The organism is Stappia sediminis (genome assembly GCF_009826895.1).
GTDB lineage: Bacteria > Pseudomonadota > Alphaproteobacteria > Rhizobiales > Stappiaceae > Hongsoonwoonella > Hongsoonwoonella sediminis.
Genome location: NZ_WUMV01000004.1, coordinates 1 through 57346, shown reverse-complemented (window position 1 = coordinate 57346; position 57346 = coordinate 1). Strand labels below are relative to the sequence as shown.

The 57346-nt window shown below is 60.4% G+C and carries 53 protein-coding genes and 1 pseudogene (1 of these 54 cut by a window edge); 27 read left to right on the top strand and 27 right to left on the bottom strand.

The genetic code is table 11. The features are described from left to right. From GR183_RS12040 to GR183_RS12010, 7 genes are all read left to right on the top strand, one after another. Positions 1–502: the 3' portion of a class II aldolase/adducin family protein gene (locus tag GR183_RS12040; RefSeq protein WP_244313720.1), read on the top strand. The gene continues 212 nt to the left of window position 1, outside the view; 502 of the gene's 714 nt are visible here — the last part of the coding sequence; its start codon lies beyond the left edge, outside the window; it ends in the stop codon at positions 500–502. 7 nt (positions 503–509) lie between these two features. Beyond that, positions 510–1406: an ROK family protein gene (locus GR183_RS12035; protein WP_160775890.1), complete on the top strand. Its 897-nt coding sequence runs from the start codon at positions 510–512 to the stop codon at positions 1404–1406. A 97-nt stretch (positions 1407–1503) separates the two neighbouring features. Continuing rightward, the gene (locus tag GR183_RS12030; RefSeq protein ID WP_160775889.1) at positions 1504–2061 is read left to right on the top strand and encodes a hypothetical protein; all 558 of its coding nucleotides are present in this window, start codon (positions 1504–1506) and stop codon (positions 2059–2061) included. A 234-nt stretch (positions 2062–2295) separates the two neighbouring features. Further along, on the top strand, positions 2296–3267 hold the full coding sequence (locus tag GR183_RS12025; RefSeq protein ID WP_160775901.1) for a Bug family tripartite tricarboxylate transporter substrate binding protein: 972 nt from the start codon (positions 2296–2298) through the stop codon (positions 3265–3267). Positions 3268–3441: 174 nt separating this feature from the next. Next, entirely contained in the window at positions 3442–3873 is a 432-nt protein-coding gene (locus tag GR183_RS12020) for a tripartite tricarboxylate transporter TctB family protein (RefSeq protein ID WP_160775888.1), read from the top strand. Positions 3874–3885: 12 nt separating this feature from the next. Continuing rightward, positions 3886–5421, top strand: a complete 1536-nt coding sequence (locus tag GR183_RS12015; protein WP_160775887.1) for a tripartite tricarboxylate transporter permease — start codon at positions 3886–3888, stop codon at positions 5419–5421. A gap of 518 nt (positions 5422–5939) precedes the next feature. Then, entirely contained in the window at positions 5940–6668 is a 729-nt protein-coding gene (locus GR183_RS12010) for a L,D-transpeptidase (RefSeq protein WP_312846824.1), read from the top strand. A 21-nt stretch (positions 6669–6689) separates the two neighbouring features. On the opposite strand, the gene GR183_RS12005 is transcribed toward GR183_RS12010, so the two are convergent. Beyond that, positions 6690–8195, bottom strand: coding sequence for an ABC transporter substrate-binding protein (locus GR183_RS12005; protein ID WP_160775886.1), 1506 nt, complete (start codon positions 8193–8195; stop codon positions 6690–6692). A 26-nt stretch (positions 8196–8221) separates the two neighbouring features. Continuing rightward, positions 8222–9499 (bottom strand): acetylornithine deacetylase/succinyl-diaminopimelate desuccinylase family protein, encoded by a 1278-nt coding sequence (locus GR183_RS12000; protein WP_160775885.1) that lies wholly within the window; start codon positions 9497–9499, stop codon positions 8222–8224. Between the two features lie 156 nt (positions 9500–9655). Between GR183_RS12000 and GR183_RS11995 the strand changes: the two genes are divergently transcribed. Further along, complete coding sequence (locus GR183_RS11995) at positions 9656–10498, top strand: DUF6030 family protein (RefSeq protein WP_160775884.1); 843 nt, start codon at positions 9656–9658, stop codon at positions 10496–10498. Positions 10499–10660: 162 nt separating this feature from the next. Here the strand turns inward: GR183_RS11995 and GR183_RS11990 are convergent, their stop codons facing one another. The 9 genes from GR183_RS11990 to GR183_RS11950 form a co-directional block, all read right to left on the bottom strand. Further along, on the bottom strand, positions 10661–11329 hold the full coding sequence (locus GR183_RS11990; protein WP_160775883.1) for a c-type cytochrome: 669 nt from the start codon (positions 11327–11329) through the stop codon (positions 10661–10663). Next, entirely contained in the window at positions 11313–12596 is a 1284-nt protein-coding gene (gene soxC, locus GR183_RS11985; protein WP_160775882.1) for a sulfite dehydrogenase, read from the bottom strand. Before soxC ends, GR183_RS11990 begins: the two co-directional genes overlap by 17 nt. Positions 12597–12683: 87 nt before the next feature. Next, on the bottom strand, positions 12684–14378 hold the full coding sequence (gene soxB / locus GR183_RS11980) for a thiosulfohydrolase SoxB (RefSeq protein WP_160775881.1): 1695 nt from the start codon (positions 14376–14378) through the stop codon (positions 12684–12686). Between the two features lie 124 nt (positions 14379–14502). Next, positions 14503–15357, bottom strand: coding sequence for a sulfur oxidation c-type cytochrome SoxA (soxA, locus tag GR183_RS11975; protein WP_160775880.1), 855 nt, complete (start codon positions 15355–15357; stop codon positions 14503–14505). Positions 15358–15398: 41 nt separating this feature from the next. Then, positions 15399–15725 (bottom strand): thiosulfate oxidation carrier complex protein SoxZ, encoded by a 327-nt coding sequence (gene soxZ / locus GR183_RS11970; protein WP_160775879.1) that lies wholly within the window; start codon positions 15723–15725, stop codon positions 15399–15401. A 19-nt stretch (positions 15726–15744) separates the two neighbouring features. Beyond that, entirely contained in the window at positions 15745–16197 is a 453-nt protein-coding gene (gene soxY / locus GR183_RS11965) for a thiosulfate oxidation carrier protein SoxY (RefSeq protein ID WP_160775878.1), read from the bottom strand. Positions 16198–16229: 32 nt separating this feature from the next. Beyond that, on the bottom strand, positions 16230–16700 hold the full coding sequence (soxX, locus tag GR183_RS11960) for a sulfur oxidation c-type cytochrome SoxX (RefSeq protein ID WP_160775877.1): 471 nt from the start codon (positions 16698–16700) through the stop codon (positions 16230–16232). A 159-nt stretch (positions 16701–16859) separates the two neighbouring features. Then, a complete protein-coding gene (locus GR183_RS11955; protein WP_160775876.1) occupies positions 16860–17441 on the bottom strand; it encodes a thioredoxin family protein in 582 nt (193 codons plus the stop codon). Positions 17442–17461: 20 nt separating this feature from the next. Then, complete coding sequence (locus tag GR183_RS11950) at positions 17462–18199, bottom strand: cytochrome c biogenesis CcdA family protein (protein ID WP_160775875.1); 738 nt, start codon at positions 18197–18199, stop codon at positions 17462–17464. A gap of 108 nt (positions 18200–18307) precedes the next feature. Between GR183_RS11950 and GR183_RS11945 the strand changes: the two genes are divergently transcribed. From GR183_RS11945 to GR183_RS11930, 4 genes are all read left to right on the top strand, one after another. Beyond that, entirely contained in the window at positions 18308–18682 is a 375-nt protein-coding gene (locus tag GR183_RS11945) for a thioredoxin domain-containing protein (RefSeq protein WP_160775874.1), read from the top strand. 74 nt (positions 18683–18756) lie between these two features. Beyond that, entirely contained in the window at positions 18757–19038 is a 282-nt protein-coding gene (locus tag GR183_RS11940; RefSeq protein ID WP_376765765.1) for an ArsR/SmtB family transcription factor, read from the top strand. Between the two features lie 157 nt (positions 19039–19195). Next, positions 19196–20284 carry a YeeE/YedE family protein gene (locus GR183_RS11935; protein ID WP_160775872.1) on the top strand — a complete coding sequence of 363 codons (1089 nt, stop codon included), beginning with the start codon at positions 19196–19198 and terminating at the stop codon, positions 20282–20284. Positions 20285–20547: 263 nt separating this feature from the next. Then, positions 20548–21636 carry a YeeE/YedE family protein gene (locus tag GR183_RS11930; RefSeq protein WP_312846823.1) on the top strand — a complete coding sequence of 363 codons (1089 nt, stop codon included), beginning with the start codon at positions 20548–20550 and terminating at the stop codon, positions 21634–21636. Positions 21637–21727: 91 nt separating this feature from the next. Here GR183_RS11930 and GR183_RS11925 read toward each other — a convergent pair whose 3' ends face one another. From GR183_RS11925 to GR183_RS11915, 3 genes are all read right to left on the bottom strand, one after another. Beyond that, complete coding sequence (locus GR183_RS11925) at positions 21728–22165, bottom strand: YqaA family protein (RefSeq protein WP_160775871.1); 438 nt, start codon at positions 22163–22165, stop codon at positions 21728–21730. 92 nt (positions 22166–22257) lie between these two features. Further along, a complete protein-coding gene (locus tag GR183_RS11920; protein ID WP_160775870.1) occupies positions 22258–23202 on the bottom strand; it encodes an MBL fold metallo-hydrolase in 945 nt (314 codons plus the stop codon). A 144-nt stretch (positions 23203–23346) separates the two neighbouring features. After that, positions 23347–24267: a pirin family protein gene (locus GR183_RS11915; protein WP_160775869.1), complete on the bottom strand. Its 921-nt coding sequence runs from the start codon at positions 24265–24267 to the stop codon at positions 23347–23349. Between the two features lie 222 nt (positions 24268–24489). Here GR183_RS11915 and GR183_RS11910 point away from each other — a divergent pair, with 222 nt between their 5' ends. After that, complete coding sequence (locus GR183_RS11910; protein WP_160775868.1) at positions 24490–26028, top strand: alkaline phosphatase family protein; 1539 nt, start codon at positions 24490–24492, stop codon at positions 26026–26028. 19 nt (positions 26029–26047) lie between these two features. Here GR183_RS11910 and GR183_RS11905 read toward each other — a convergent pair whose 3' ends face one another. The 5 genes from GR183_RS11905 to GR183_RS11885 all read right to left on the bottom strand — a co-directional run bounded on the left by GR183_RS11905 (position 26048) and on the right by GR183_RS11885 (position 34089). Further along, complete coding sequence (locus GR183_RS11905; RefSeq protein ID WP_160775867.1) at positions 26048–27220, bottom strand: MFS transporter; 1173 nt, start codon at positions 27218–27220, stop codon at positions 26048–26050. A gap of 141 nt (positions 27221–27361) precedes the next feature. Beyond that, positions 27362–30133, bottom strand: coding sequence for an EAL domain-containing protein (locus tag GR183_RS11900; protein WP_160775866.1), 2772 nt, complete (start codon positions 30131–30133; stop codon positions 27362–27364). Further along, positions 30133–30972: a FecR domain-containing protein gene (locus GR183_RS11895; RefSeq protein ID WP_208999837.1), complete on the bottom strand. Its 840-nt coding sequence runs from the start codon at positions 30970–30972 to the stop codon at positions 30133–30135. The genes GR183_RS11900 and GR183_RS11895 overlap by 1 nt, the downstream gene beginning before the upstream one ends. Positions 30973–31258: 286 nt before the next feature. Beyond that, a complete protein-coding gene (locus GR183_RS11890) occupies positions 31259–33079 on the bottom strand; it encodes a methyl-accepting chemotaxis protein (protein WP_202396064.1) in 1821 nt (606 codons plus the stop codon). A 128-nt stretch (positions 33080–33207) separates the two neighbouring features. Then, positions 33208–34089 (bottom strand): LysR family transcriptional regulator, encoded by an 882-nt coding sequence (locus GR183_RS11885; protein ID WP_160775864.1) that lies wholly within the window; start codon positions 34087–34089, stop codon positions 33208–33210. 222 nt (positions 34090–34311) lie between these two features. Here GR183_RS11885 and GR183_RS11880 point away from each other — a divergent pair, with 222 nt between their 5' ends. Beyond that, the gene (locus GR183_RS11880) at positions 34312–35811 is read left to right on the top strand and encodes a CoA-acylating methylmalonate-semialdehyde dehydrogenase (RefSeq protein WP_160775863.1); all 1500 of its coding nucleotides are present in this window, start codon (positions 34312–34314) and stop codon (positions 35809–35811) included. Positions 35812–35948: 137 nt separating this feature from the next. Next, positions 35949–36392, top strand: coding sequence for a methyltransferase family protein (locus GR183_RS11875; protein WP_160775862.1), 444 nt, complete (start codon positions 35949–35951; stop codon positions 36390–36392). Between the two features lie 76 nt (positions 36393–36468). On the opposite strand, the gene GR183_RS11870 is transcribed toward GR183_RS11875, so the two are convergent. Further along, positions 36469–37281: a hypothetical protein gene (locus GR183_RS11870; RefSeq protein WP_160775861.1), complete on the bottom strand. Its 813-nt coding sequence runs from the start codon at positions 37279–37281 to the stop codon at positions 36469–36471. Between the two features lie 238 nt (positions 37282–37519). On the opposite strand from GR183_RS11870, the gene GR183_RS11865 reads away from it, so the two are divergent. From GR183_RS11865 to GR183_RS11855, 3 genes are all read left to right on the top strand, one after another. Further along, a complete protein-coding gene (locus tag GR183_RS11865; RefSeq protein ID WP_160775860.1) occupies positions 37520–38389 on the top strand; it encodes an outer membrane protein in 870 nt (289 codons plus the stop codon). Between the two features lie 187 nt (positions 38390–38576). Continuing rightward, on the top strand, positions 38577–39770 hold the full coding sequence (locus GR183_RS11860; protein ID WP_160775859.1) for an acetyl-CoA C-acyltransferase family protein: 1194 nt from the start codon (positions 38577–38579) through the stop codon (positions 39768–39770). A 98-nt stretch (positions 39771–39868) separates the two neighbouring features. Further along, positions 39869–40852, top strand: coding sequence for a ChaN family lipoprotein (locus tag GR183_RS11855; protein WP_160775858.1), 984 nt, complete (start codon positions 39869–39871; stop codon positions 40850–40852). Here the strand turns inward: GR183_RS11855 and GR183_RS11850 are convergent. The 6 genes from GR183_RS11850 to GR183_RS11825 form a co-directional block, all read right to left on the bottom strand. Beyond that, positions 40845–42860, bottom strand: coding sequence for a potassium/proton antiporter (locus GR183_RS11850; protein ID WP_160775857.1), 2016 nt, complete (start codon positions 42858–42860; stop codon positions 40845–40847). The two genes, GR183_RS11855 and GR183_RS11850, sit on opposite strands and share 8 nt — an antisense overlap. A 101-nt stretch (positions 42861–42961) precedes the next feature. Beyond that, positions 42962–44092, bottom strand: coding sequence for a saccharopine dehydrogenase family protein (locus GR183_RS11845; RefSeq protein ID WP_160775856.1), 1131 nt, complete (start codon positions 44090–44092; stop codon positions 42962–42964). A 116-nt stretch (positions 44093–44208) separates the two neighbouring features. Then, a complete protein-coding gene (locus tag GR183_RS11840) occupies positions 44209–44679 on the bottom strand; it encodes an Lrp/AsnC family transcriptional regulator (protein WP_160775855.1) in 471 nt (156 codons plus the stop codon). 70 nt (positions 44680–44749) lie between these two features. Beyond that, positions 44750–45577: a sulfite exporter TauE/SafE family protein gene (locus GR183_RS11835; protein WP_160775854.1), complete on the bottom strand. Its 828-nt coding sequence runs from the start codon at positions 45575–45577 to the stop codon at positions 44750–44752. Positions 45578–45813: 236 nt separating this feature from the next. Continuing rightward, positions 45814–46578 (bottom strand): DeoR/GlpR family DNA-binding transcription regulator, encoded by a 765-nt coding sequence (locus GR183_RS11830; protein WP_160775853.1) that lies wholly within the window; start codon positions 46576–46578, stop codon positions 45814–45816. Between the two features lie 77 nt (positions 46579–46655). Beyond that, a complete protein-coding gene (locus GR183_RS11825; RefSeq protein ID WP_160775852.1) occupies positions 46656–47567 on the bottom strand; it encodes a DMT family transporter in 912 nt (303 codons plus the stop codon). A gap of 81 nt (positions 47568–47648) precedes the next feature. Here GR183_RS11825 and GR183_RS11820 point away from each other — a divergent pair, with 81 nt between their 5' ends. From GR183_RS11820 to GR183_RS11785, 8 genes are all read left to right on the top strand, one after another. Continuing rightward, positions 47649–48371 carry an SDR family NAD(P)-dependent oxidoreductase gene (locus GR183_RS11820; protein WP_160775851.1) on the top strand — a complete coding sequence of 241 codons (723 nt, stop codon included), beginning with the start codon at positions 47649–47651 and terminating at the stop codon, positions 48369–48371. A 201-nt stretch (positions 48372–48572) separates the two neighbouring features. Beyond that, positions 48573–49121 carry a TRAP transporter small permease gene (locus tag GR183_RS11815; RefSeq protein WP_160775850.1) on the top strand — a complete coding sequence of 183 codons (549 nt, stop codon included), beginning with the start codon at positions 48573–48575 and terminating at the stop codon, positions 49119–49121. 58 nt (positions 49122–49179) lie between these two features. Further along, positions 49180–50724, top strand: a complete 1545-nt coding sequence (locus GR183_RS21975; protein WP_160775897.1) for a TRAP transporter large permease — start codon at positions 49180–49182, stop codon at positions 50722–50724. Between the two features lie 29 nt (positions 50725–50753). Beyond that, entirely contained in the window at positions 50754–51818 is a 1065-nt protein-coding gene (locus GR183_RS11805) for a TRAP transporter substrate-binding protein (RefSeq protein ID WP_160775849.1), read from the top strand. A gap of 147 nt (positions 51819–51965) precedes the next feature. After that, complete coding sequence (locus GR183_RS11800) at positions 51966–52865, top strand: PfkB family carbohydrate kinase (RefSeq protein ID WP_160775848.1); 900 nt, start codon at positions 51966–51968, stop codon at positions 52863–52865. Then, positions 52862–53905 (top strand): tagatose 1,6-diphosphate aldolase, encoded by a 1044-nt coding sequence (locus GR183_RS11795; RefSeq protein WP_160775847.1) that lies wholly within the window; start codon positions 52862–52864, stop codon positions 53903–53905. The genes GR183_RS11800 and GR183_RS11795 overlap by 4 nt, the downstream gene beginning before the upstream one ends. A gap of 2 nt (positions 53906–53907) precedes the next feature. After that, positions 53908–55296, top strand: coding sequence for an L-fucose/L-arabinose isomerase family protein (locus GR183_RS11790; RefSeq protein ID WP_160775846.1), 1389 nt, complete (start codon positions 53908–53910; stop codon positions 55294–55296). Beyond that, complete coding sequence (locus tag GR183_RS11785; RefSeq protein ID WP_160775845.1) at positions 55244–56389, top strand: Gfo/Idh/MocA family protein; 1146 nt, start codon at positions 55244–55246, stop codon at positions 56387–56389. The genes GR183_RS11790 and GR183_RS11785 overlap by 53 nt, the downstream gene beginning before the upstream one ends. Positions 56390–56392: 3 nt before the next feature. Here the strand turns inward: GR183_RS11785 and GR183_RS11780 are convergent, their stop codons facing one another. Further along, positions 56393–57160: a GntR family transcriptional regulator gene (locus tag GR183_RS11780; RefSeq protein WP_202396062.1), complete on the bottom strand. Its 768-nt coding sequence runs from the start codon at positions 57158–57160 to the stop codon at positions 56393–56395. Between the two features lie 103 nt (positions 57161–57263). Here GR183_RS11780 and GR183_RS21970 point away from each other — a divergent pair. Then, positions 57264–57346 (top strand): annotated as a pseudogene (locus GR183_RS21970) (flagellar biosynthesis protein FlgA); the annotation flags it as partial.

The following is a 57346-nucleotide window of genomic DNA, read 5'->3' as shown; positions in this document are numbered from 1 at the left end:
GGGCGACTTCCTGCCATCATCGGAGTGGCGCATGCACCTCGACATCTACCGGGCGAACGCGGCCGCAGGCGCGGTCGTCCATTGTCATAGCCCACGCGCGACGGCACTTTCCTGCCTGAGGCGGCCGATCCCCGCGTTCCACTATATGGTTGCGGTGGCCGGTGGCGACGTCATCGAATGCGCGGACTATGCGACCTTCGGGACGGCGGAGCTTTCGCAGAAGATGGTCGCCGCGCTTGGGGAGCGTCGCGCCTGCCTGCTGGCGAACCACGGGCAGATCGCATTCGGACCCTCGCTTGCCAAGGCTTTGTGGCTGGCAGGCGAGGTGGAGGCATTGGCCGACCAGTATATTTCGGCCCTGACAGCCGGCGAGCCGGCGCTCCTGCCGGCCGCTGAAATGGCGAAGGTTCTGAAGAAATTCGCAAGCTACGGCAAACAGGCAAGCGAGCTTGAAGACGGAACTCAGCCGGCGTTCGACATGCCGGTCAATCGAGGAGATTAAAAAGCGAATGCGGTTCGGAATCGACTGGGGCGGCACGAAGATGGAAGTCATCGCGCTGGATGCCGCCGGAAACGAGGCATATCGCAAGCGTGTGCCGACGCCGCGCGACGACTATGAGGGCTGCATCCGCACCGTTGTCGAACTGGTTGCGGCCGCGCAAGCCGAAACGGGCGTTGCAGGGACGGTGGGCCTCGGCATTCCGGGCTCGATCTCTCCTGCCACCGGGCTCGTCAAGAACGCCAATTCCACCTGGATGAACGGGAAGGCGCTCGATCACGATCTGGAGGCGGCGCTCGGGCGTCCGGTCAGGATAGAAAACGACGCCAACTGCCTTGCGGTTTCCGAGGCGACAGACGGGGCGGGCGCAGGCAAGCACATTGTGCACGCTATCATCATCGGCACGGGTTCGGGTTCGGGCATCGCCATCGATGGCAAGGCACATCGCGGTGCGAACGGCATCGGCGGCGAATGGGGCGGCATCGTGCTGCCCTTCCTGCGCGCGGACGAGTTTCCGGGCCCCGAATGCTGGCTCGGCCACCGCAACGCCATTGACATGCTGTGTTCGGGCACGGGCTTCGAATGGGACTACCGCGAAACAACGGGCCGTGACATTCGCGGACGCGAAATCATCGAGCGGATGCGCGCGGGCGAAGCGGAAGCCAAGGCCACTTACGAGCGTTATGTGAGCCGTCTTGCGCGCGCCATGGCGATGGTGGCAAACTTGTTGGATCCGGATGTTTTCGTGCTCGGCGGCGGCATGTCGAACGTCGACGAGCTTTATGCCGATCTGCCGGATGCCATGCGGCCTTTTGTCTTCTCCGACCAGTATGAAGTTCCGATCCATCGCGCGGTACACGGGGATTCTTCTGGCGTGCGCGGCGCGGCATGGCTTTGGAACGATTGACACTGGTGCAATCGGCCGATTGCAAGTCTGGGAAGTTACGAAGGGTAAACGCCAAGAACTGTGCTAAGTTGTTATTTTAGCACAGGAGGCATGCCTCATGAGCCGGGTTCACGTTACCTGCGTCCTTGCGCTCTCGCTGCTGCTGGCGCCTGGATCGACCCTATCGACATCCGCAATGCCCGCCGGAACCGCCTTTGCGGGCGGAATCACGTCTGTTGCGCCTGAAATGCCTGTTACGAAAATCCAATCTCGCCGGGGCGGCGGCCGTGCCTACCGTGGCGGTGGCGGCTACCGCGGCGGTGGGCGCTATTATCGTGGCGGCGGGAGGTCTTACCGTGGCGGCGGGAGGTCTTACCGTGGAGGCGGCGGATACTACCGCGGCGGCGGACGTCACTATGCCGGGCGCGGTTACCATCACGGGGGAAGATGGTACGGCCCGCGCTACCGCTACCGGCGGCCGGGCTTCACATATTTCTACGGTGGATGGTGGTATCCCTATATCTGGTGGGGAGCGCCCGCGCTCGCCTATGCGCCGCGCTACTACGCACAACCCGTCGTTCCGGCCTGCCAATACTGGAGCGACCGCTGCATCGCGAACTGGGGATACGCCAACCCGAACTACTACGGCTGCCTGCGCTATCACCGCTGCTACTGACGGCTTGCGAAAACCGGATCGGGTGACAGCTTCGCGACAGCTTGCGCGGATAAAAAGACGAGACCGGCGGCGGGAGAACGCCGGCCGTGGAGTGATTTCTTGTCGAGCGGACGATCCTGTCCGCGAAGACAAGAGCTTTATGCGGAGCGCAAGCTCCGTCATCATCGTCATGGGCAGGAGAGCTTGCGGGAACACTCCGCACCGCACTGCCCGAGGGAGGAAATCGTGAAGAAAATTCTGTCAGGGTCCGTCGCGACCCTTTTCGCCGCCTTTGCGCTGACCGGCTCGGCTTTTGCCTTCGAGCCGGGCAACACCGAATGCATCGCGCCCGCGAACCCGGGCGGCGGCTGGGACTTCACCTGCCGGCAGGTCGGCAAGACGCTCTACGACATCAAGGTCATCGGGAACCCGATGCAGGTCGTCAACATGGCCGGCGGCGGCGGCGGCGTGGCTTTCGCCGAAGTCGTGAACAAGCGCAATGACGACAACGACCTGATCGTGGCGGCATCCTCTGCCACCGCAACGCGCCTTGCGCAGGGCGCTTATCCCGGCTCCAGCATGGATCAGGTGCGTTGGCTCGGCACCGTCGGCGCCGACTACGGCGTGGTCGCCGTCGCCAAGGATTCGCCGATCAACACGCTTCCCGAGCTGCTCGACCAGATCAAGGCCGATCCTTCGTCCGTACCGGTCGCGGGCGGCTCCGCCGTTGGCGGCTGGGACCACCTCAAGGTGCTGATCGCCGCGCAGACGGCCGGCATCGACGTCAAGAAGGTCAAATACGTTGCCTTCGATGGCGGCGGCGAGGCGGTGACGCAGCTTCTCGGCGGTCACGTGAAGGCCTTCTCCGGCGATATTTCCGAGGCGAAGGGCTTCGTCGACTCAGGCGACATCAAGATCATCGCCGTTCTGGCTCCGGATCGCCTGCCGGGCGATTTCGACCAGTTCCCCACCGCCAAGGAGCAGGGTGTGGACGTGGTCGGCGCCAACTGGCGCGGCTTTTACGCCCCCGGCAAGATGTCGGACGATGCCTATAACTTCTGGTCCGATGCGATCAAGACCGTCTACGATTCCGACGAATGGAAGCAGGTCATGGCTCAGAACGGCCTGATGCCGCTGTCGCTTTCCGGCGAGGAATTCCAGGATTTCGTGGGCGAGCAGATCAACAAGGTCGAGACGCTTTCCAAGGAAATCGGCCTCATCAAGTAAGGCCCGATCCTGAAGCAACGGCCCGTGCGTCTCGCGCGGGCCGTTTTGCAACGCGCAACACGATTTGCTTGCGCGAACGGGTGATTGCACCCGAAACTCATTCTATCGGACAGAAGGAACGCGCCTTGCCGGCCCAGGCGGCTGCAGGGAAAGGGCGCGAGGGGGAGGCACGCCATGAGCGACAGGATCTTCGGGGTCGTCTGTCTGCTGCTAGCCGGATTCTACATATATTCCGCAAGCTCCATCGAACTGGGTTTCATCGAGACGCCGGTCGGCCCGCGCGCCTTTCCCTATATCATCGGTGCGGTCCTGGCCCTTGGCGGCCTCTATCCGATCTTCGTTCCCGACGAGCGGCCGGACTGGCCGGACATGCGCGGCGTCATCGAGATCGTCTTCGCCACCGCCGTGATGATCGCCTATGCGATGGTGCTTGAGGAATTCGGCTTCGTGATCTCAACGGCGATAGCGGCCGCACTTCTCGGCTGGCGCCTCGGCACGCCACCGCTGTGGGCCGCCATTTCCGGCGTGCTGATCTCCGTCGGCATCTATGTGATCTTCCATCTCATTCTCGGTCTGTCGCTGGCGCGCGGACCCTGGGGCTTTTAAGGGGACCGACCGATGGACGCGCTATTTTCGCTCGCCGACGGCTTTACCGTCGCACTTACGCTCCAGAACCTGCTGCTTGCGCTGCTCGGCTGTTTCCTCGGAACGATCATCGGCGCGCTGCCGGGCCTCGGGCCCTCCAACGGCGTGGCGATCCTGATCCCTCTCGCCTTTACGCTCGGCCTGCCGGCGACGCCGGCGCTGATCCTGCTGACAAGCGTCTATTACGGCGCGATGTACGGCGGCCGCATCTCGTCGATCCTGCTCAATATCCCGGGTGACGAGCCGGCGCTCATGACGACGCTCGACGGATATCCGATGGCGAAAAAGGGCCAGGCAGGCGAGGCGCTGGCGCTTTCGGGCATCGCGTCCTTCGTGGGCGCGTTCTTCGCCACCTGGGGGCTCGTATTCCTGGCGCCGCTTCTCGTGAGTGTGGCGCTTCTTTTCGGCCCGGCGGAATATTTCGCGCTCTTCACGCTCGCCTTCTGCACGCTCGGCGGCATCGCTTCGCGCAACCAGGCCAAGGCCGCGATCGCCGCGGCGCTCGGCATCGGGATTTCGACGATCGGCGTCGACCCCATGGCGGGCGTGCCGCGTTTCACCTTCAACGAGGTGCATCTTTACGACGGCATCGACTTCCTGATCGCGATTGTCGGTCTTTTCGCGATTTCCGAAGTGTTCCTGTTCCTGGAACATCGCGGCCAGGGCGAAGCGTCGAACGCGGACATGAAGCTTGGACGCGTGACGGCCCCGATGTCCATGGTGAAAGCCTGCGCGGGCGCGATGAGCCGCTCGACGGTGCTGGGCTTCCTCGCCGGCGTTCTGCCGGGCGCGGGCGCCTCGCTCGGATCCTTCATCTCCTACTCTATCGAAAAGCGGGTCTCCGACCGCAACAACACCTTCGGCACCGGCGACCCGCGCGGCGTGGCGGCTCCCGAAGCCGGCAACAACGCGGCCGCCGGCGGCGCGCTGGTGCCGATGCTGGCGCTGGGCGTTCCAGGCTCCGGCACGACCGCCGTGCTGCTTGCCATGCTGCTTGCGCTCAACATCACGCCCGGCCCGCTTCTTTTCCAGCAGAACCCTGACGTGGTCTGGGGCCTGATCGCGGCGCTCTTCATCGGTAACATCATGCTGCTATTGATGAATATCCCGCTCGTCAGCCTGTTCGTTCGCGTGCTCCTCATTCCGCCGCGATATCTGATGCCGGCGGTCGCCATGATCTCCTTCGTCGGGATCTACGGGATCTCGGGTTCGACGTTCGACCTGGTCGTTCTCGTCGGCTTCGGCGTTGCGGGCTACATCCTTCGCAAGCTCGACGTGCCGCTGGTGCCGGTGATCCTGGGGACGCTGCTTGGCGGCGAAATGGAGAAGAGCCTGCGCCGGGCCGTGCAGATCTCCGACGGCGACTGGTCGGTGCTGGTCGGATCGCCCCTTGCGATCGGGCTTTGGGCGTTCGCCATTCTCGGCTTCATCGCGCCGCTGATCGTCGGGCGCTACTTCAGGCCGAAGATCGCCGACAGCACGGCTGCAGAAGGCGCCGATCCGGATTAAGGACGTGACGCGGCATGCCGTCGACAAAACGGCATAAATACCTGCATACTCTGGTCACCCGAAGCTGAAGTTCGTCTCAGTTCCCGGCATGCTCTGAACGAACTTCAGCTTCAAAAGGGTGACTAGGGTCTGGACCTATAAAATTGATGCAAATGGCACCGGAAACGGCAAAGAGATGCAAGGAGAAGGGCGCGGAGCGGGTTGGCCACCCGTTCAAGCCCTTCGACGCGGCAGGTCAAAGCCGTTTCGGTGTCTGGAAGATATGGCCGATTTGTCCGGCTACGTTGTCGCAAGATCTGGAAAACCGGACGGTTTCCTGAGCTCTTGCTCCTCGTATCCAACCAAATCGGCTCATACCATTTCCGTCAATTTTATAGGTCCAGACCCTAGCAAATATATGTTTCCAGTGTGGTTTTCGAATTTGAAATACGCTCCGGAGACGGCTGCAGAAATGTGGCGTATTTCAAATTCACCACACTGGGTTAGTTTCTGTGAACTGACCGCGAGGTTGCCGCGCCGTGTCCAGTACTTCGTATAAATCCGGTTCCGAGAAAAAGCGCACCGGCGCGCTCACAAGGCGCGGTTTCGTGATCGGCCTGCCCTTCGCTCTCGCCGCCTGCCAGTCGCAGCGGCCGTCCACGTCGATCGCCAGTCTCGCGCCGCCGCAGTTTTTCGGCGGTGGCGGCGACGTCACATACGGCGGGTTCAACTATGCCTCTGCCTATGCGCCGATAAACGACAACGGTTTTCTGCTGCCGGCGATCCAGTACCAGAATTTCGACCCGGTATACCTTCGGCAATACGTGAGCTATCCCACGCAATACGAGCCCGGCACGATCGTGGTCGATCCGAGGTCGAAGTTTCTCTACCTCATCGAACCGGGCGGACAAGCGATCCGCTATGGTATCGGTGTGGGGCGCGAAGGTTTCGCATGGTCGGGCGAAGCGCGCGTCGGCTACAAGCGGGTGTGGCCAAAGTGGTTCCCGCCCGACGAGATGATCGCGCGCCAGCCGGAGCTTGCCAAATACGACGACGGCATGGACGGCAGCCCCGCCAACCCGATCGGAGCGCGCGGCCTTTACCTCTGGCAAGGCAACAAGGATACGCTTTACCGCATCCACGGCACGAACCAGCCCGAAAGCATAGGCACCAACGCCTCAAGCGGGTGTATACGCCTCTGGCAGCAGGATATCATCGACCTTTACGACCGCGTGCCGCTGGATGCCAAGGTCGTCGTGCTTGCCTGACGCGTAGCCCGGTTTCGGCGGCTATTCTTCCCAGTAGACTTCGGTCAGGTCGTTCGCCTGCACGGGCGCGTTTTCCCAAAGCCCCTTGAGCTTGGAGTTCCACACACCCGTCTTGGCAAGCTGGAAGAGGAAGCCGTTGACCGCATCGTCGGCAATCATCTTCTGCGCCTGTCGCATGAGCTCGTAACGCTTGACCGTATCGGTGGTGGCGTTGAGCTCACCGATGAGAGCGTCGAACTCCGGGTTGTCGTAGTTGAAGTAATAGCCGTCGCGCGCGTAGATATCGATATCGAGCGCTTCGGTGTGCGAGACGATCGTCAGGTCGTAATCCTTGCCCCTAAACACCTGCTCCAGCCACTGCGCCCATTCGAGCGGGATGATCTCAAGCTCTATGCCGACCTTCTTGAGATCGGAGACCAGGATTTCGCCGCCACGGCGGGCGTAGGAAGGCGGCGGCAGCTTCAGCGTCGCCTTGAATCCGTTTGGATATCCGGCCTCGGCAAGCAATTCCTTCGCGCGCTGCGGATCGTGTGGAGACAGACCCGTCAAATCGACATAGGCGGGGTGGTGAGGAGCGAAATGCGAACCGATCGGCGTGCCGAAGCCGAACATCGCGCCATCGATGATCGCCCGCCGGTCTATCGCGTAGGCAATGGCACGGCGCACGCGAAGATCGTCGAACGGCTTTCTGGCGTTGTTGGTGGCGAGGATGGTTTCGCCTTCGGTCGATCCGATGACCACGCTGAAACGCGGATCGGCCTCGAACTGGGGCAGGTTTTCAGGTGCGGGGTAGATCGGGAAACCGTCGACATCGCCGGCCATGAGGGCTGCGAGAGCGGCGGCGGCATCGCCAATGATCTTGATCGTGGCTTTCTGAAGCCTGGCAGGCTCGCCCCAGTATTCCGGGTTTTTGACCAGATCGATGCTGTCTCCCTTGGCCCAGCGGGAGAACCTGAACGGGCCCGTGCCGACCGGCTGCGACTTGTTGGTTTCAGCGGTTTCCGGCGCGACGATGACCGCATCGCCGGTGCCGAGCGTGAAGAGAAAATCGCCGGCAGGGCGCTTCAGCGTGATGCGCACGGTCAACGGGTCGACCGCCTCGACGTTTTCGATCACCTCGAACTTCGCCTTCTGCGCATTCACGGAATCCTCGCCGCGCGCGCGGTCGAGCGAGAAGACGACATCCTGCGCGTCAAAATCCGTGCCGTCGTGAAACTTCACGCCCTTATGCAGCTTGAATGTGTAGACCTTTCCGTCGTCCGAGATTTCCCAGCTTTCGGCAAGCGCCGGTTTGACCGTGCCGTCGCGGTCCACCTGGGTCAGGCCCTCGAAAAGGTTGATGAAGACGACCTCGTCGATCGCCGCAGCGGCACCTGCCGTGGGATCGAGATGCGGCGGCTCCAGGCGAACGCCGAGGACGACATCGGCGCGCGCGGCCTCAGCCGAAGATGCGCCGGCCAGGATGCCGCCGCCAATCGCTACGGCGGCCAGAATGGCTTTCAAGCTCCGGGTTAGTGTCGTCGCCATTTTATCGATCCCTCGTATTATTCGGCTTATGGGGTCTGGTGAGGAGACAGGAGCGCCAGCGTGGCGCGCGCCATGACCTTGGCGCTGTCGAGCATATCGTCGATGCCGACGAATTCGTCCGGGCGGTGGGCTATGTCCAGGATGCCCGGGCCATAGGCGATACAATCATGCAGATGGCCGATGCGGGCGATATGCTTCTGATCGTAAGTGCCTGGCGAGATAACATAATCCGGCTCGCGCGAAAGCACGTCCTCGATGCCCGCCGCTACCGCCCGGACAACCGGCGCTTCGCGATCCGTCATCGTGGGAAGCACTTCCAGAAGATCGCGGATCGAGTAGCTGAATCGCCCGCGCTCCGCCTTCAGGCTCTCCAGGATCGCGGTCACCTCGGCCTTCACCTCGTCAAGCTCTTCCTCGATCAGGAAGCGGCGGTCGATCACCATCCGGCAACTGTCGGGAACGCAAGGGGAGGGCAGTCCGTCGAAACCTTCGGGCTGGCCGCCGTGGATGGAGTTTATATTGAGGGTGGAGGAGCGCGCGCCTGCCGGCACGACCGGCATGTCTGTATGCTTCGCCGCAAGACGGGGGAAGAGCTCGCGCTCGAAGCGGTCCATCACCGCGCCCATATGGCGGACCGCGCAATCGCCGAGGAAGGGCATCGACCCGTGGGCGATGGAGCCATGCGTCTCGATCTCCGCCCACCAGACGCCGCGATGACCGAGGCAGATGCGCTCCTTGTTCAGCGGTTCGGGAATGATCACATGGTCGACGCGCGGCCTTGAGAAATATCCCTTCCCCGCCAGATATCCGACACCGCCGAGACCGCCGGATTCCTCATCCACCGTGCCGGAGATTTCGATCGCGCCAGGATAGTCGGGCTTCAGTTCCAGCAACGCCTCGACGGCGATGATGGAGGCGGCCAGGCCGCCCTTCATATCGCAGGCGCCGCGCCCGAATACCTTGCCGTCGCGCACGATGCCGGCGAACGGATCGACCGTCCAGCCATGGCCGGTTTCGACCACATCGATATGCGAATTGAAGTGAATGCATGGACCTGGACGACCACCCTCGCGCCGGGCAACGACATTCATGCGCGGGTAACGGGCGCTGTCGCCTGGCGTGTCCTCGCCCCGGATGAAGCTGACTTCGAAGCCGCGCCGCTTGAGCCGTGCGCCGATAAACTCCGCGCAGGGCTGGTAGGCATCACCCGGGGGGTTGATCGTGGGAAAGCGGATGAGATCCTGCGTCAACGCAACGATCTCCTCACGCTTGTCCTCTATGCGCTTGTCCAGCGCCTCGAGCATGCGCCCTCCAGAACCGCACGGCCTTGATTTGATTGTTCTAACGCAATGGTGCACCGATTTGGCCGCCAATGCCAACGCCATTCGTGAATGGCGAGGAAGAAGAATGTGCGCTTTTAAAGGGTTTAAGTAAGGCGCTACGTCAGCTACGACGAGATCATGAGAAGCGATGAGACTTCCGACGAAACGGCGAATCCTGCGAAAATCGCAAAGGCCGTGAATCGGGTGCGACTGACGGCTGTTGCCGCTGCACTCGTCGCCGCCGTCGCCGGGACTGCCAGCATAGGCTGGTGGTTTTTGCGCGAAGACGGCGCAGTGGAGCCGCAGACGAGCGCGCTTGAGGAGGATCGCGCGCCCCAGGCCGCCGATCCGCTGGGGGGACTGCCCGAAGATACACGAAGCCGGCTGACGGATCCGGTGCCCGACAGGCCGGATTTGTTCAAGCTCGTCTACGGCGGACACCCGCGCGACCTTTGTTCCGCGTTCAACCGGGTCGGCGTGCCGATGTCGGCCTGGACGCCGGATCCGCTCAAGGAGGGCGGCTGGCAGTGTTCCAGCGATCTGATCGCAGTTGGCGAGGAAAATGGCGAGGCAAAGCAAAGCACGATCTTCGTGAACCTGCGCGGCGGGGCCGAAGATCGCCTCGATTTTCTCAGGATCAAGATGAACGGGGACAACCCGGACACCCTTGGCGAGATCAAGGCCGCCACACGGGATGTGCTGGATCAGGTGGCGGGACGATACGGATGGGAATGGCCGCAATCGCTCTACGATGCGATTTCCAGGGCGGGGTCGGCTGAAATGAGCATCCGCGGCGCCGAGATAAAGGTGCGCCGCGAGCGTTCCGATCTCGTCAACGACGGCACGGATGTCGTCCGGCTGAACGTGGTGATCGATTTCCCGGACGGCGCCGGCTCCGCGAGGGGGGACGACTTTTCGCCCTTTGAATGGGAAAAGGGCGGGGAATGGGAAAAGTGCGGGCGCGAGACGCCGAAGGAATAACTTTGCTGCGGGTCGACCGCGGAATACCGGCATTCAGACCGAAAAAAAGCCCGGCAGGCTGACCGTCTGCCGGGCAAGTTCGCTCGCATTTCGATTCAGGATCTGGATGGGCTGGTCAGGGAGGACATCGAGCGCCCATAGGTTCGAAAGCTGATCAGGGCCTCAATCGATGCTGCCTGCGCCACTTTCGTCGTCTTCGGTATCCGGCGTCACGTCCAGCACGCGCGCGCGCATGGTGATCTCCACCTTCTCCTTGCAGCCGGACATGCAAGGCTCGCCATCCTTCAACGTTGCCGTGTCAGGCCGTGGGTCCTCGAAGAAGTTCTCTTCGTTCGGCAAATGGATGTCCGTGAAGTTTTCCTTCGACAGTTCGAATTCGTCATCGGTGACGACGTCGTTCATGTAGAGAAGGTAAGCGGTGATCGCGTAAACCTCGTCAGGCGTGAGCGACTGCGCCTCGCCGAAGGGCATGGCACGGTTGATATAATCGTAAACGGTCGAAAGATAAGGCCAGTAGGAGCCGATCGTCTTCACGGGACGGTCGCTGGAAAGCGTGTCCTGACCGCCCGCGAGCACCGGCCAGCGATCCACGCCCTCGCCGAAGTCGCCATGGCAGACGGCGCAGCGCTCGGCGAAGATCTCCTCGCCGTCGGCAACCGTGCCGCTGCCATCCGGCAGGCCCGTGCCGTCCGGGCGAACGTCGATATCCCATGCGGCGACTTCATCCTTCGTCGCTTCACGGCCAATACCGAACTTTTCGCCGGCCTGGGCCGTGGTCACGCCGATCGCCGCTGCGGCCAGAAGGGAGGTGAGCTTAAGAGACTTCGACATTTTCGACCTCCCCGCCGGACTTCACGTGCCAGGTCTGGATACCGTTGTTGTGGTAGATGGAGTTCGTGCCGCGCACCGCGCGAAGGGCATCCTTCGTCGGCTGGACAATGCCTTCGGAATCAATTGCGCGGGACTGAAGCAGCAGAGGCGAGCCGTCCCAGTCGAACTCGTAGTAGAACCGGTGCGCGGATTTATCGAAGCTCGGTCCGTCGATGCGGGCAGGGCGCCAGTTGCGCCCGCCGTCGAGCGATACGTCGACGCGGGTAATCGACCCGCGTCCCGACCAGGCGAGACCGGTGAGCACGGTGAACCCCTTGTCATGCAGGATCGGCGCTTGCGGCGAAGGGTTGGTGATCACCGACTTCACATCCATTTCCCAGGTGAAGCGGCGTGCCTTTCCGTTCGCCATGAGGTCGGTGTATTTCGACGTTTCCTCGCGGTGGTGCCAGGGCTCGTCGCCGACCTCGATCCGGCGCAGCCACTTGACCCACATGTTGCCTTCCCAGCCGGGAACAGCCAGACGGATTGGATACCCCTGCTCGGGACGAAGCGCCTCGCCGTTCATCTTGAAGGCGACGAGACAGTCATCGAGGGCCTTTTGAAGCGGGACCGAGCGCGTCATGCCGGCGGCATCCGCCCCTTCCGGCAGGAGCCACTTCGCATTGGTCTTGAGACCGGCCTCCTCCAGCAGGTATTTCAGCGGCACGCCCGTGTACATGACGTTGTGAATCATGCCGTGGGTGAACTGACAGCCGTTGAGCTGCGCGCCGCGCCACTCCATGCCGGAATTGGCTGCGCATTCGAGGAAATAGACCCGGTTTTCGCGCGGAAAGCGCATCAGATCCTGCATGGTGAAGACGAGTTCGCGATCCACCAGCCCGTTGATCATAAGGCGATGTTCGGCCGGGTCGACCTCGGCGATGCCCGCGTGGTGACGCTCGAAGCAAAGTCCGTTCGGCGTGATGATGCCGTCAAGCTGATGAAGCGGCGTGAAATTCACCGAAGACACCGGATCGGCGGTAAGCCACGCGACATTGCGGCGCACGACATCCGCCTCGAATTCGGAAGGGTGACCATATGGCCGTGCATCCACCCCGTCGCCCAGATATTGGTTCCAGTCCTTCTTCTCCAGGATCGCCGGATCGCCCTCTGCCGCGGCAGCACGCGCGGCAAGAGGGGCGGCGGCAAGAGCGCCGCCTATGGCGATGCCGGATTTCAGGAAGCCGCGGCGGGAGGGCGCGCGCAGCGTCTCGTCATTCTTCGTCATGGACGTTCACTCCCAGACCTTTGAACATATCATTACATTCGTTTTTGTGAATGTAAAGAATATGCCTGAACCTTCTTGTCCTTTTCCTCAGGACTGGACGATCTTCACCGACTGGTTTTCCTCTAGCGAGACCGTGCCGACACGCGTGATGTAGCTTTCGACGACATCCCAGATGGCCGGCCCCTCGGTTTCCTCGTTCACGCTGGCCCAGCCGGCGACGACGTAGTTTTTCGCCGGGTCGATAGCCTCGCCCGTCTTCAGGAGCGTCATTTCCGAAATGCGGCTGCCGATCGGCTTGTAAGTGTCGATCCGGTAACCCATGCCGCCGACGCGGACCATATCGCCGCCCTGCTGGTAATAGGGGTCGGTGTTGAAGAGGTTGTCGGCGACGTCTTCGAGAATGTCCTTCAGGAGCTTGCCGGACATTTCCGAGCGATAGGCGTTCGGATAGGTCATGCCGGTCGCGTTGAAGACATCCTCCACGGTGATGTCCTGGCCCGGGAGGAGGGATGTTCCCCAACGGAAACCGGGGGACAGCGCGATATCGGCCTCGCGCTCCTGCAACAGCGCCTGGCAGATCAGATCGTCGAAGGTGCCGTTGAAATTTCCGCGCCGATAAAGAAGGCTTTCGGTGGTGCCCAGAACCCGCTCGAGCTCGGCCTTGTGCGGCTCGCGCGTCGCATCGATCGCCGCCGTCATTTCCGCGTCCGGCGAAATCACATCCGAAAAGATCGGAATGAGCCGGTATTGATAGCCCTTCAGGCCGCCGTCGCGCACATCGAGATCGAGACGCGATACGAACTTGCCGTTGGACCCGGAAGCGATCAGCAAGGTATCGCCGACGACGACCGGCTCGGGCAATGCATCATGCGTGTGCCCGGTCAGGATGACGTCCACGCCGGAGATGCGGCCCGCAAGCTTTCGGTCCACGTCGAAGCCGTTGTGGGAGAGAAGCACGACAAGCTCCGCACCTTCCGCCCGCGCGGCATCCACATTCTCTTGCAGCACCTCTTCACGGATGCCGAAGGAGAGGGAAGGGAACATCCAGCCGGGATTTGCGATCGGCAGATAGGGGAAGGCCTGGCCGATAACGGCAACCTTGACGCCGCCACGCTCGAACATCTTCGTGTGTTCGTAGGCCGGCTCGTCCCATTCCGCATCGAAGATATTGGAGCCGAGGAAGGCGAAGGGAAGCTCGTCGACGATCTCGCGTACCCTATCCTCACCGTAGGTGAACTCCCAGTGCGCCGTCATCGCGTCGGGCCTGAGCAGGTTCATGAGCTCGACCATGTCGCCGCCATTGGTGTGGTGCGAGACATAGGAGCCCTGCCAGGTGTCGCCGCCGTCAAGCAGCAGCATGTTATCGCCGCGCGCGGCACGGATCGCCTTGACGACCGTTGCTACCCGGTCGAGCCCGCCCATGCGGCCGTAGGTGCCGGCAAGTGCCGTGAAATCTTCCGAGGTCAGGGCATAAGCCTCCGGCGAGCCGGGCTCGATATTGTAGAGCCTGAGGAAATCCGCTCCCGTCACATGCGGCGGCTTGCCCGCCGCTTCACCCACGCCAAGGTTGATCGACGGTTCGCGGAAGTAGATCGGCTTCACCTGCGCGTGGATATCGGTGATGTGGACGAGGGTGACGTTGCCGAAATCCTCAAAGTCGAGAAGCTGGTCCTGCGTCATCGACTGAGTTGCGGCGAACGCCGCGAACTTGCCCGTTCCGCCAAGCCCGAGAATGGCACTCGCGGCTACCGACGCCTGCAGGAACTCGCGCCTGGAAATCATGTTCGGCTCCCAATCAGGAATATCGTTCCCGCACGGCGGAAGCTTCAGCCGCGGGAATACGGTTCTGTTCTTGCAAGAGGCGATACCCGGCCGACCCCGTCCGCGCCGGCCGGGCGTCGTCGCTTCAGTTTCGGACCGACGGCGTTTCGACCGACAGGCCTTCGCCGCGGGAAGCGACATAGAGTTCGAGCGCGATGAATTCATCCGAACCGCGTTTGAAGGGCTCGGCGCGGACGTTTTCCATGCAGCCCTTGAAACGGCGGTGGATCGAGCCGAGCCCGCCCCATTTCAGGCGGTAAACGGGAAAGCCGTTGATTTGACCCTGGGAAAGATGGTCGGCCCGGATCATCTTGCCGAAATTCGCCTCATGGCAATTGGCACAGGCCATGTCGAGCTGGCCGACGCGGGTGTAGTAGAGATCCTTGCCCTTTTCCCACCACTCCTGCATCGGGCCGTCCGTCTGGACGCTTGTCGGCATGCCGCGCGACTGAAGGCCGACCAGCGCCGTCATCGCCAGCATTTCCTCGGATTCCCATTTCCAGGCATCCGCACCCATGCGATCGGTCCGGCAGGTGTTGATATGGTTTTCCAACGTCTGCGGCTTGCCGGCGGCTTCCGACCATTTCGGCATGTTGGCGCGCACGCCCTTCATGCCTTCCGACACATCGCCGTGACAGGACGCACAGGATTTGCCTTCCGAACCTTCGACAGTGTCCCACAGCTCCTCGCCCAGTGTGATCGCGGCAAAGCCCGGATTTTCAAAGTCATCCGCCTGAAGATCCTGGGTTTCGGACGTGCGGAAGCGCCAGCCGGAATAAAGCCGGTCGAAGGGGCTTCCCTCCGGCGCTGCCGCATCGGTGGCGATTTCCTCACCATCGATAATGAGTTTGTTGTCGTCCGGATCGGCCGCCGCAGCGCCCGACAGGGCTAGGGCGGCGCCCGATAGCAGTGCGATATTCTTCAAGACCTTGAACGGCATCGTTTCCTCCCGATCGAACCGGCAAGCCAAAAGCCCGCGGTTCACTTCACCTCGATCTTCTTCGTTTCCTCGTAGACGGAACCGTCGTCGTCGACCCAGGTGAACTTGAACTCGCCGCTTTCCGGCACCCTGGCCTTGAACTCGAAGTAGGGATTGGAGGAGACCGCCGGCTCGATATCGCAGGAAAAGACCGGCGTGCCGTTGAACTCGCACTTGAAGCTGTTGATGATCTGGCGCGGGATCAGGTTGCCCTCTTTGTCCCTGCGTTGGCCGGACTCCATCGGGTGGCTGATCAACGTCTTGATGGTGATGACCTCGCCGGCATTGGCCGACTTCGGGACCTTCACGCGGGGTTTCACGTTTGCCATTCGAATTCTCCTGAAAAAATCAGCCGCCGCAGCCGCCGATGGTGACCTTCACCGTTTTGCGGTCCATCGCGAAGGTGCCGTTGCTCATCTTTGCGACCGCGATCACGTCCTGCGTCTTGGCGAGGCGGATGCGGGTGGAGGCGAGCGCCTCGCCACTCATCGGCGTGAAATGGAAGGTGGCGACAGAGGCATTCGGGTTTCCATCCGCGACGATGAGCACCGCTTCGACGTAGTCGTCTTCGCTCATCGGGCTGTCGACGGTCACCTCGATCGGCACGGTGTTGCCGTTCTCGGCGATCTCGGGCGCGTCGAGAGTGAGCGCTCCTTCGCCGGCTTCCGCGCCGCCTGTGAATGCGTTGATAATGTCCTGGGCGTCATTGGCCGCAAGGACGGGAAACGAAAGCGACGTCGTCGCGGCGAATGCGGCGGAACCTGCCGCGAGCGCCATGATCTGGCGTCTGTTCAGCTCCATAACTGTTCTCCGTTTTTCAAATCGCAGCGGGTTCAGTCGCTCAGGGTCGTAAGATACGCGACCACATCCTCGACCTGCTGGGCACTAAGGATCGTCTTGCCCTGAAACTCCTCCATGGGCCGCGCACCATTCTCCAGCCGGTAGAAGGACGGCATGATGGTCTCGGGCCCGAAGACATTCTTGGAGTTGACGACAATGGCGCGAAGTTGCGACGGCTCGTAACGCGATGCTACGCCGTCAATCACCGGCCCGACGTCTCCGTGAAAGGGGAGTTCGGACATGTCGCTGTTTGCGTGGCAGGCCAGACAGTTGCCGAGCTTGCGGTCCGCGAAGACTTCGCGGCCGTTCGCAGGGTCGCCCGGCTGGCCGGTCAGGCTGTCCATCACTTCGATGTCGTCCTTGAAGACGACTTCGTCCGGAGCGATCTCCGCGGCACCTGCCGAAAGGATGCCGCCTGCCAGGAATGTCGCCGCGCATAGTGCGAACGTCGGCCTTACCCTCATCATTTTCCTCCACGAGACATTGATCGTCTTGTTTTGACCCAAGGTAACTGCATCGCGCTACTGAATACAATCAAAAATTCAAGAATATGAATAAGTAAATATATTGCAGTGCGAAATACGGGGCGATCTTGCCAGGATCACTGCTTGTGAAGCCTTTGATTATTCGCCTGTTTTTCCGTCGGCCTGCATTTCCTCAAGCTTGCGGGCATGGTACTTCTGGAAATGCTCTTCGCCCTCGTAGCCGCGTTCCTTCACCCACTGGAACATGTGCAGCGTCGTGCCTTTGCCGAAGGCGCCGGGCATGACCGATACGGCCGCGGCACCGGCATCCGTATCCTCGGGCACCTCTTCCGGCATGAACAGGATGGTAGGCGTATAGACGACGCGCCATCTACGTGCGGCCGTCTTTTCGGAAAGTTCTTCTCCGTCTACGTCGATAACTTCTTCGTCGCCGAAAAGATTGTATTGAACGACCATGTAGTTTTCGGAGATGAAATCCGCGATCGTCGGGTCGCTGAAGACCTCTTCATGCATTTTCCTGCAATAGGCACAGCCGCGCTGCTCGAAGATGATGGCAAGCCGCTTACCCGCATCCTTCGCCGCCTGGATGTCTTCGCCGACATCCTTGAAGGTTGTGGAGAACCATGGTTCCTTGTGCAGGCCATCCTCGCCGATTTCTGCGGCGATCACGACTGAAGTCATGGCGATGAATGCGCCGGCGAACAGAGCTGTCAATCGCATGTCTCACTCCTTTTGCGAACTCATCCAAGCGTTCCAAGGTCGGGGAAATATTCCAGAAGCAGGTAGGACATCGTCTGCATCGAGCCGGTGAGGAAAAGAAGGCCGGTAAGAACGAGTGCGCCTCCCATCACCTTCTCGACCATGCCCATGTGACGGCGGAAGCGCTTCATGACGTTCATGAAGGGTCCGGCGAAAAGGGCCGCGACGATGAAGGGAATGCCGATGCCGAGCGAATAGGCGAAAAGGAGGGAAGCGCCCTTGAACGCTTCCGCTTCACCCGCGGCGACAAACAAAATAGCGGCAAGCACAGGCCCGACGCACGGCGTCCAGCCAAAGGCGAAGGCCAGACCGACGACGAACGCGCCGATCAGGCCGACCGGTTTTTCCTTCGTCTGGAAACGGGCCTCGCGCGACAGGATACCAATCCTGAAGACCCCGAGGAAATGCAGGCCGAGGATCAGGATGATCGCGCCCGCCACATAGCCAAGCTCCGTCAGATGATCGACCACGAAGGATCCGATCAGCGACGCGCTGGCGCCAAGGCTGACAAAGACGGCGGAAAAGCCGAGGACGAAGGCGATCGCCGATGCAACGATCCGCCCGGAGTGGACGTCGCCGCCTTCTTCGCCGGTTAATGTCTGCAAGCTGACGCCGGCAAGAAAGCATAGATACGGCGGAACCAGCGGGAGCACGCACGGTGAGGCGAAGGAAATCAGCCCCGCCAGAAGCGCGCCCGCCCATGTCACGGACAGGTCCACGTCACGTTTCCTCCTAATACATTCACATATTATAATTTGTTTTTATATATCACGGGAACGTGGTAGGACAATCATGGAATTCATCGAGACTTCTACGGAGGGCATGCAATGGTGATTGGCAGGCTGATCAGCGCATTTTCGCTGTTCGCGATCTTGCTTGCCATGCCCGCAAAGGCTGCGGAACTCGTCATGTTCGAGCAGGCGGGATGCCACTGGTGCGCCGTATGGCACAAGGAAATCGGTCCGATCTACCCGAAGACGGAAGAGGGAAAAAGGTTCCCGCTTCGCCGCGTCGATATTCACACACGCGTGCCCGTTGACCTGAAGGCGGTTTCGAAAGGCTTCTACACGCCGACTTTCGTATTGCTGGACGATGGAAAGGAAATCGGCAGGATCCAGGGCTACCCCGGCGAAGATTTTTTCTGGGGCCTGCTTGGCCAAATGGTGCAAGACGCACTAAACAAGGGAGACGAAGCCTCGTAACCGAATGTGTTGAACGTCCCATGACAGATACGACCGTAAAAGAGCAGGGCGCGGCCTCGCGCGACATTGACGAGATGATCACCAGCGCGAAAGAAGCGACCGACTTCTTGAAGGCCCTTGCTCATGAGGGACGCCTGATCATTCTCTGCCGTCTGGCAGAAGGCGAATGCTCGGTTACGGAGTTCGAGGAGATGCTCTCCGCACGCCAGGCAGCCGTTTCCCAGCAATTGGCAAGGCTGAGGCTTGAAGGGATCGTCAAGACCCGGCGCGAGGGCAAGACCATCTATTATTCGCTGGCGGACGATCGCGCCCGCGAAATGATCCGCGTGATCTACAGCATGTTCTGCGCGAAGTAAGCCGCCATAATTCATTGGTACGTGTATGGATGTCCGTTGCACGTCATTCGCCGCCGGCAGTTCGAACTCGTAGACGATCGGTATTCGAACGATCTTGCCGTTGCGTATTTTTCTCCCTAGGTTTTCACACAATCGAAATATTGAATGGGAGGGGCCAATGGAAGAATGGTCGCCCGGAACGATAGCGGCGCTGGGCGGGTTCGCTGGCGGCTGCCTGTTGGGATTCGCTGCCCGCTGGGGCCGCTTCTGCACGCTGGGCGCGATCGAGGACGCCTGTTTCGGGGCCGATACTTCACGGCTCAGGATGTGGGGGCTGGCAATCGCGGTGGCCATCGCCGGTACCTATGGCCTCGATTTTTTCGGTTTCATCGATGTTTCGCAGTCCTTCTACATCGCCTCTCCGGTAACGGTGCTCGCCACCATCGTTGGCGGTTTGATGTTCGGCATAGGCATGGCGTTCGTCGGAACGTGCGGCTTCGGCACCCTGGCGCGGATCGGCGGGGGCGATCTCAAGTCCGTCGTAACCTTTCTCGTGATGGGCATAACTGCCTATGCCACGGTGCGCGGTGCGGGCGCTTATCTCAGGGTTGCCGCCTTTCCGGACCCGGGCCCGCGCGAAGTGCCGGCAAGCTTCGCCCATTCGGCCTCCGGCGTATTCGGTGGCCCCATCCACCTGTGGGCGCTGCTTTTTGCCGTAGTCCTTGCCGTCGTCTGCCTGGCAAATCCGATGTTCCGCGCACGGCGGCGCCTGATCGCCTCCGGCCTTCTGGTCGGGGCGGTGGTCACGTTCGGCTGGTTCGTGACGGGGTATCTCGCGCCCAACGACTTCGAAAGCTATCCGCTTGAGTCCTTCACGTTCTCCGCGCCTCTCGGCGAAGCGATCATGTATGTGATGGTGATGAGCGGCGCGACGCTGAAATTCGGCATCGGAGCCGTCTTCGGCGTCTTGGCGGGGGCTGCGGTCACGGCGCTCGTCCAGCGTTATTTCCGTTGGGAGGCCTGCGACGATGCGCGTGAAATGCGCCGGCAGATCATGGGCGGAATGCTCATGGGATTCGGCAGCGTAACGGCGCTGGGCTGCACAATAGGGCAGGGCGTGTCTGCGGCCTCCATGCTTGCCTGGTCGGCGCCGGTGGCGCTCGTGTCGATCTTCATCGGCGCTTACCTGGGCCTGCATATACTTGTGCGAGGCTCGGTTCTGGAACCGCTCAAGGATATTATTCTTCCGCTCTGGCACCGCTCCTGATACGGGCGCGCGCAGGCTTTGCGGGATGGCGATTTCGAAAGGCCGGCGGTCAAGCGGTTCTTTGTCGGGCATCCTTCGGGAAATCCTCCGGAAAAGCCGAATTGAACTTACACATATCGTCAGTTCCGATTCAGACTTGGCGTCATCCTCAGATGAAAGAATAAGGGAAAAAACGTCCCGCTTTGATTTTGGACAAATCGGGGCGCTGCAGCGTCGAATAATATGCGTATGTTTGAATGTGACGGCATGCAAGGAACTACGGCGTGGAAGCCTTTCTAACCTCCGATCTGATTTCGGATACGGCCAAGGCTGCAATAGGCGGGCTCGCGGTCGGGTCGATGTTCGGCTTCGCCGCACAACGGTCCGATTTCTGCCTGAGGGCAGCGACGATCGAGTTCTGGAATTTTAGGAACGGGCCACGGTTTCCAGTCTGGCTGGCCGTTTTCGGCTCGGCACTGCTTGCCGTCCAGCTTCTCGTTCGCAACGACATGCTGGACGAGGCTTCCGTGCGCCAGCTCTCGAACGCGGGCTCCATGTCGGGCGCGGTTGTCGGCGGGATGTTGTTTGGAACAGGCATGATTCTGGCGCGCGGCTGTGCAAGCCGCCTGCTGGTCCTTTCCGCCACCGGCAACATGCGCGCGCTCGTGACCGGGCTTCTGCTGACGGTCGTCGCTCAGGCCTCTTTGACGGGGGCACTTTCGCCTTTGCGGGAGGAAATCTCACGCTGGTGGATCGTCGATCCCGCAACGCGAAACCTCTCAGCACAGTTGCCGACGTTTTCAGGTGAACTCACGGGTCTTGCCATCGTCGTGCTGGCAATCGTTATCGCGTTTTCCCGCAAAATGCCGACATCGAAGCTTGTCTTCGGCGCGATCGTGGGCTTGAGCGTTGCCGCAGGTTGGGCGTTTACCTCTGCTCTTTCTGCGGTTGCCTTCGACCCGGTGCCCGTCGAAAGCATCACGTTTACAGGTCCCTCGGCCGATACTCTTATGGCGCTTATCAATACGCCCGACCTGCCTCTCAGCTTTGGTATCGGCCTTGTGCCCGGCGTCTTTGCCGGCTCCGCGCTTGCTGCCGCGACATCCGGCACGTTCAGGATCCAGAGCTTTTCGCCGGAAACCGGCATGGCGCGCTATCTCGCCGGAGCCATACTGATGGGGTTTGGCGGAATGCTTGCCGGAGGTTGTGCCGTCGGAGCGGGGATAACCGGCGGCTCGGTCCTGTCGCTGACGGCATGGGTCGCGCTTCTTGCCATGTGGCTTTCGGCGGGAGTGACCGACCGTCTCATGCGGTATCTGCCATCATCCGACCGGCTTTCCGCGTCCGCGCAGACAGAAACGGCAACAATTTAGAACGTTTTCCACGAATGCGGAATATGTTCAAGATATTGATTCCGGAGCGAATTCTTGTCACGAAAGCGATCCCGCTTTCGTGGAAAGCGCTCTAGATGACGCTAAGGGTCGCCATGGCGACGATGATGTAGCGGACCGTTTTGGCAATGGTCACAAGGACGAGGAAACTCCAAAGCGGTTCGCGCAGCACGCCTGCGGCAAGGGTCAATGGATCTCCGATGAAGGGAGCCCAGCTCATCAACAGGCTCCAGCGGCCCCAGCGGTGGTACCAGCCACTGGCGCGGTCAAGCATCTTTTCGGACACGGGAAACCAGCGCTTCTGGCGAAATCGCTCCACGCCGCGCCCGAGGATCCAATTCACCACCGAACCCAGCGTATTGCCGATGCTTGCGACGATGACGAGCAGCACCGTCGAATAGGCCGTCGTCGCGATCAGCCCGGTCAGCGCGATTTCCGACTGAGCGGGAAAGATCGTCGCAGCAGCGAAGGAGACAGCGAACAAGCCGCCGAATACACCCAGATCAATCATCGGCCAGTTTTGCCGTCACCCGTTGCTGCATACCCTCCTGTATGGAGGAGCTTTGAACGCGTTTCAGCACAAAATGACGTCACTCGACGGATTTATTGCGTGTCGGCCACATAGCGATATGCGGTGCCGGACTTCGCCACGCGGCCGAAGCCGGGAAAAGGCAAGTGAAAACCGATAATGCGGGTCTTCTCAAGAGCCAGCTTGTCCAGCAGAAGCTTGCGCATGGCGATGCCCTGTTCGGCGTCGTGATCGGCGCCATTCGGCCACTGCGGATGCTCAAAGGAGATGAAGGCATGCGTGATGGCGTCGCCCAGCACCAATACACTGTCCCCACCTTGCGCGATTTCGAAGGATATGTGCCCAGGCGTATGGCCATTGGTATCAAGTGCCAGAACGCCGGGAAGGATTTCGTCTCCTGGCTTGAAGCGGGTTACCCGATCCTCAATCGCTTCAAGCGAGCGTTTGGCGCCGACCGCGAAGGGCTTGCGGGCTTCAGGCAGCGTGTCGACGGTTGCCGGGTCCCACCAATAGTCCCATTCGGCGCTCGAGATCATCAGTTCCGCATCCGGAAACACCACGTCGTCGAAGTCGTCCAGAATGCCCCAGATGTGATCGGGGTGGGCGTGGGTGAAAACGACGTGGGTCACCTCCGACGGATCGAGCCCGATCTCGTCGAAGGCATCCATCGCCTTGCCCGCAGACGACATGAAGCGGGAACCCGAGCCGGCATCGAAAAGCACGGTGCGCTCGCCATCGCGAAAGAGCGTGAGATTGCAATCCGGTTCGGAGGTTGCGGTTGGAAGGCCGTGCGCTTTCAAAAGCGTTTCCAGCTCCTGCTTCGGCGCGTCGCCATACTGGAAATCAATGGGCAGGACCAGATGGCCGTCGCTTAACGTCTCTACGGTTGCTTCACCGAGCGTAAGCGTTTCTCGCGCGAAGGCCGGAAGAGGGAGGACCGGTGAAATCGCTCCGGCCGCGCCAAATGCGGCCATGCCTTTGGCGAATGCGCGCCGGGTAAGCTTCAGGCTATCGGTCATGACTTTCTCCCGAGAAATTATAAAATATGATTATTTGAATGTATTGTATATGGCAAGGGTATGAGAACGGCTTGGGGGAGGTTGATATGGAGGCACGGCGTCCGAGCGAGCCCGGACGCCGTTCAGGTCTCGAACTGCCGGAGACTACTTATTCGGCAGTGGTATGAAGTCCTCCGCATCACCCGGAACGGTGTCGAAACGCATCTGCTTCCAGTCTTCCTTCGCCTGGTCGATCCGCTCTTTTGACGAGGAGACGAAGTTCCACCAGATGTAGCGCGGGCCGTCCATCGGCTCGCCGCCGAGGAGCAGGAAGCGCGCGGGCGCATCGGCCTTGACCGTGATTGTGTCGCCGGGCTTGAAGACGAGAAGCTGGCCGGGGCCGAATTTGTCGCCGGAAATTTCGATCTCGCCGTCGACGGTATAGACCGCGCGTTCTTCGTGCGTGGCGTCAATCGGCATTCGTCCGCCGGCATTCAGCGTGATATCGGCATAGATCGTCTCGCTGGCGGTCGAAACCGGGGCCCGCGCCCCGTAAAGCTCGCCGGCGATCACGCGCGCCTCCGCTGCGCCGTCGGAAACGACGGGCAGGGCATGCAACCCGTGATGCTCGAAGGCGGGGGCCGTCTCTTCCATATGCTTCGGCAGGGCCACCCAACTCTGTATGCCGAAGATCTTGCGCTTCGTCTTCTTGCGCGCCGCATCCTCGCGCTCCGAATGAACGATGCCGTTGCCGGCAGTCATCCAGTTGAGTTCGCCAGGCCTGATGACCTGATCGGAGCCGAGGCTGTCGCGGTGGTGGATCTCGCCGTCGAAAAGATAGGTCACGGTCGCAAGCCCGATATGCGGATGCGGGCGAACGTCGATGCCGCCGGTTTCGAGAAACTCCGCCGGGCCCATCTGGTCGAAGAAGATGAACGGGCCAACCATCTGCCGCTTTGCCGAAGGCAGGGCGCGCCGCACTTCGAAGCCGCCAAGGTCGCGCGCACGCGGCACGATAAGCGTATCGATAACATCGCAAGCGCCCGCGTCTCCCGGGATGGGGTCGTTTCCAGGCATCCAGGTCATATCTCATCCTCCGGCGTCGCGGAATTTGCCGCGAAATGAATATCTTCCCGATTAGATATACCCGGAAAACATAACGTCCATTCGACGCAGCGTTCACCGCTTGCATGCGGCGCGAATCCTTGAAAATCTCCGCGAGCCCGATTATCGGCGCCAAAGCGTGATTTGAATGCTTTGACGAACGTTCGGAGCAGGTGTCCAAGCGCTGGGAAAGGCTGGCAGCCGATGAAGCCGAACGTTCTCCTGATCACAGCCGACCAGTGGCGTGGCGATTGTCTGGGAATTGCAGGTCACCCGGTTGTCAGGACACCGAATATCGACGCGCTCGCGGGCGAGGGGGTCTACTTCTCACGTCACTATTGTCAGGCGGCACCTTGTGCGCCGGCGAGAGCCTGCCTCTATACCGGCCTGTACCAAATGACGACGCGGGTGGTGCGCAACGGAACTCCGCTCGACGCAAGACACGATACGATCGCGCTGGCGGCGAGGCGTGCGGGCTACGACCCCACGCTTTTCGGCTATACGGATCAATCCGTCGACCCGCGCACCGTATCCGGTGACGATCCATGGCTCAGGACGTATGAGGGCATCTTGCCCGGAATGAGCGTGCGGGTGCGCGTGCCGGAAGACCATGGGCCATGGCTTTCATGGCTGGAGGCGAGGGGCAGGGCCCTGCCGACGCCGAAGCAGGACGCATGGCTGCCTGCCGATGGGAAAGCGGATCCGCCCTCCGGCAAGCCGCCAATCTATTCGGCGGAAGAAACCGAGACGGCCTTTCTCGTCGACGAATTTTCACGCTGGTTGTCGGAGCGCGGTTCCGGCCTCGATATTGGAAAGCCGTGGTTTGCGCACTTGAGCTTCATCCGCCCGCATCCGCCTTTCATCGTGCCCGAACCCTATGCATCCATGTACGACCCGAGCGACGGGCCCGACTTTCGCGGAGCGAAGTCGCCGTCGGGGGACGGAGAACTGCATCCTTTCCTGAAATATGCGATGGAAAAGCAGGAAAAGTGCGATTTCGTCCGGGGCGCCCGCGGCATGGTCGCGGATTGGGACGAGGCGGCGCGTCGTCAGATACGCGCGACATATTGGGGCATGGTCTCCGAGGTCGATGCGCAGATCGGACGGTTAATCGCCGTATTGAAAGCTTCAGGCGATTGGGAAAACACCATCATCGTGCTGACTTCCGACCATGGAGAGATGATGGGCGATCACAAGCTATTCTCGAAGCTCGGCTTCTACGATCAAAGCTTCCATATCCCGCTCATCGTCCGCGATCCGCGCAAACCGGGCACCCATGGCCGCAAGATCGACGCCTTTTCGGAATCGATCGACATCATGCCGACGCTGCTCGACATGATAGGCGCCAGGCCGATCAATTGGCTCGACGGGCGCTCCCTTACGCCCTTCCTCGACAGTGACGGGCCGCTCGACTGGCGCGATGCGGTGCACTGGGAATATGATTTTCGCGAGGTCGCGGAAGGAACCGCGCAGAGAAGGCTCGACCTCGATCTCGACGCCTGCAACATGGCTGTTATCCGCGATGAAAGCGTCAAATACGCGCATTTCGCGGGGCTGCCGCCGGTGCTTTTCGATCTTGCCGAAGATCCGGATGAGACGCGAAACGTTGCGGAGGATCCCGCTTACCTAACGGTACGCCTGCGGTATGCGGAAAAGCTTCTCGCGTGGCGGGCAAAGCATCTCGACCGCCGGTTGACCGGCATCGAACTGACGCCCGATGGGCCGGTGGATGCAAGGAACTGATGTTTCACGCCTTTTCGGGCTACCGCATATCGGCGTGACGAGCGACTTCCGCCCTGGCGAAAATCGCGAGAAGGAGAAAGGCCAACGCCGCGAATACAACCTTGAAACCCGTGCTTTCCGCAACAAAGCCGACTGCGGGCGGAGCGGCGAGAAGGCCGGAGTAGCCCATGGAGGTGACAAGGGAGAGCCCGATGCCCGGCGCGAGGCCAGGCAGGTTTCCGGCCGCCGAAAAGAGGATCGGCGCCATATTGGCTATACCGATGCCGCTTAACGCGAAGCCGGCGATAGCAAGTGCGGGATGGGGGGCAAGAGCTGCCGATAAAAGCCCGGCAAAGGCGATCAGCGCCGAGATGCGCAATGTTGAAACCGCGCCGAAACGATTGCGCAACGTGTCGCCCGCAAATCGTGTCGTCGCCATTGCGGCGGCGAACGCGCCGAAGGCGAGCGCGGATGTTGCTATGTCGGCTCCGAAAGCCTGTTTAAGGTAAAGGGCGCCCCAATCGAGCACGGCACCTTCCGGCACCATGGAAAAGAGCGCCATCAGGCCAACGAGATAGGGAAGCAGCGATTGCGGCAGGCGAACCGGATGCCTGGCCGAATTTTCGAGCGGCTTGTCTTCGAAGACGAGCGGCCAGACGGCAAGCGTCAGTGCGCCCGCAATCATCGTGACCGCCATGGCGTGCCACAGCGGCCCTGCGGCTTCGATCATCAGACCGCCGCCGGTTGCGCCGATAAAGCCGCCGAGGCTCCAGAAACCGTGGCAGGACGACATGATCGCGCGGCGAAGGTGCTGCTCCGCCGCCACCGCATTGGCATTCATCGCGATGTCCATCGCCCCGACGAAGCCGCCGAGCAGGAACAGGGCCGCCGCCGCAAGCGGAATATCAGGCGCCAGCGTCAACCAAAGGAGCGTCGGCGACAATGCGAGAGCGGCGAATTTCGCGGGCCTTGCGGAGCCGAAACGCGCGATCAACGGCCCCATGACCGGCATCATGGTCAAGGAGCCTATGCCGAAGGCGAGGATCATCAGCCCAAGCACGCCCTCGGAAATCGAGAGCCGAGCGGCAAGTCCGGGAATCTTCGGTGCCCAACTCCCCACGACGAAGCCGTTGATGAGAAAAAACGTTGAAACCGCCAATCGCTCGCGAGAAATGCGGGCGGAAAACCGTTGTGGATTTCTGATGCGTGTCATGAAACGCTGCCAGCGGATGAATTGCCTGAAATATGGTTGCCGCAGCAGAGCGTGGCTGTGCCATCAAGCAAGGGGAGGAGAACGACAGTCAGCCCCGATGGTTACGGATTCCCGCATCGGTAGCAAGCATCTTCGCGGCCCTTATGCTCGCGCCCGCGCTACTTGCGTATCAAATTCCGCGGCGATTTCCCGCGCGGGCCGTGGCCTGGCGAAGAGGTAACCTTGCGCGATCCCGACCCCGGCCGCTTCGACAGCCATGCGCTGTTCCGGCGTTTCGATGCCTTCGGCAACTGTCGACATGCCGAGTTCGCGGGCCAGTTCGGCGATTGTGCGGACGATCGCCGCCGATTTCCTGTCTTCCGTGATGGGATCGATGAAAATCTTGTCGATCTTGATCTTTGCGATGGGAAAGCGGGCAACGTAACCGAGCGAGGCATACCCCGTGCCGAAGTCGTCGAGGACGAGGCCGATGCCCATGTCGCGTAACTCTCCCATGGTTTGAAGGAGTTTGCGGCTTGATTCCAGAAAGAGCGATTCCGTGATTTCAAGATCAAGCCGCTCCGCCGGGAAGCCGGTTCGCGCGAGGGTATCGCGGATTTCCCGCAAAAGATGCGGATCCTGGAACTGAGGCGGGGATATATTCACGGCAAGGCGTAAGGGCGCACTCCAGCCGGCGGCGTCTTCGCAGGCCCGGCGGATCGACCAGCGGCCGATCTCCTCCACCAGTCCGCATTCCTCGGCGATGGCGATGAATTCCGTTGGCGGGATCATGCCAAGATGCGGATGATCCCAGCGCATGAGCGCTTCGACCCCGGCGAGCGAGCCGTCGGCCAGCGCGAATTGAGGCTGGTAGACGAGAGAAAGTTCCTCACGATCGATGGCGCGCCTCAGGTCGAGTTCAAGCATACGCCGGCGGATGAATTCGAATTCCATACCCGGTTTGAATTTCGCCCAGCGGTTGATGCCCGCGCGCTTGGCTTTCGAAAGCGCGGCTTGGCCCTGACGCAGCATGACATCCGCATCGGCTTCGTCGGCAGCGGAAAACGTGACGCCGACGTTGGCGCCCACGAGGACATGATTGCCCTTGAGGTCGAATATCGTGCTCAGGCAATCGATGATTTCGCCGGCCAGTCGGTCCGCCGCCTCCGCCCCGTCATTTGACGGCGCGAACAATGCGAAGGTTCCTGCTCCCAGATGGGATAATTCACCGCCCGGAACATTATCTTTCAGCCGCCTTGCCGCTGCAGCTACCAGCAAGTCGGTATAAATATGGCCGAGTGTTGCGCCAGTCGTCTCGAAACCGTCCAGCTCGACGGCAAACAGGGCAAGTCCCAAAGGGGGCGAACCAGCCGGCGATCTTCCGCTTGTCGCGACAGCCTCAAGGAACGCGCTGCGCGTCATGGCGCCGGATACCGGATCGAAACGGGCGAGATATTTCAGTCGGTCTTCGGCAAGCCGTTTCTCGGTGACATCGTTGAACGTCAGGCAGGCGATGTGATTTCGTTGCGTTCGCGTATCTGCGATCTCCGCCAGCGTGGAAGGTGTCGCGACATATTCTAGGACCCGCCGTTCTCCTCCGGGATGCTGCAGTGTGACCTCTCCCGACATGCTGCCTGCGTCCGGAGAACGCAGACACTGCCTTACCGCGTCCGCCAAGCCTTCGGGCAAGGCATCCGCGATGTGTTTTCCACTGAGCTTGCGATCCGAAACGGCGAGGATCCCGATCGCGGCGTTGCTTGCAGTTATGATCGTTTCCCTCCGGTCGACCACCAGAATTCCGGCCGAATTGTCTTCGATGACCCGGTTCAGGACGGTGCGGGTATTGCGGGTCTGGAGCTGTGCGGCAAGCAGCCTGAGCCGTTTGATGCCGAACTCCCGGAAAACGAGATAAAAGGCCAGCAAGCCAAGCCCGGTCAGCCATGCGGATGTGCTGACGCTAAAAGGGTAATACCGTTGCAGCGCGGCCGCGCCAGCTTCAATGCCGATTGCCAGGATAGCAATCGCGCTTAACCGGGACCGCAGCGGCTGACGTCTGATAGCGAGAAGGAGCCCCGCCGCAAGCACGAGTGCGGCAAGTTGCGGCAGCAAACCCGTATCGTGCAGCGTGCGTTGCTGCGAAATCGATTCCGCAGCCAGGACCTGAAGAAGGCTTCCCGGCAGGATCCCATGCACCGGCACCGGGAAGAGGTCGCGAAGTTCCAGCGCGCTCGCCCCGACGACGACCCTTTTTCCGGCCAATCGCACCGCCGGTACCTTGCCGCCAACCACATCCACGAAGGAAACCCGGTCGATCGCGGCGGGATCTATGCCGAAATCGATCGTGAAATCCGGGCCAAGCGAAAGGCTGTTGCCGGCCAGAAAAGCCGCCATGGAAGGAACCGGTTCGCCGTCGATTTTTCGTCCGAAATGTCCCTTCCAGACACGCCCGTCTGGCTCAAGCGAAACATTGACTTCGGCAAGCCAGGCATGTTCCTCCAGCTCCGGAATGGGCCTGTTGAAAACAAGGGCGTGATCCAGCTCGTTCCCGCTCGCCTTTTGCTGAAACGCGGCAAGAACGATCGTGCTGCCGGCATCGGCGATGCTCTTGGCGAAAACCGCGTCATTTTCGGGGTCGGACCTGGTGCTGAAGTCGATATCGAACGCGATCTCGGCAACCTGCATCTTGTCGAGGCGCGCGATCAGGTCTGCGTAGAAGCGGCGTGGCCAGGGCCAGACGCCGATTTCCTGAAGACTGCGCGCATCGATATCGATGAAAGCGATATCGCCCGAAGGAGCGCGCGAGGAGTACTTGAAACGGTTTTCCGCAAGAAAGGCATCAAGCGGGCGAAGAAAGCCCGCGGCTTCAAGCCAGATAACGGCTGCCAGCAAGCCGACGCAGGCTGCCAGGGAGCGCAGGGCTACTCTTTTTTTCATCAATCGTCGCCGCCGCCGCCACCGCGACCGCCGTTGCCTTTACCGTTGCCTTTTCCGTTCCCATTTCCTTTGCCTTTACGGTTGCCATTCCCCAGACCCGCATTTCCATTGCCGTCTGCATTGCCTCTTGGGTCGTAGCCTGCGGAATTCGACTTGCGGTTCCCTCTCGCAGTGTAGCCGGCCGAAGCCATGTCCTCGACCTGGGCGGCGTGAAGAGATGCGCCTGCGGCGAAGGAGGGGCTTTGCGCACGCCCTTTTCGGACAGAAGATTTCGGTCCCTTTCCGGAGAGAGAAAGACCTGGCGTCGACGCGGTGGCGCTGCCGGCGCGTTGGCCGGCACGAACTGCCGCAACATCGCCTGTCGCAAGATCGCTTACCTCGACAACGCCCCGGTCGACTTCTACGGCCGCTTGTCTTTGCCCGACTGACACCGTGAACCTCGTTCCCTTCACCACAGCGGCCAGATAAGGCGTTTCCACCTTGAAATGCGGTACGCCTCGTGTCTCGACATCGACAGATATTTCTCCGTTGCGCTGAAGCAGCGTGGTCTTGGTGTCGGTGGACTGGTATTTGGACAGGGCGAAGGCGGTGTCCGGCCCGACAAGGATACGCTCATCCCCCCGAGCAAGGATTGCGCGGCCATTTCCCTGGGTTGCAAGGGTGAAGCCGGGCTCCAGCACCATTCCCCGTTTTGCGCGGAAAGCCGCGACTTCGGGCGATACGAGAAAGACCCTTCCCGTTGCCTTCTTGATCACCCATTCAGCGGCCATCGCACCGGTTGATGCGCCGGCCGTCAAAACGGTAAGCAAGCACATGATAAAAGCGATAGACCTAAGCATTTTTCCCGCCAGCCCACAATTTCCAGTCGTGATTGTTTGCCTTCTTCAAGTGAATTTGCGGATGTTTTCATAATAATGACCTAACGGAAATTCTTTATGCATCGTCAGCAGCTTGGAAAAGTTTTTTACAGTAAATGCGCGATAAACAAGATACGGATAAATTTACGATCAGCTTTACGCCTATTCGAGATATCGCGTCTGAGACGACGACCGAAAGGCAACCGGCCCCGAACCTGAATCAGGTCGGAGCCGGTCGAACGAGTATACTTTTTCGCGGTTTTTGCGGTCAGGCTGCGCGCACGGTTTCCAGGAACCGGTCGATCTCTGACCGCAGCTTCTCCGACTGTTCCGACAGGCTGTCCGAAGACGAGAGAACTTGCGAAGCGGCCGAACCCGTCTGGCCCGCGGCGCGGGTTACGCCCGAGATATTGTCCGAGACTTCCGCCGAAGCCGCCGAAGCGTGCTGAATGTTGCGACTGATCTCCTGCGTCGCGATCGTCTGTTCCTCGACTGCGGAGGCAATGCCCGTGGCGATCTCGTCGATCGAGCGTATCGTCTTGGATATGTTTTCTATCGCCTGCACGCTGTCGGTCGTGGCAGTCTGGATACCATTGATCTGACCGCTGATCTCCTCGGTCGCCTTGGCCGTCTGGTCGGCAAGTTCCTTCACCTCCGCCGCGACAACCGCGAAGCCCTTGCCGGCATCGCCGGCGCGCGCCGCTTCGATCGTTGCGTTCAGGGCAAGCAAGTTCGTCTGGGCGGCAATGTCGTTGATAAGTTTTATGACGTCGCCGATGCGGTTTGCCGCTTCGTTGAGCTTCTGAACCTGGGCATTCGTTCGGTCCGCGTCTTCCACCGCCTTGCGGGCGATATCCGCGGAAGTTGAAACTTGCCGTCCGATCTCGTCTATCGAGGAAGAGAGCTCCTCGGTCGCGGAAGCGACGGTCTGAACGTTGCTGGAAGCCTGATCGGTCGCCGCCGCAACCGAAGTGGCCTGACGGCTCGTTTCTTCCGCCGTGGCGGACATGCTGCCGGCGGTGCCGCGAAGCTCCTCGGTGGCGTTTGCGACAGCGGCGAGCGATTGCGATACGTTTTGGTCAAAGCCGTTGATGGCGTCTTCCATCGCCTGCTGCCTTTTCGCCCGGCTTTGCTGGTCGCTCGCCTGGTCGCGTCGGAGGGCCTCCGCTTCAATGAGACTGTCCTTGAAGACCTGGACCGATTTCGCCATTTCGCCGACTTCGTCGGCTTGATCGGTGCCATGAACCGGTGTTTCGAGGTCGTTCCTTGCAAGACCGTACATGGCTTCGCTCAAACGACCGATGGGTCGGAGAATGCGATTGAACACCAGATAGGAAAGGCCGGCGAAGGCGATCACAACCGCGGCGATGGCGGTCAAAAGCATGTTTCTGAAAAAGGCGGCGCTCGAAAGCGCCGCGTCGATCGCGCCCTGCGTGCGCTTGTCCAGCAGGACGAAGAACTCGTCGATCGGCTGCATGATGTCAGCCTTGTAGGCATGATACTGCCTGGAGTGAACAAGCTCCTGGGCCAGCTTCGGATCTGGATCCTTCTTTGTCGTATATCCGCCGTTTCCGTCCTCGAATAGGCCTTTGACGGCGTTCATCGCCTTCACTTCAAGCTGGACTAGGCCATCGGAATTCGCTTGTGCCTGCTCCAGCTTCTCGAATTCCGCATCGGTAAAGCCTGCTTCCTTCATCAGGTCCAGCAACGGCATGGCTTCTGTGTCGGGGCGCGGCTTCCTGCCGACGGCCACAAAGTCCCAATAGATGCGGTGGTAGTCCTCCGGACGGGGCTTTGAGCCGTTCCGGATCGCGAGAATGTCCAGATACTGCTCTTCGTAGCTTGCATCACCCGTAACGACATAGGTGCGGCCGAGGCGGGTCAGGTCGTCGGAGCTTTGACGAAGCTCATCGGCCAGAAGATAAGATCTGTATCGGTTGTCATAGGCGTTGCGGACATCGTTCTGGGCATTGCCATACATCATCCAGGCGAAGCCGACGAAGGCAAGCGACAGGAGGGCAAAGATATTGGTGGCAATAAACAGTCGGGCGATCGGCCGCTTATTTCCTGATCGGGAATCGAGCGTCACGAGTTGGTCCTCTTGGATTGGGGATGCCGGTAATGGCATCGCTTGTTAAAAGTGGGCCAACCATCGCGGATTACGATAAATGCTTTATTATAAGTAGTTTCACGTATTTGTGAGCTGTGAAGGCCGGTTTAGCGGAAATGCATCCTGTCGCGTTCGACGCTTTCGACGATGAAATCCGCAACCGTGCGAATACGGCGCAATTCGCGCACGCTTTCGTGGATAACGAGCCAGTAGGTTCGCTGAATGGTCAACTCCGGCAGAACCTGTATCAGGCCGGGAACGCCGCGGGCGATGAAGGAGTGCAGGATGCCGATGCCGGCGCCGGCGCGAACCGCTTCGCTCTGGCCCAGGGAGGAAGCGATTTCGAACCGGGGCTGGAAGGCACGGTCCACTTCGTCTGCATAGGCGAGGGTTGCCGAATAGACGAGGTCCTCGACATAACCCACGAGAGCATGGTCCTTCAATGCGGCGGCCGATTTCGGTGCGCCCGCGGTTTCGAGGTAGGCGTGGGAGGCGAAGAGGCCGAGTTCGTAATCGACCAGCTTGCGCGCAACCAGCCGCCCATGCTCGGGCCGGTCGACCGTGATCGCCATGTCGGCCTCGCGACGCGATAGCGAGACGGCACGCGGCACCGGCACGAGTTGCAGTGTGAGGTCCGGATGGCGTGCGCAAAGTTCGCCAAGACGCGGCGCGAGATAAGCAACGCCAAACCCATCAGGCGCACCGAGGCGGACGGTCCCGGCAACGACTATATCCTCCTCGCCGATTTCCGCCCTGGCGGCGAGCATTTCGCCTTCGACCCTCTCGGCCGTTTCCAGGAATTTCTCGCCCGCCGAGGTAAGGACGCAACCCGTAGTCCGACGGTCCACGAGCTTTGCGGCGAGAGCTGCCTCCAACGCGCTCAAGCGGCGGGCAACGGTGGCGTGGTTCAATCCGATCCTGCGGGCGGCCGCCAGAAGTTGCCCGGAGCGGGCGACGGCAAGAAAGATCCTCAAGTCATCCCAGTTCATCTCGTCCGGCTTTCTGTGTTTTAGTCAGGTCTCGTTCAATTCAGTGAACTTATGCGACTATAAATTCCGCACAACGGATGCGCCAGATCGCGTGTTGCGCTCTACATTTATTAGAGGCACAAGGAAGCCGTTCCCAGCGAACGGATTTTCGGTTTCATCAATGCGCGCTGGCGCATGATCCATTGTCCGGCCGCCGAAACGCGCCGGAGGGAGGAAAGCGACATGAACATGATCGGTCATTTCATTGGCGGCAAGCACGTCGAAGGCAAGTCGGGCCGCTTTACCGACGTCTTCAACCCGGCAACGGGCGAAGTGCAGGCGAAGGTCGCGCTTGCCAACGAGGCGGAGCTCAACGAGGCGATCGCCAATGCGGCGGCTGCGCAGCCGGCCTGGGCCGCGACCAACCCGCAGCGCCGCGCACGCGTCCTGATGAAATTCGTCGACCTGCTCCACCGCGACATGGACAAGCTTGCCGAAGCCCTTTCCAGGGAGCATGGCAAGACGCTGCCAGACGCGAAGGGCGACGTGATCCGCGGTCTGGAAGTCGCCGAATTCTGCATCGGCGCGCCGCACCTGATGAAAGGCGAGTTTACCGAAGGCGCGGGCCCCGGCATCGATATGTATTCCATGCGCCAGCCGCTTGGCGTCGTCGCGGGTATCACGCCATTCAACTTCCCGGCCATGATCCCGATGTGGAAGTTTTGCCCGGCGATCGCCGCCGGCAACGCCTTCATCCTGAAACCGTCGGAGCGTGACCCATCCGTACCGATCATGCTGGCGGAACTGATGCTGGAGGCGGGGCTGCCTGAGGGAATTCTCAATGTCGTCAACGGCGACAAGGAAGCCGTCGATGGAATTCTCGATCACCCTGAGATCCAGGCCGTCGGCTTCGTCGGCTCCACGCCGATCGCGCAATACGTTTATTCGCGGGCAACCGCAAACGGCAAGCGCGCGCAATGCTTCGGCGGCGCCAAGAACCACATGATCATCATGCCGGATGCCGATCTCGACCAGGCGGCGGATGCTCTCGTCGGCGCTGGCTACGGTGCTGCAGGCGAGCGCTGCATGGCGGTTTCGGTCGCGGTGCCTGTGGGCGATGAGACGGCGAATGCGCTGATGGAGCGCCTCGTCCCGCGCGTGGAAAGCCTCAAGATCGGCCCCTATACCGCCGGCGACGATGTCGATTTCGGCCCGCTCGTCACGGGGCAGGCGCTTGAGCGCGTCAAGGGTCTCGTCGACCAGGGCGTGAAGGAAGGCGCGAAGCTTGCCGTCGACGGGCGCGGCTTTTCCATGCAGGGGTATGAAAACGGCTTCTTCATGGGCGGCTGCCTGTTCGACAACGTGACCAAGGACATGACGATCTACAAGGAAGAGATCTTCGGTCCGGTGCTCTCGGTGGTCCGCGCCAAGACCTATGACGAGGCCATCGACCTGCCGATGAGCCATGAATACGGCAACGGGGTTGCGATCTACACCCGTGACGGCGATACGGCGCGCGACTTCGCAAGCCGCATCAACATCGGCATGGTCGGTGTCAACGTGCCGATCCCGGTGCCGCTTGCCTATCACACCTTCGGCGGCTGGAAGCGTTCTGGCTTCGGCGACCTGAACCAGCACGGGCCAGACGCCTTCCGCTTCTACACCCGCACCAAGACCGTGACCTCGCGGTGGCCGTCCGGCGTGAAGGAAGGTGCGGAATTCGTCATTCCGACGATGCGCTGATATCGATCAGTCACTGCGAAATTCCCGGACGGCGGCGCTCATGCGCCGCCGTTTGATTTTGTACTCGGCATTCAACTGAACGGCGATTGCCAATTCCGGCGCGAGGCTGTTTCATCGGCATTCATGGGAGGGTTTCGATGAAATGGCTGATACCGCCTGTCCTCGTGGCGATACTTCTGGCGATGATGGTGGCCGTGGCTCGTTTCCTGCCGTTCGGGCCGCTTGTGCCGCCGCCCGCACACTGGGCCGGGCTCCTCGTCCTATTTGTCGGCATTGGCCTTCTTGCCGCAGGCAGCCGGCGTTTTTTCAGAGTGGGGACGGAAATCAACACCTTCCGCGAGCCGAAAATTCTCGTGACGGAAGGCGTATTCGCCTACAGTCGAAATCCGATGTATCTGGGTTTCCTTGTCCTGCTCATCGGGGCTGCGATCCTCATCAATTCTCCGCTCAATCTTGTGCTTGTCGTCGCGTTTTTCCTTGTCGCCAACAGTTGGTACATCCCCTTCGAAGAGGCGAATGCTAGGAGGGTTTTCGGACGGGCGTACGTCGAATATTGCAGCCGCGTGCGACGCTGGCTGTAAATGGCGTCTCGTTCGGATGAAATAAGCCGGCCACCTAATTGGCGGCCGGCTTGATTTTTTACGGTTGATGATGCGATCAGCCGTGACCTTCCAGCGCGGCAGCGCGCACATCGTCGGCTTTCTCGGCAATTGTCGCGATGTCGAAATCGGCCGGGTCCTGACCGAGGATAGTGATCATCGCCGTAACGGTATCTTCCGTGACGATGACGTTCTTGTCGGAAGCAAGACCCAGCGTGATCGCTATAAGGTCGATATCCACCGTGACGCCCGGCAGGGTCGTGATGCCGTTAATCGCATCGCGGAAGATCGCAAGGTTTTCCAACGGGGAATCCACGATGTAGGACGAGTAGAGATCCCAATCGCTTGCCAGAAGGTCGGCAAGTTCCTCTGCTGTCTTATTGTAGTATTCCGTGATTTCGGAAGGATAATCGCCACTCACCAGCTCTTGCCGGGCTCGGTCCAGAATGTTGCCCGGCGCGCGCGCGACGTTCAGCCTGCCAAGTTCGACTTCCGGGATGCCTTCGTCGGCCCAGACCGGCTGGCCACGGGATTCGTCGGGTTTGCCGTAGCGCGGTCCGCGTCCGTCGGAGTCTGCTTCTTCTCCCGATACATGGGCGGTGCCGCCGCCGCTCGCACCGCCTCCGCCGGAGTGCCCACCGCCGCCACTTGCGCCGCCGCCGCCGGAATGTCCTCCGCCGCCGCCGCCACTACCGTTGCCGCCTCCACCGGAGCCGCTGCCGCCGCCCCCGTGACCGCCTCCACCGCCGCCCTGCTGGGCATAGGCTTTGGTAACGCCGGTGCCGAATGCATGGTCAAGAACGACAGCCGTTCCCGACAGCAATGCGACGGCAAGAACCGACCGGCTGATGAAAACACCGTATTTGCTCATTACACTTCACTCCTTCCGCGAGTTGCAGTGAATCACCGCATTGTGTGAATGACGCTACGGCAGTTTTATGCGGGTTATTTTGACAAATATCAAATATTCGAAAATTATTATGTTAATTAAAATATGCATGATTTCATATGGTTAATGAGTTTGAGTGATTTACAATCGCTTTCACGCCAGTTTTGTTGCAAGCGCGCAACGCTTCAAGATTCCTCTGCGGAAAAATCTATAAATGTGAATGTTCGATATTGCGAATGTACGAGTTGCAGCTACGTTCGTGAATGAAAGATTCGTCTGGGGCGCATGTCGCGTCTCTTTGATCTCAGGGGCAATCATGAGTATTCGCAGTTACCTTTTCGCGGTGTTCTCCGCAGGAGCCGTCTTGGGAGGAATGGGGGCGGCGTCCGCCCAGGATGGATCCTCCATCTGGCCGACAGAGCTTTATTTTCGCGTCGAGGGTGGAGCAGCATGGCTTGCGGAAGATCGCGGAAACTGGGCCGGACCTGGCGGTACGGTTGTAACATATGACCTTGACGCCGATGGTGCATTCATCGGGAGCGCTGCGTTTGGCGCGCAATTTCATGATGGTGTGCGGGGCGATCTTTCGCTCAGTTATCTGAGCGAGGCGGATATTGATGCGAACTGGATTGCGCCGCTTCCGGGCCCGCATGCCGATATTGATGCAAGTGTCTCTACCTGGCTCATCATGGCAAATCTGTTCGTTGAGCCCTTGACGCTTGCGGGGTACGAAAGCCCGATCAAGCCATTCGTGACAGGTGGCATCGGCGTGGCTGTCAACGATATGGACGATTGGACACGGACAAACACGACTCTCGCTCCGCCGGATACCGTTCGTGAGTTTGAGGGCAAGACGAATACATCCTTCGCATGGTCCCTCGGCGGCGGTGTTTCCGCAGAAGTGGGGGATCTGTTCGGGACAGGTTCGCCGGTCGAGGTCGATCTGACGTATCGCTATACCGATGCCGGTGAGGCGAAGGGCGGTACGACGCCGACCGGGAACGGACAGCCAGCCACGACGGCCTTCAACTACGACAATACGTTCCACGCCGTCTCCATCGGCGTGAGAATTCCTTTCTCCACGCATTGATCGTCACTCGGTCGCGTTTGCACAAAGCCCCGGGGCAGCGATGCACCGGGGCTTATGCTTGTCCGTGATTGCACGACTATCCTTTTTGTGAGTTTGCAGCGCAGCATCGCTGCCCGTAGAGTCCTTCTCAAAATCGGTCCATGAATTCGGCAGGCGCGAATGCGCCCCTATGAGGAGGAAACTTGCCATGAGCCAGCGTGAAGTGGTGCTTCTTTCGGGTGTAAGAACGGCAATCGGGACGTTCGGCGGGGCGCTTAAGTCCATGCCGCCTTCGAAGCTTGGTGGAATGGTCGCCAAGGAGGCGATGTCACGCGCGGGCGTTGCGCCGGAAAAGATCGGCCATGTCGTCTATGGCCACGTGATCAACACCGAGCCGAAGGACATGTATCTCGCCCGCGTCGCGGCGGTTGAGGCCGGCATCCCGGTCGAAACGCCCGCGTTGACGCTGAACCGGCTTTGCGGGTCCGGGGCGCAGGCAATTGTTTCCGCCATGCAATCGGTCCTGCTTGGCGATGCGGATTTCGCGGTAGCGGGCGGAGCTGAATCCATGAGCCGCGGCCCGTTCATCGCACCTGGCGCGCGCTTTGGCGTGAAGATGGGCGATGCCGCGATGGTCGACATGATGATCGGCGCGCTGAACGATCCGTTCGGCGGCGGGCATATGGGCGTGACGGCGGAAAACGTCGCCGATGAATACAAGATCGATCGGTCCGCCCAAGACGAGCTGGCGCTTGAAAGCCAGCGCCGCGCGGCTGCCGCGATAGAGCAGGGGCGCTTCAAGGATCAGATACTGCCGCTCGAAATTACCGAGGGGCGCAAGACCTTTACCTTCGATACAGACGAGCATGTTCGCGGCGAGACGACGGCGGAAGGCCTTGCGGGTCTGCGCACGGTCTTCAAGAAAGACGGCTCCGTTACGGCGGGCAATGCGTCCGGCATCAATGACGGAGCGGCAGCCGTGGTGCTGGCGGATGCCGAAGCTGCCAAGGCCGCCGGCCACAAGCCGATGGCGAGGCTTCTCGGCTATGCCCATGCGGGCGTGGAGCCGAGCGTCATGGGCATTGGCCCTATCCCGGCAGTGCGCAAGCTTCTGGAGAAAACGGGCCTTTCGGCTTCGGATTTCGACGTGGTGGAGTCGAATGAGGCTTTCGCCGCCCAGGCCTGCGCCGTCATGCGCGAACTGGGGCTTGCCTCCGACAAGGTGAACCCGAACGGTGGAGCCATCGCTCTTGGTCACCCGATCGGGGCGACGGGCTGCATTCTCACCGTGAAGACGATGTATGAGCTGAAGCGCACCGGCGGGCGCTACGGCCTCGTCACCATGTGCATCGGCGGCGGTCAGGGCATTGCGCTGGCGTTGGAAAACCCTGACGCTGCATGAGCTGAAAAACCTCTATATCCTGCCTCATTCAGGGGGCGAATGCGTGAACCGCATTCGCCCCCGGCCTTTTCCGTTCCATATTCGGGTGAGAACGGGAAATGGAGCGCGACGTGTTTCGATTTGGCTTCGCATTAATTGTTCTCGGCGTCTCGGCAGGCCTCGCCCATGCCGAGCCGCCGACGCCGGTCTCAGAGTATTTTGCAGACCACCCTCTGGTCGGGAAAATATGGTCCGTTGAGGAACGGCGTTTCGTCACACCTGGCGACCTTGTGAGCGAGGCAGCCGAGAGCCGATACGTCCTGCTTGGCGAAATACATGACAATCCGGATCACCACGCCTTGCAAGCCTGGGTCGTTCGATCGATTGCCGAAAAGGGCCGCAGGCCCGCAGTGGTCTTCGAAATGATCTCCCAGGACATGCAGAACGATATAGACGCATACCTTGCGCTGGCGGACAGCAATTCGGAAGGGTTCGGCGCTGCTTTGCGATGGGAAGAGCGCGGTTGGCCTTCCTGGGAAACCTATAAGCCCGTTCTGGATGCGGCGATCACATTCGGACTGCCTGTTCGTGCCGGAGATGCGAACGTCAGGAGCCGCAAGGCGGTTGGCAAGGACGGTCTGATCGCGCTGGGAGAAGCCGAGGAGCAACGTCTTGGGCTCTCGGAAGAAGAAACCGATGCCGAACGCGAACTCGTCTCGAATATCCTTTTCGAAAGCCACTGCGGACTGGTGCCCAGGGAAAGCCTGAAGCCCATGGCGGATGTGCAGGCTTTCCGGGATGCGGCGCTGGCCGATGCCATGCTTGGCTCACCGGGCAATGGCGCTGCCCTGATCGCTGGTGGCGGGCATGCGAGGGACGATCTTGCAGTTCCGAAGTTCCTGAGGCGCAGAGGTGTGTCGGGAGACGAAATCCTGACCGTTGCTTTTCGCGAGGTCGAACCGGGCGAAGGGAAGGCAGCGGATTATCTCCCGCAAAGCGTCAATGAAACCAAGACGTTCGATTATCTCTGGTTCACACCGGTCTATGACCGGACCGACCACTGCGCGGACTTCAAAAAACGCTTTGGCGAAACCCCTAATTAGGCGGCGTCTGGCGACTTTCCGCGTCATTGGCAGGTTGTGGTGCGGAAATGGGTTTGAGAGCATCCGCGGTTTCCTGGCTTCGCTCGTGCGGGGCCGGTGAAAGAGGCTCCGTTCCGCCATCATCGTGCGAAGGTACCGCCGTCTGTGAGGCAGAAGCTGCTTTTTCAAGCGAACGTTGCCGTCTGACTTGCCCTCTGCGCCTCAGCCGTGCGCGCAGCCGGCGGTAGCGACGGCGCGAAAAATCGGCAATGTCGTCGCGCGAGAAAAAGAAAGGAAGGTTCGGTTCATCCGTTTCGATGTGCTCCACCGCAAGGCCGATATCGGTAATGCCATGCTCCTCGTCGATCTGGCGGACGATGAAATCTATGCTGCCGTAGGGCACGCGATCGGTCGGCTCGATATCGTCACCGAGTTCGCGGGTCATCAATTCGCGAATTGTCAGGCCCTGGTCGCCGGTAACGACCCTGAAGCCGTAGATTGCGCCGACATCGGCAAGCGGTGCATTGGGGTCCAGCTGAAAATCGCCGAACAGAGCCGGGTCGTGAGCGACTTCGGCAGGGGCTGCGAAAAGCGCATCGAGAACAGGCACCTGCCGGGCCGAGGTCAAAATGTAGATCTGGTCATTCGGCTGCGGGCGGCCGGCCTTTTGCACGCGGATGGAGCGACCTTCGCGCATGATGAGGACCGGTCGAGCCCAGCGGGGAATCCGGTCGCCGCGCGCCACCGCACTGTCAGGGTGCACACGGTAGGAGACGATTTCGTGATCGCTGCCGCCTGGAAGTTCGAGCTCCATTCGCTCCACCGGGCCGATGCGCGGCGGGACGATGAGCTTCAGCCAGCGTGCCATCGGCTTGATTGTCCAACCTTGCAGGACGAGCGAGGTAAGGACGATCAGGAAGGTGACATTGAAGATCGCCTGCGCATTCGGCAGGCCATGGATAAGTGGCAGGATCGCCAGCAGGATCGACACCGCGCCGCGCAACCCCACCCAGGAGACGAAGGCCGATTCCGACCGGGTGAAGCCGAAGGGAAGCAGGCAGATCCACACCGCAAACGGCCTTGCGACGAAGATCAAAGTGAGAGCGAGGGCAAGACCGGCAACCGCGACGTGACCGAATTGCGAAGGTGTCGCGAGGAGACCGAGCGTGACGAACATGCCGATCTGCCCAAGCCAGGTCATGCCGCCCTGAAAGCGCTTTAGTGCCGGTTGCTGGCGGATACGCACGTTGCCGCAAAGAATGCCGGCGACATATACGGCGAGAAATCCGCTGCCGCCGACCATCGATGTCGCTGCGAAGAGAACGAGAGCAAGCGCCAAGACGACGATGGGGTAGAGCGCCGGTTCGAGTTTGATGCGGTTGACGATCTGGACGATGACGTAGCCGCCCGCCAGACCGAATACGAAGCCGATGCCCATTTGCTGGATGAAAGCGATGGCAAGGGCGGATGCGGCCGCACCTTCGTCGAGGCCGGTGGTGACGAGCGAGACGAGCGTGAAGGTAAGGAAGATCGCCATCGGGTCGTTCGAGCCGGATTCGACTTCCAGTGTCGCTGATATCATTTCGCGCAGGTGAACGCCCCCGACACGAAGCAGGAAAAAGACGGCGGCGGCGTCCGTGGATCCGACGATCGCACCCAGGAGCAAGCCTTCCAACAGGCTCCAGCCGAAAAGAAGATGTGCCGCCGTGCCGACGATTGCCGCCGTCAATACGACGCCCGCGGTCGCAAGTGTGACCGCAGGCGCCGCGGCCATGCGCAGCGTGGAAAAGCGTGTTTCGAAACCGGAATCGAACAGGATGATCGCCAGCGCGATCGAGCCGATGAAATAGGCGGCGGATGCGTCGGCAAACTCGATCCCGCCCGGTCCGTCCTCACCCGCCGCGAGGCCGACGAGGAGAAAGACGAGCAGCAAGGGCGCGCCGACCCTGAAGCTGATGAGGCTCGTGAAAACGGAGACCGCCACCAGGCCCGCGGCGATCAGGATCACGAAATTGATCGTCTCAAGCATTGCCACTTAACGCCACACGAGATTCCCCACTGGAAGCTACGGTGTCGCTGAGTATAGCCAACACGGGGACAGGGTCAGCAATTCCCGGAAGATTGGCGGCTTTACGCCGCGACGAGGCGCTTTCGTACTCCGGCAGGCGTTTTTCCCGAGTTTTCCGGGTCGAAATGACTCCCGAAACGGTTGTTAAGGAAACGGGCTAGTGGAATTTCTTCCTGGCGAATGAAGCCGGCCCCGGAAAGCGAGCCGTCGCGAATCATGTCGAGCGTTGCGCAGATGCCGGCCGAGGTCGTAACCTGGATGGCGCTCCAGAGCTCTCCGTCCATATCCTTCGCCGTTACGCGGTAGACGGCGGAAATCTGTTCGCGCAAACCGCCGATGGTGCCCGAAGCCGTGATGAATACGAGCACGACATCCTGCTTGGTCACGGGAACTGCGGTTTCAAGCACGTCGCGCATCAGATCGCGCCGGTCACGCAGGCCCAGGTCCTGAAGAAGAAGGCGCATGATGTCGCGGTGCCCGGGATAGCGAACGGTAAGATAGCGAAGCGACCGCACCTTGCCGGATAGCGTTTCGGCCAGAGACCCGAGGCCGCCCGACGTATTGAACGCTTCGTAGTCGACACCGTCGAGCGAGAAGGTTTCGTATCCTTCCAGAGGTTGAACCATCGCCGGTTCACCGTCGACGATGGCTTCGCATGCATTGCAGTATTCGTTAATGAGTCCGTCCGTGGACCAGGTGAGATTGTATTTCAGCGCATTGGTCGGATAGCGGGGCAAGGCGCCTACACGCAGCGTCAGGCTATCGAGTTCATCGAAACGGGCCGCAAGATCATGACCGGCAATCGATACGAAGCCTGGCGCCAGGCCGCATTGCGGGGCGAAGGCCGTGCGGGACTTTGCCGCCAGCGCCTTTACCGCCTTCGTGGAGGCGACATCTTCGGTGAGGTCGAGATAATGCGCGCCGGCCCGTTTCGCTGCCCTGGCAATCGTCTCCGTCAAAAAGAAGGGGGCGGCGGAAAGAACCGCTTTCTTGTCTTGAAGCGCATCGACCAGTGCATTTTCGTTGGAGACGTCGACGGTTGCCGTCTTCACGCCGGGGCGGGTTACTGCGGCAAGGGCGAGCGCGTCGCGATCCGCGATCGTCACTTCATAGTCGCCGGCGCCGGTCAACAGCGAAGCGATCATACGGCCGATCTTTCCGGCTCCGACGATCAGCACGGGCCATGCGGTCATTCGATTTCTCCTCCTCAGAATCACCTGAGCAGAAGTGTACCTTTTGGTAGAGTCGCGGATTATCCAGCAAAATGCCGGAAACTGGATCGTGATAATAAGATTTGTCGGATGATCCGTCAGATTATCGGAACACTGCGCTCCACATCGTTTCCGCGGTCGAATTTTGAGGCAAGCACGATAGATGATCGCGATCGCCGCACGCCTGGAATTGCGGCTATTTCATCCAGCACCTCGTCGAGATCTTCAAGGCGTGGCGCTTCCACCCGCAGGAAAAGATCGAACTCGCCGGAAACGGTAAGGCAGGTGCGGATCTCGGGAAGCGTTTCCAGACGCTTGATCGTCTCCCGCACCTGCTGTTGCTCAACCGCGATCATGACAAGCGCATGCACGGCCTCGATCTCCGGCGTGCGCGACAAAAGCACGGTGTAGCCGCTTATGAGACCACAGGTCTCGAGCCGCGATATGCGCTCTTGAACCGTGGAGCGGGCGACCTTCAGCTTGCGCGCTATCTCCGATGTCGCCATTCGCGCGTTGGACTGCAGAAGCGCAACGAGGCGGCGGTCGAGATCGTCCTTGAAGTCGCGCATTCAAACAATCCGTCAGTTTGCCGGCTTTCCGGTAATCTGACAGGTCTACCCAATTTCGGCAACCGGCCGGCTACCCCAGAACATCGTAGAACATCCTGAGGCCCGTAAAGCCGAGGAACAACGCGAAGACGATCTTCAGCGCACGCGGGTTTATGGCGTGGGCGATGCGCGCGCCCCAGGGGGCAGACAGGGTTGACGCCGGGATTATCAGAAGGAAGCCGATAAGATTGACGTAACCGAGCGACCAGGAGGGCCGTCCTTCGACGCCGAGGCCGTAATAGATCGCGCCGATCGTACCCGGAACAGCGATGATGAGGCCGATTGCCGAGGCCGTGCCCACCGCCTTCCTGATCGGATATGAGAACAGGGTGAGGATCGGCACGCTCAACGTTCCCCCGCCGATGCCCATCATCACCGAAATACCGCCGATCAGGAGACCGAGAAGTTCTTTCAGGGGCGTGCCGGGAAGCTGACCGGCCAGCGCGATACCGTCTTTGCGGAAGATCATGTTGATCGCGACGAGTAGCGCGACGGTCGCGAAGATGAGCGAAAGCACCATGCCGCTGACGTTGCCGCCGATGATCGTGCCGGCGATGACGCCGACGGCAATGGGTATGCACCAGCGTTTCAGGAGGTCGAGGTCGACGCTGCCACGCTTGTAGTGGGCAAGGGCGGACGAAGTGCCCGTCGCAAGGATCGTGGCAAGCGACGTGCCGACCGCCACATGCATGACCACGTTCTCTCCAACGCCGAGTGCCGTGAGCATGTGATAAAGCACGGGCACGATGACGATGCCGCCACCAACGCCCAAGAGACCGGCGATGATGCCTGCGATCACACCCGTCGCAAGCAAGGCAATGCCGAGGATCAGGAGCGAACCAATCTCGAAATCGGCCAAGGCGACAACCTTTCAGGATAAGAAAATCGCCCGGTAGGGCGAGGAGGACAGGGATACCGCGGCTGGCGTTGGCGGTTGCGATTAACCTCGCACATTCAGTCACCAACCTGCGGTTACCGGCAACGAGAGGCGACAAGGTATCCTATTCGCGCAGTGCACCTGTCAACATGGTACGGATGTCACGAGCGCACGGGATGCGGGCAAAGCACTTTTTCCGCTGCGGAAATGAAGCCTGTTCATTCCGTGTCGACGATCGTCAGCACGTCGGCGGGAACGAGCGCGCGCTGGTTTTTCGATAGTGAAGCGTCGGTGACGATCATCGAAGTATCGATGACGTTGCAGAAACGCACAAAACCGCGTTTGCCGAACTTGCTTGCATCCGCAAGCACCACGAGGTCGGTGGCAAGGGCTCCGACATCGCGTTTCAAGTGAGCCTCTTCGGGCCTGATGTCGTATATGCCGCCCTGAGACAGGTCGATTGCGGCGGCTGTGAAGACTGCAGTATCGAGCTGGAAATTCCGGATGAACGAAACCGCTTCCGGCCCATAAACGGCATTGTCGTCATGATCGACTTCGCCAGGCGCGATAATGAGGCGAATGCCTTTGTGCCGGCCGAGGATATGCGCAATTTCCAGCGAATTGGTGACGACGGTGAGCCCGCGCGCATAGGCAAGTTCACGGGCAAGAAAGCAATTGGTCGTACCCCCGTCCAGAAAGATGCGCGAACCTTCGCGAATGCTGCGCGCATATGCCTGCACGATCTTGCGCTTGGCGTCGGCCCCTTCCTCCAGGCGGCTGATGAAAGGGCCTTCGCTCGCATCGGTGATGAGCGTAACACCACCATGGACGCGGCGCGCCTTCCCGGCCTTGTCGAGTTTCTTGATATCCCGGCGGATCGTTTCATCCGAAACGCCAAGCTCGCTCGCGAGCTGTGTAATCGCGCAGAACTGGCGCGTCTTGAGCGACGACAGGATGTACTCGTGCCGGCGGTTCTGTTTCATCGGCGATTGTCCTTTTCGGGAATTCGTACCGAAGGACCCAAGGCGGGGCAAATCAAACCACAGTTCGGGCGAGCGTTTCAGCTTTTGGCTGTGCGGAATTTCCGCGCAAAAAGCCGCGCGATATGGGGCATGGCCACGCCCGACATGATGACCGCGATCGCCACGATATCGACGGGTCGAACGACTGTGCCAAGCAGGATAACCGAAGCAAATGTCCCGATTGCCGGCGCCAGGGAGACATAGAGCGAAACCCAGGCGGCTTGTATGCGCGACAGCGCCAGATTGAATGCCAGAAAGTTCACGACCGTCATGATGAGGACGAGATAGGAAAGGGACCAGAAAGCGCCCGGCTCGCTTGCCACATCAAGCCGAAAGCCCGTCCAAACGGTAAGGCAGCTTGTCGCGAATGCAGCTCCCGTCACCTGGAGGGTTGCCGTCTGATACCAGGGTACCGCGCCACGGTTGAGAAAACGGCCGACGACATGGCTGCCGGCGGCAAACAAGACCCCGATGAAGACCAGTACATTGCCGGTCATGTCGCTGGCGCCTATCGACTCCCTGTTCGCCGTGATTATCAAAAGCCCCGCAAAGCTGATGAAGCCGCCTGCCACGAATGTCCACGGCAAAGGCTCCTTGAGCACGATACGCGCAAGCACGGGCCCAAGCAGGGGCACGAGCCCCCATATCAGCGAGACGCTGACACCGTCCGTTCTCGCCGCACCGAAAAGGCCGAACGCGAGCACCATTCCAGGCGCCATCGTCCCCCAGCAGAAGGAAACGAGTGCGCGCTTGTTGAGACGCGGAAGCTGCCCGCGCAGCGCGAGACCCACCCAAAGAATAACCGCCGCCCCTACGAATTGAAGCATGAGGATGGATGCCGGATTGGCGACGCCGGTCAGGCTTTTTTGAACGATAAGCCCGCTCGACCACACTGTGATGGAGAGGAACTGGGCCAGATGGCCGACATAGGGAGTTTCCGGAAGGCGCATGGAACCGCAGCGGAAGAGGGGGCTGTTCGTAATACTTATATCTTATATAAGAGATAGAGCTTCACGTCCACGGAGGCGGCAATGGAATCGGTCATCATAACGGGTGCGGCAGGCGGCATAGGCCGGGAGACCGTGAAGGCGCTGGCATCTGCCGAGCGGCATATCGTCTGTGTCGATATTTCGGATGAAGCGTTGGCGCCACTGCGGCAGATAGCGAGTAATCTTGCCGGCGAGTTTTCCTTCGTCCCATCCCGAATGGAGGATGTGGCCGCCTGCAGGAAAGTCGTGGCCGATGCCGGAGACCAGGTCTCGGGACTCGTGCATCTTGCCGGTGTTTTCGAGGCGGATCCGCAGGCGATCGACGACATGGGCGTCTACGAGCGCGCGATCCGGCATAATCTTACAAACGGTTATATGGTGGCGAATGCCGTCATGGAAAAGGCGTCGAAAGGCAGGGCAGGGGCGATGGTCTTCACCTCTTCGCTCGCCTTTCGCCGCGGCTCCTGGGAACATGTACCTTATGCTGCAGCCAAGGGCGGTCTCGTGGGGATGACGCGGGCCATGTCACGCCGCTTCGCGCCCGATTGGCGGGTGAACGCAATTGCGCCCGGCCTCATCAACACAGGCATGCCCGCGAAACTCATCGCGGAGCGTGGCCTTGAACGGGTAACGCGCGAAATTCCTATGAAACGGCTTGGTGAACCTTCGGAAGTCGCAAGCGCGATCGCCTTTCTCATGGGGTCTTCCTCCTCATACGTGACGGGGCAGTGCATCAACATCGATGGGGGCATCATCAATTCTTGAGGCGGATTCGAACGATTGGCCGGGAGGGCGAAAGGCCGGCGAAAGTCTCGCCGCGCTTTAATCTTGTAAAAGATATAAGACCTGTTAATGTCGATAGACCAAAACGCGGTCGCTTGCAAAATCGGGCGGGTTTCGGCAGTCAGCCGGCATGCGGCGGATGATGCTTCTTGCGCCTTGGCCTTGGGAGGAGACCAAAGCTCGATGCAGGCAACACGCGCTCTCATTGAATTTCTCGGCCGTATCAACGGTGGCATCGGGCGTGCCGGAGTATTTGCCTCGGCCTGCTTTATCGCGCTGATGACGCTCTTTGTTATCGCCGGCGTGTTTTTCCGTTACGTACTCAACAATTCGCTGAGCTGGGTTGAGGACGTTTCCCTGATCCTTATGGTAACGACAGCCTTTATGGTCGCGCCGTTCGCCTATCGTTCGGGCGGCAATGTGGCAATTGAAATGCTTGTCGAGATGCTGCCGCACAAGGTGCTGCGCGCGATACGCATCGCGATCAATATTCTCGTTTTGTGGATCATATATCGCTACTTCTTCGAAAGCCTGCAGCTCGTCCAGCGCGGCTTCGCCATCCGCGTGAACACCGTGCCGATCGCTTGGGCGTGGCCGTACATGGCCGTGCCCGTCGCATTTTTCGCCATGGCGCTTGTCGGCTTCGAGTTGATCCTGCGCGACCTCTGGGCGCTTCTGGGGGGCGGCGAAGCGCTAGACCTGCCGCATCACGCCCCGCAAGAACCGGAATAGGAGTACGTTCGTGTCGCTCGCCTATTTCTGGATATTCTTCGTCCTGCTCGCGGTTGGAATGCCGGTTGTCTTCGCGCTGCTTGTCGCGCCGGGCCTTTCGCTCGTCATCGACGGCAAGGATCAGCTTTTCTTCTCAAAGCTTCTCAGCACCGTATACACGGGCATGTACTCCTTCCCTCTGATGGCAGTGCCCTTCTTCATCCTCGCCGGCGAGTTGATGAATTCGGGCGGAATCACCCGCTCGATCGTCCGCTTCTCTGAATCGATGATCGGTCATGTCCGCGGCGGGCTAGCTCAGGTGAATATCCTGTCGTCGATCCTTTTCGCCGGTCTTTCGGGATCTGCGGTGGCCGATACCTCGGCACTCGGCAAGATGCTGATCCCGGCAATGGAACAGAACGGCTATTCGCGCCGTTTCGCTGCCGCGATCACGGCCGCGTCTTCCGTCATCGGGCCAATAATTCCACCATCCGGGATCATGGTGCTCTACGCCTTCGTCATGAACGTGTCGGTGGCAGGACTTTTCCTTGCGGGCTTCGCGCCGGGCCTGATGATCGGTCTCGGCCTGATGACGCTCACTTCCTATTTCTCGCGCGTGCGCAACTATCCGGTCGCCGCTAGAAAATCGACCTGGCGGGAGCGTTCGGTCTCGTTTCTGGAAACCTTCCCGGCGCTGCTGACGCCGGTCCTGCTGCTCGGTGGAATCCTTTCCGGTATCTACACGCCCACCGAAGCGGCGGCGATCGCGGCTTTATATGCGGTGTTCGCGGCGACGCTTCTCAAGCTTGACCTGTGGGAACGCTTCATTTCGGACACAGCCCATGCCTATATCCATGTCGGCCCGCTGACGCTGCTATTATTCGCAGGCTTTACCGAACATGTCGGCTTCAAGCTGTTCGCCGTGCTTGCCGTCGGCTGGGTTGCTGTGGCGGAAGTTTTCTGGCGGCTCGTCGTCGCAAGGAACCGCAAGACCCCCCGGCGCCTATCCGCGGACGCCTATGACACTCCGTTCAAGGCGGATCTGAGCCGGGCGGCGGGCGAAACGGTGCAAAGGTTGCCGGTCGTTTTGAAAAATACGGCCATTCAGTCGGGCATCATCCTGTTGCTTGTGGGGGCTGCTGTTACGTTCGGCTGGATGGTGACCGTCTCCGGCCTTGCGCGCGAAGCTGCCCGGCTGATCCAGGGCGTGTCCGACAACCCCTACATTCTTCTGTTTTTGGTGAATATCCTGCTTTTCGTGGTCGGCATGTTTCTGGATGCGGGCCCCGCCATCCTGATCCTGGGTCCCGTTCTCGGGCCGATCATGACGCAGATCGGCATCGATCCGCTGCATTTCGCCATTGTGATGTGCGTGAACGTGACCGTTGGACTTGCGACACCGCCCATGGGGCTTGTGCTGTTTGTTGCGTCCTCGGTGGCGCAGGAAAAGGTGGAACGGATCGTTCAGGCAATCTGGCCGTTCCTGCTCGTGGAGGTGGTCGTGATCTTCCTTATTACCTATTTCCCGAGCCTTTCCATGACATTGCCGGCGCTTGCCGGTTTTGCGAGATGCCCGGACGGGGCAAGCCTCTGTTCCCTCGTTGTCGGGGGACTGGGACAGTGAGTGGTCAATATTCTACGGGAGGAAAAGCAATGCTCTTGAAGAAACTGCTGGCATCCGCAGGCGCCGTTGCGCTCGGAGTAGGCGTTACCTTGGGCGCAGTGTCCACAGCCCAGGCGGCCGATTACACCATCAAGGTCGCGTTCCTCGGCTCGCCGGAGGATGAGGATTACGACGGTTCAATGGTCTTCAAGGACTATGTGGAAAGCCGTTCGAACGGGCGTGCGGAAGTCCAGATCTACCCTTCCGGCCAGTTCTGCGGCAACGAGAAGGAATGCCTCGACAACCTGCAGGCAGGCACGCTTGAGGTCTATATCACGACGATCGGCGGTTTCGGCAATGTCTACGGTCCAGGCCAGGTCCTCGACCTTCCCTATATGTTTGCGAACGATCGTGTGGCCGAATGCGTTTTCGACGGTCCCTTCGTAAATGACTTGCGCAAGGGCGTGCTTGCAGAAGGCATCCCGATGCGCCTGATGGTCGTCTCCAATACCGGTGGATGGCGAAATTTCGGCACCACAACGAAGCTTGTGAAGAACCCGGGTGATCTTCAGGGGCTTAAAATTCGCACGATTCCGGCTGAAATCCAGCAGGAACTCGTCCGCCAACTGGGCGGGAACCCGACAGCCGTCGCATGGCCGGAGGTCTATACCTCGCTTGCAACGGGTGTCGTGGAAGGCACGAAGAACGGCATCACCGACATAATGAACATGAAGTTCCCGGAAGCAGGGTTGAAGAACCTCACGCTCGACGGCCACGCCTATATGGGCGCCTTGTGGTGGTACTCTGAGCCGGCCTGGCAGCAGCTTCCCGAAGATCTTCGCCGCATCGTCTTCGACGGCATGAACCATCTGAAGACGGTGACGCGCGCCTTCCCCATGCGCCGCTCCATCGAGGCGTATGAGAAGTTCAAGGAAGAAGGCGGCACCATCTATGTGCCGACGCCGGAGGAAAAGAAGCAGTTCCAGGAAGCTTCAAGCGGCATGCGCGGCTGGTATACCGAGCAGTTCGGCAGCGAATGGCTCGATAAGCTCGATGCTGCAGTGGCCCAATGCGAGTCCACCGTCGCGGACGAATTCGCCGCAGCCAACCAATAACAACCTCCCTGGCTTGAAATGCGGGCGGCAAGACGTGCCGCCCGCATTTCGTCCGAAGGCTTCAATCCCGCTTTTTGATAAGACTCTAATCTTGTATCTTATATAAGAATTGATAGTCTGCGGGCAGTAGGTCGGAGCCGCATGAAAATGACGAGCGTCTTGTGCGCAGGTGTCGCCGTGATCGATTTCGTGCTGTCGATCGACGAGATGCCGCGGAGGGCAGAGAAGTATCGCGCGAAGGACGCCGCAATTGTCGGCGGCGGCTGCGCCGCAAATTCCGCTGTCGCCGTGGCACGGCTCGGCGGCGAGGCGTTTCTCGCCTCAAGACTTGGTGCGGACGCGGTTGGCGACATGATCATCGCCGATATTGAAGCGGAAGGCGTGGATTGTCGTTTGGCGAGGCGTTTTGAGGGTAACCGGTCGTCGTTCTCCTCGATTTTGGTGGACCGCAATGGTGAGCGTCAGATTGTCAATTTTCGAGATGAAACACTGGATCGCGACGCAAGTTGGCTTGAACAGGCGGAATTGCCAGATTTCGATGTCGCGCTTGCCGACACGCGCTGGCCGGAGGGCGCGGAAGCGCTGATGCGCGTGGCCCGTCTGCGCGGGAAGCCGGCGATCATGGATGTCGAAGCGCCGGTGGAGATCGCGATGTCCGCGCTCAAGACTGCGACCCATCTGGCCTTTTCCGAGCAGGGGCTGCGTGAGTTTTCCGGCAAGGCCGACGTTGTTTCCGGCCTTTACCATGCCCTTGATGCCGCCCCCGACGCATTCATCTGCGTGACGCAGGGAGAAGACGGCGTGAGCTGGATCGAGGGCAGCGATGTCCGCCATGAGCCCGGTTTCCAGGTGGCTGTCGCCGATACGCTGGGAGCGGGCGATATCTGGCATGGCGCCTTCGCGCTCGCGCTTGGCGAGGGGCGAGCGGAAATCGAGGCAATGCGGTTTGCCAATGCGGCCGCCGCCATCAAATGCACCCGCTTCGGCGGGCGGTCGGGCGCGCCGAAACGCGCCGAGGTGGAAGAGTTCTTGAGGGAAAGATCATGATCGAGCTTACACCCGGCAAGCTTTGGGGCCTGAGGCGCATGGCGGATGCCGGCGGCCGCTTCAAGATGACGGCGGTCGATCAACGCCCGCCGATCAAGAACCCGATTGCAAAGCACTACGGCCTTGATGAAGCGCCCTATGGGGATGTCGCGGGTTTCAAGGCGCTTTTGATCGAAACGTTGCAGTGGGACAGTTCGGCCCTCCTGCTCGACCCGCATTACGCCGTTCCGCAGGCAATTGATATTCTCTCTCCTGAAAAAGGGCTGATCGTCACTCTGGAAGACTCCATTTTCAAGGAAACCGAAGCCGGGCGTCTGTCGAGCGAGATCGACAACTGGTCGGTGGAGAAAATCAAGCGTATGGGCGGGGATGCGGTGAAGGTCCTTGCCTGGTATCGCCCCGACGCGGGAGAGGCCGTCAATCGCCATCAGCAGGATTTCGTGAAGCGCATTGGCGAGGCATGTAGCCGATACGATATTCCCTTCGTCTTCGAGCTTCTGGTCTATCCGCTTGCCAAGGATGCCGACCAGACGAAGGACTACGTGGAGATGAAGGGCAAGAAAACGGACGATGTCCTGAAATCCGTTGAGGAATTCGCCAAGCCTGCCTATGGAGTCGATCTTTTCAAGCTGGAAAGCCCGCTGAACGCGAGCGATGTCCCGGGCGTCGGCGGCGAAGGTTGGGAAGACGCTCAGGCCGCTTTCGATGAAATGGGCAGGCTTGCGGGCCGGCCCTGGGTCATGCTTTCGGCAGGAGCCGGCAAAGGGGCGTTCCGCAACATCCTGACCCATGCCTACAGGGCCGGCGCGAGCGGCTATCTCGCAGGCCGCGCGATCTGGCTCGACGCTTTCTCTCATTTCCCGGATTGGGAGAGAATGCGCTCCGAACTGAAGGGCGAAGGCACGGCTTACATGCGCGATCTGAACGCGCTGACGGACGCCGAGGCGGCGCCTTTTGCCGCTCACACCTGCTATGGCGATGAAGGAGCCCGGTTCCGGCCGGCGGACGCTTCCTTCCGAAGCGGATATTCGGGGTTCTGACGATGGCGCGCATCGGTATCCTGCCGCTTGGGCGGCCGACGTTCGATGTTCCATTCGCCGAGGAAAATCTTGCGCGTATGCTTGCGGCGCTCGAGGCATCGGGGCACGAGATCGTGGGTCCGGGAGAGCTTTTGTTCGATGCTCCGGCGGCGCGAATTGCCGTCGAGGCGCTCAAAGCGGAAAAGCCCGAGCAGATCCTGATCCTGCAGGTCACCTTCACCGACGCCTCGATAACAGTGGAAATCGCGAATGGCTTCGATGTTCCACTTTCCATATGGGCAATCCCCGAACCCAGGGTCGGCGAAAGGCTCAGGCTCAACTCTTTCTGCGGGCTCAATCTCGCGGGCCATGCTCTCGGGCTGAACGGAAGGGCCTTTTCCTATCTCTACGCCACCCCGGATTCGGAAGATATCGGGGCAGCAATCGATGAGCTTCTGGTGGGCAGGCGTGTTTCCGAACCTGTGCCGATGGTGCGCTTCGAACCGGGGACCGGCGCCGGCGCCGGGGCCGTTGCGGCTCTTCGCGGCGCGCGCATCGGACGCATCGGTGCGCCGCCGGAAGGTTTCGACACGTGCCTTTATGACCCGGCGAAGCTCAAGGCACTTGCGAATGTAAGCGTGGAGGAGATGAATCTCGATACGCTCTTTTCTGGCGCAAAAGCTGTAAGCGATGAAGAGGCTGCTGGCGTGCGGGCGGCGGCTGCAGCCATAGCCGGCAACCTCGACGATGTAGATCAGGGCGAGCTCGATAGATCGCTCAGGCTCAAAGCGGCGATCGAAGAGATCAAGGCGAGGGGCCGTTTCGATGCTTTCGCGATCCGCTGTTGGCCGGAAACCTTTACCGAATATGGCGGAGCGGTCTGCGGCCCCGTCTCGATGATGGGGGAGGCGCGGGTTCCTTGCGCCTGCGAGGCGGATGTCTATGGCGCGCTGACAACACTGCTCCTGCAGCGCATTTCGGATGCGCCGGCCTTCCTCGCCGATCTCGTCGACCTTGACGAGGAGGACGACACGGGCGTTGTCTGGCACTGCGGACAAGCGCCGATGTCGATGGCTGATCCCGATACGAGGATCGATGCCACGATCCACACCAACCGCAAGATGCCGCTCCTCTTCGAATTTCCGTTGAAGCCCGGGCGCGTCACCTTCTTCCGCATTTCGCAGGCGAGGGGTGAGACTTTTGCCGTCATCGGCGGCGGAGAGATGCTGAAACGCCCTATGGCCTTTACCGGCACGTCCGGGGTCGTGCGCTTCGATTCCGGCTCGAAAACCGTTCTCGAACGCGTCATGGGAGCCGCGCTCGAACATCATATGGCGCTCGTTTATGGAGACCACCGCGATGCTCTCGCAGAAGCCGCCGGCGCACTCGGCATCCCCGTCCTCACGCTCTGAGAACGATCTTAAGCCCGTGCGCTATGCCATCATCGGCTCAGGTATGATGGGGCACGAGCACATCCGCAACATCGCGCTCCTTGCGGGTGCGAGCGTCTCTGCCGTTGCCGATCCGGATGAGGGCATGCGCCTGACCGCGCGCGATCTTGCGGGGGCGGGGTGCGCGGCTTTTGCCGATTACCGGGAGATGCTATCTGCAGCGGAATTCGATGCGCTCCTGATCGCAAGCCCCAATCACACGCATATCGACGTCCTGTCGGATGTGATGCGCCTCGACAAGCCGATCCTCGTTGAAAAGCCTCTCTGCACGACACTCGCAGACTGCAGAAAGGTACTGGCCATGCAGGAGGCGCGGTCGGCGCCTTTATGGGTGGCAATGGAATATCGCTATATGCCACCGGTCCAGCGACTTCTGAAAGAGCTGCGCGATGGCACAGCGGGGAACTTGAAGATGATCTCCATCCGCGAGCATCGGTTTCCCTTTCTCAGCAAGGTAGGCGACTGGAACCGCTTCAATTCGAAGACAGGCGGCACGCTTGTCGAAAAATGTTGCCACTTCTTCGATCTCATGCGGCTGATCGCCGAAAGCGAGCCCGTTCGCGTTTATGCATCGGGCGGTGTCGACGTCAATTTCCTCGATGAGGAATACCCTGAAGGCCGCCCGGACATTCTCGACAATGCCTTCGTCGTGGTCGATTTCGCGAATGGTGTGCGCGCAATGCTGGACCTTTGCATGTTCGCCGAAGGTTCCTATTGGCAGGAAATCATTTCCGCCACGGGCGATAGGGCGCGTGTGGATGCATTTATTCCCGGGCCTTCCCGTTTCTCGCCCGATGGGCGGGAGCGGCATTCGGAAATTGCCATATCGCCACGCGCGACAAAGCGGGAAATCCGAGAAGAAGTCGAGGTCGACGAGGCGGTACTTGCGGCGGGCGACCACCACGGCTCGACCTATTTCCAGCACGCGAAATTCATTGACCTCGTGCGCCATGGCGGCGTGCCCGAAGTCTCATTGGACGACGGGTTGAAAGCAGTGATGATTGGCGCTGCGGCGGAAGAAAGCGCACGCACGCACAGGGCTGTGGAGTTTTAAAGGTTACTTGAGGTCGGAAATATAGTGAGCCCGCTCGGTAAGGCAGCGGGAGATGCGAAGCTCAACGGGTTTGCGCTCCAGATCGAAGGCGATGCGGTTTATCCTTAGCAGCGGTGCGCCTGCCTTGCAGCCAAGGTGCTTTGCATCCTCCGCACCCGCCGTAATCGCTTTCACCCGCTCCGTCCCGCTGCCGATCGTGAGACCCCAGCGTTCCGAATAAAGCCGGTAGACATTATTCGGGATCTCGCCGAGCTTCTCGAACCCTGGAAATCGCTTTGCGGGCAGGGTGATGTATTCGACGATAAGCGGATCGTCGTCCAGATAGCGTACCCGCTCGATCCGCCATACGGATGATGTGGGGCTGATCGCAAGATCGCGCGCCTCTTCCTTGGTCGCCCGTTCCTTCGACCAGGAAAGTACCTTTGATGTGGGGAAAGAGCGTTCGCCCGTGTCCGGCACAATCCGAAAGAACTGGAAAAGGATCCTGCTTTCTTCCGGAGCGGCGACGTAGGTGCCATGACCCTGGCGGCGCACAAGCAGGTTTTCCGCCGTCATCGAGTTAAGCGCCTTGCGGATTGTCCCCTGGCTAACCCCGATTTCGCGTGCGAGTTCCATCTCGGAGGGAATGAGTTGGCCCGGCTGCCAGGATCCTTCGATAAGCCGGCGAACCAGGCTCTCCTTAACCTGAAGGTAGAGCGGGCGAAAGCCGAATGCCCGTTCCGCCGAAGTGTCTGCCATTTCCATCAGCCCCAAATCAATCCCGAGCTTCATTTTTAGCCCATCGATATTGACATAGCTAGGATTTTATATCTTATGTCTTATACAAGACTTATCATGTTCGCAGCTTGCTCAATATAGCATTCGGGAGGTTTCCATGGAGGCACCGCATCTGCTTGTGCACGAGCATGCCGACAATGTCGGCGTGGTTGTTGTCGAAGGCCTTACGGCGGGAACGAA

Coding starts and splice junctions, on each gene's coding strand:
- GR183_RS11825 (WP_160775852.1), bottom strand. CDS start 47,567: ATGCGCCTTCCGGAAACTCCCTATGTCGGCCATCTGGCCCAGTTCCTC.
- GR183_RS11815 (WP_160775850.1), top strand. CDS start 48,573: ATGCAGGCAACACGCGCTCTCATTGAATTTCTCGGCCGTATCAACGGT.
- GR183_RS11860 (WP_160775859.1), top strand. CDS start 38,577: ATGAGCCAGCGTGAAGTGGTGCTTCTTTCGGGTGTAAGAACGGCAATC.
- GR183_RS11850 (WP_160775857.1), bottom strand. CDS start 42,860: ATGCTTGAGACGATCAATTTCGTGATCCTGATCGCCGCGGGCCTGGTG.
- GR183_RS12005 (WP_160775886.1), bottom strand. CDS start 8,195: ATGGCGACGACACTAACCCGGAGCTTGAAAGCCATTCTGGCCGCCGTA.
- GR183_RS11840 (WP_160775855.1), bottom strand. CDS start 44,679: ATGCGCGACTTCAAGGACGATCTCGACCGCCGCCTCGTTGCGCTTCTG.
- GR183_RS11780 (WP_202396062.1), bottom strand. CDS start 57,160: ATGAAGCTCGGGATTGATTTGGGGCTGATGGAAATGGCAGACACTTCG.
- GR183_RS11845 (WP_160775856.1), bottom strand. CDS start 44,092: ATGACCGCATGGCCCGTGCTGATCGTCGGAGCCGGAAAGATCGGCCGT.
- GR183_RS21975 (WP_160775897.1), top strand. CDS start 49,180: ATGCCGGTTGTCTTCGCGCTGCTTGTCGCGCCGGGCCTTTCGCTCGTC.
- GR183_RS11935 (WP_160775872.1), top strand. CDS start 19,196: ATGGAAGAATGGTCGCCCGGAACGATAGCGGCGCTGGGCGGGTTCGCT.
- GR183_RS11915 (WP_160775869.1), bottom strand. CDS start 24,267: ATGACCTGGATGCCTGGAAACGACCCCATCCCGGGAGACGCGGGCGCT.
- GR183_RS11785 (WP_160775845.1), top strand. CDS start 55,244: ATGCTCTCGCAGAAGCCGCCGGCGCACTCGGCATCCCCGTCCTCACGC.
- GR183_RS11920 (WP_160775870.1), bottom strand. CDS start 23,202: ATGACCGATAGCCTGAAGCTTACCCGGCGCGCATTCGCCAAAGGCATG.
- GR183_RS11925 (WP_160775871.1), bottom strand. CDS start 22,165: ATGATTGATCTGGGTGTATTCGGCGGCTTGTTCGCTGTCTCCTTCGCT.
- GR183_RS11820 (WP_160775851.1), top strand. CDS start 47,649: ATGGAATCGGTCATCATAACGGGTGCGGCAGGCGGCATAGGCCGGGAG.
- GR183_RS12020 (WP_160775888.1), top strand. CDS start 3,442: ATGAGCGACAGGATCTTCGGGGTCGTCTGTCTGCTGCTAGCCGGATTC.
- soxA (WP_160775880.1), bottom strand. CDS start 15,357: ATGCCGTTCAAGGTCTTGAAGAATATCGCACTGCTATCGGGCGCCGCC.
- soxZ (WP_160775879.1), bottom strand. CDS start 15,725: ATGGCAAACGTGAAACCCCGCGTGAAGGTCCCGAAGTCGGCCAATGCC.
- GR183_RS11830 (WP_160775853.1), bottom strand. CDS start 46,578: ATGAAACAGAACCGCCGGCACGAGTACATCCTGTCGTCGCTCAAGACG.
- GR183_RS11940 (WP_376765765.1), top strand. CDS start 18,757: ATGATCACCAGCGCGAAAGAAGCGACCGACTTCTTGAAGGCCCTTGCT.
- GR183_RS11995 (WP_160775884.1), top strand. CDS start 9,656: ATGAGAAGCGATGAGACTTCCGACGAAACGGCGAATCCTGCGAAAATC.
- soxY (WP_160775878.1), bottom strand. CDS start 16,197: ATGGAGCTGAACAGACGCCAGATCATGGCGCTCGCGGCAGGTTCCGCC.
- GR183_RS11990 (WP_160775883.1), bottom strand. CDS start 11,329: ATGTCGAAGTCTCTTAAGCTCACCTCCCTTCTGGCCGCAGCGGCGATC.
- GR183_RS11795 (WP_160775847.1), top strand. CDS start 52,862: ATGATCGAGCTTACACCCGGCAAGCTTTGGGGCCTGAGGCGCATGGCG.
- GR183_RS11875 (WP_160775862.1), top strand. CDS start 35,949: ATGAAATGGCTGATACCGCCTGTCCTCGTGGCGATACTTCTGGCGATG.
- GR183_RS11885 (WP_160775864.1), bottom strand. CDS start 34,089: ATGAACTGGGATGACTTGAGGATCTTTCTTGCCGTCGCCCGCTCCGGG.
- GR183_RS11905 (WP_160775867.1), bottom strand. CDS start 27,220: ATGACACGCATCAGAAATCCACAACGGTTTTCCGCCCGCATTTCTCGC.
- soxB (WP_160775881.1), bottom strand. CDS start 14,378: ATGATTTCCAGGCGCGAGTTCCTGCAGGCGTCGGTAGCCGCGAGTGCC.
- GR183_RS12035 (WP_160775890.1), top strand. CDS start 510: ATGCGGTTCGGAATCGACTGGGGCGGCACGAAGATGGAAGTCATCGCG.
- GR183_RS11880 (WP_160775863.1), top strand. CDS start 34,312: ATGAACATGATCGGTCATTTCATTGGCGGCAAGCACGTCGAAGGCAAG.
- GR183_RS11870 (WP_160775861.1), bottom strand. CDS start 37,281: ATGAGCAAATACGGTGTTTTCATCAGCCGGTCGGTTCTTGCCGTCGCA.
- soxX (WP_160775877.1), bottom strand. CDS start 16,700: ATGAGGGTAAGGCCGACGTTCGCACTATGCGCGGCGACATTCCTGGCA.
- GR183_RS12030 (WP_160775889.1), top strand. CDS start 1,504: ATGAGCCGGGTTCACGTTACCTGCGTCCTTGCGCTCTCGCTGCTGCTG.
- GR183_RS11945 (WP_160775874.1), top strand. CDS start 18,308: ATGGTGATTGGCAGGCTGATCAGCGCATTTTCGCTGTTCGCGATCTTG.
- GR183_RS11895 (WP_208999837.1), bottom strand. CDS start 30,972: ATGCTTAGGTCTATCGCTTTTATCATGTGCTTGCTTACCGTTTTGACG.
- GR183_RS11800 (WP_160775848.1), top strand. CDS start 51,966: ATGACGAGCGTCTTGTGCGCAGGTGTCGCCGTGATCGATTTCGTGCTG.
- GR183_RS11855 (WP_160775858.1), top strand. CDS start 39,869: ATGGAGCGCGACGTGTTTCGATTTGGCTTCGCATTAATTGTTCTCGGC.
- GR183_RS11900 (WP_160775866.1), bottom strand. CDS start 30,133: ATGAAAAAAAGAGTAGCCCTGCGCTCCCTGGCAGCCTGCGTCGGCTTG.
- soxC (WP_160775882.1), bottom strand. CDS start 12,596: ATGACGAAGAATGACGAGACGCTGCGCGCGCCCTCCCGCCGCGGCTTC.
- GR183_RS11790 (WP_160775846.1), top strand. CDS start 53,908: ATGGCGCGCATCGGTATCCTGCCGCTTGGGCGGCCGACGTTCGATGTT.
- GR183_RS11955 (WP_160775876.1), bottom strand. CDS start 17,441: ATGCGATTGACAGCTCTGTTCGCCGGCGCATTCATCGCCATGACTTCA.
- GR183_RS11865 (WP_160775860.1), top strand. CDS start 37,520: ATGTTCGATATTGCGAATGTACGAGTTGCAGCTACGTTCGTGAATGAA.
- GR183_RS11910 (WP_160775868.1), top strand. CDS start 24,490: ATGAAGCCGAACGTTCTCCTGATCACAGCCGACCAGTGGCGTGGCGAT.
- GR183_RS12015 (WP_160775887.1), top strand. CDS start 3,886: ATGGACGCGCTATTTTCGCTCGCCGACGGCTTTACCGTCGCACTTACG.
- GR183_RS12000 (WP_160775885.1), bottom strand. CDS start 9,499: ATGCTCGAGGCGCTGGACAAGCGCATAGAGGACAAGCGTGAGGAGATC.
- GR183_RS11805 (WP_160775849.1), top strand. CDS start 50,754: ATGCTCTTGAAGAAACTGCTGGCATCCGCAGGCGCCGTTGCGCTCGGA.